Here is a 57671-nt window from a genome sequence, read left to right as displayed (position 1 = left end):
GAATGCGCACCCGTTCGAGATAGTGCATCGCCAGCGCCTGTGCATCGGCCTTCGACATCCGCCGCACATGGGTCGACGCGAGCATGCAGTTTTCGAGCACGGTCAGGTGCGCAAACAGATTGAACGACTGGAACACCATCCCCACCTTGCGGCGAATCGCATGAAGCGTGCGCACGTCGTCCGTCAGTTCGACGTCGTCGACGCGTATTCGTCCCTGCTGATGACGTTCGAGCCGGTTGATACATCGAATCAACGTGGATTTGCCCGATCCAGATGGGCCGAGAATCACCACCCGTTCTCCCGGCGCAACGTTCATGCTGACATCGCGCAGCACATGAATCGCGCCGTACCATTTGTTCACGCGGTTCAATTCCACTGCTGGCACACTCGCTTGCCGCAGCTGTTTTTCAACGCTCAACGTGGCTTCCATTGCGCTTTCCTCGTCAGTGTCAGCGAGCCGTTCATCGCACCGATTTCCTGAACCTGCGCTCGATGCGTGACTGGATCACTTCGAGCACCATCGACAACAGCCAGTAGATCAGCGCCGCCGAGATCAGCATTTCCATGTGCCGGAATTCGCGCTGACCTTCGGTCGTGGCGACATACGTCAACTCCCATACGCCGACCACCGACACCAGCGAGCTGTCTTTCAGCATCGCGATGAACTGGTTGCCCGTCGGCGGAATGATGACCCGCAGCGCCTGCGGCAGAATGACGAGCCGCATCATCATGCTGTGACTGAGGCCCAGTGCGCGCGCCGCGTCCCACTGTCCCTTCGGAATGCTTTGAATACCGGCGCGGAAGATCTCCGTCATGTACGCGCCATAGCAAAGCGACAGCGCCGCCACACCGGCAGGAATCGGGTTCACGATATAACCCAGTTGCGGCAGGCCGAGATACAGAATGAAGATCTGCATCAGCAACGGCAAGCCGCGAAACAGCGACGTATAGAACGTCGCGACGCCAATCGCAATGCCACTCGACGACAACTTCGCCAACGCGCCGATCAATGCGAGCACAAATGCAATGGCGATTGAAATCGCCGAGATATACAGCGTTGTCGTGGCGCCCTGCAGGATCAGATAACCAATTTTCCTTTCGATGAATTCGAACGAAAGATTAAATGTAGAGAAGAACAATACGACCAGCAACGCCAGCTCGCACCACACGACGATTATCTGCAGCCGCAGCGACAGACGCAGCAGCAGATAGCAGTTGGCGACCAGCGCGGCAAGCACCACCGCGCCGCCCAGCAGTTTGGTGAGCAGTGCCGCGTCGATGCCGAGTGCAGGCAAGCCGTGCGTCATGCCGGCAATCCACTCGGGCGCAAGTTGCACCGCGTAATATCCGCCGAGCAGCAACGCGCCGAGCAAAACGAGCACAGGGCCGGGGTTTCGCTTGTCGACGCCGGTAGCCTCTTCTGCAAACATGTGTTCCTCCTGTGAGCCGCGCGCGGTCACGCAGCGCGTTCGCGCATGAAATCCATCAGCTGGTAGTACCAGTAGGTGAGCTGAACGGCGGCGGTGCCGGCAGGGCCGCCGTTCCATTCGAGGCCGAACGGCGCAAACAGACGGTAGCGGTCGGTTTCGCCAGTGATGCCCTGGGCGATCAGACGGCCTCCGATAGCGGTCGTGTTCATGCCGTGACCGCCGAATCCCATGCAGTACCACACGCCTGTTTGCAGACTGCCGATGAGCGGCATCAGATGCCGTGCATACGACATGCGCCCAGACCACGCGAGCTCCACTTTCAGCGGGGCCAGTTGCGGGTAGGTATCGACCATGCGCTGGCGCAGTACTTCGGCAAGGCGGTCCGGCTCGGAGCGGCGCGTCGTGATCATGCCGCCCCAGAGAATGCGCTCGCCGTCGTCGACGAGGCGGTAATAGTCGCTCGCGCGGCGGCTGTCGCCCACCGAGGCTCTCGTGCGAATCGCCGTCGCAATCAGGTCGCGCGCCGGTTCGGTAACGAGCATGTAAGTGGAAATCGGCAGATAGCTGCGCGCGAGCCGTGGCACCACGGTGCCGGTGTAGCCGCCACAGGTGAACACGACGTCGCGAGCGGACACGCTGCCATGAGCGGTTTTGAGACGCTTGACGGCGGATGAGCCATCCATCGACAGCACTTCCGAATCTTCGAATACCCGCCCGCCGAGATGCTCGATTTCCGCGACCAGCGCCCGCGCGTAGTTCAGCGGGTGAAAATGGAAGCCCCGCTCGTTGTAGATAGCGTGTCGATATTTGTCCGACACGAGCAGCTCACGAATTTCTTCGCGCGATTTGAAGCTGACGTCGTATTGAAACTCGCGAGCAAGCCATGCCTGGTACGCCCGCATTTCCGCGGTGTCCTCGTGACGGGACACGCGTAACACGCCGCTAACCGGCTGCGCTTCCTGAATCCCGAGCCGCTGGATATTGTCCGCCACGATGTCGACGCCTTCTATCGACATCCGGTAGATCGACTTCGCGTCGTCGACGCCCACGCGCTGCACGATCCGCCCGAAGCTGGTCGAATAGCCGGGACTGACCACACCGCCGTTGCGTCCCGATGCGCCCCACGACACGCGCTGCGCCTCGAGCAGAATCACCGAACGGCCACGGCGCAGCAATTCCAGCGCCGTGGTGATTCCCGCCATCCCCGCGCCGACGATGCAGACATCGGCCTGCATCGCGCCGCTGAGCACCGCTCTCGGCTCGACCGTTCGTAGTGTCCGGGTGTAATAGGTATCGAGGTAAGAAGCCATCTTCTGATTCGCGCCGGTTGTTGTTCTTGTCGATCAGGCGCTGCGGCGGCGCAAGTCGCCGCAGCGATTACTTCGCATCATTTACTTCGTGTAATCGTTGCCGAACCATTTCATGCTGATTTTCGACAGCGTGCCGTCCTGCTTCATTTGCTGCACGACGTCACCGACTTTCCGGTTCCATTCCCCATCGCCCTTGTCGGCCACGATGGCGAGCGGCTCGCGATAGGCGTAGTCGGCGGGAATGATCTTCACCGGATAGCCGCTCTTGATCGCGGCGAGCGCGGTTTGCTCGGGCGTAACGATGCCGTCCAGACGCTTGCCGTCGCCGATGCGCAGATCGTCATACGGCAGCATGGAGTCCGTATAGGTTTTGATTTCCTTCGGCTTTTGCGACATGTACTTGAATGCCGGCACATCCGGGCCGGCGATGTCGAGGTGATTGCGCACGTAGTCTTCCGACGTGGTGCCTGCTTCGACACCGATCACCTTGCCGTTCAGATCGTTACGCGTCGTGGCCTTCGAGTCCTTGTTCACCACGAACACATAGGGGCTGTAGTAATAGACCGCGGGAAAATCGAGCAATTCGGCGCGCGGTTTGGTCGGCGTCACGGAAAGCACGGACAGGTCCCAGCGACCGTGCCAGTGCCCGCCCGTCATCAGACTGAATTGCGGCGTATCGAACGACACCTTCACACCGAGCCGGCGAGCGATTTCTTTGGCGACGTCAATATCGAAACCGTCGAATTCATGCTTGTCGTTCAGGAACGCTTGGGGAGGCCACTTGCCGCTCGTCGCGACGACCATGTTGCCGTTCTTCATGACGCGGTCGAGCGTGGCGCCTGCGTAAGCGCTGAACGCACTCAGTGCGATGCTTGCGCCGATAGTGAATCCGAGCAGGCGGTTCAGAATGGTCGTAGCCATATTGCGTGTCTCCGGTTGTTTGTTTTGTCGTGCGGACCGTGTCGCGCAACGCGCTTTCGGCCCGTCCACGTTGGCGCGATATTAAGTCACGAGGCCAGGCCGTGCCATTGACAATTCGGCAACAGGTCATTCCGAAAGCGCATCAAGTGAGAAGCGTGTGGACGCTTCAGGGGCACACGATCCGAGAGACCCGTTAGCAACCCCGGCATGTGACGTGCTACCGGATCTGCACGCAAAGCAACCCAGGCAAAAACGATGGCGAACAACGATTCGACAATCCACGGGAGGCAAACGATGAAAGCAAGAACACTGATTTGCACAACGGCTCTCGCCGCAATCTGCGCGTCACAGGGCGCGTTCGCTCAGATCGCCGGCTTGCAGCCGCTCGGCGGCACGGTCGAGCAGACCAACGCGCTGCTCAAGGGCTGGAGCGTGCGCCGCGCGCTCGTCGACGAGCCGGTCTACAACGATCTCAACGACAAGATCGGCAGCATCTACGACGTGATCATTTCGCCGGACCGCAAGGCGACTTTCGCAGTTGTCTCGGTCGGCGGCTTTCTCGGGATGGGCAAGCATTATGTAGCGATCCCGGTCGATCACTTCGAGATTCGCGACGGCAACCTGTTCCTCGCGGGGGCCACGAAGGAAGCGCTGAAGTCGGTGCCCAGCTTCGAGTACAACAAGCTCGAAAAGGCGACCAAACCGCGCAAAATGAAGGCGGAATAGACAAAGGGCCGGCGAGCGCCGGCGCTCAATGACCCGCGGCGGTGACGAGTTGCAATGGCGTTTCAATCAGTCTCGACAGATCTTTCTGCTTCTTGTGTTCGGTCCCCGCCTTTAACGCCACATCGATGCCGAAGATCGCTTGCCGGTCGGCAAACTGATTGATCGTCGCGAGCACGCGGCCGTCGGCGAGGAGCGGCTTGATGGCTTCGACAGCGTTATAGCCGGTGACATACACGCCGCCGCTTCGGCCCGCGTCGCGAATCGCATCGACCGCGCCCATCGCCATGTTGTCGTTGCCGCACAGTAGCGCACGAATCTGCGGATGCTCGTTGAGCATTCTCGTGGCCACGTCGCGGCCCTTGCCGTAGTCCCAATTGCCGGCCTGAATCGCGACGACCTTGATACCGGCGGCGTCCATGGCGTCCTTGCTGCCGGCCGTGCGTTGCTGCGCATTGCGATCCACCGTAATGCCTTCGATGATTCCCACCTGATCGCCCGCCTTGAGCCGGCCGGCCACATAGTGCCCCACCTGCGCCGCGCCTTTGCGATTGTTCGGACCAACGAACGGCACCGAGATGCCGGCGGCCACCTGCGACGCGTCGTCGAGCGGATTGTCGATCGTGATCATGATGATGCCGGCGCGAACGCCACGCGCCACCGCGGCCGTGAGCGCCTTCGAATCAGTGGGCGCAATCACGATCGCGTCCATCTTCGCCTTGATCATCTCCTCGACCATCCGGATCTGCGCGGCCGTGTCGGTCTCCCGCGCGGTGCCCCGCACCGTCAGCTCGAATTGCGCTGCGTAGTGCTGCTGATGATTGCGCGCGGCGTCGGCCATCGCCACCGTGAACGGATCGGCGAGCGACTTCAGCACGAGCGCGATCTTCGCCTGGCCGCCTTGCGCGTCGACACGTGCCGCCCCGCTCAGTCCGGCGGCTGCGAGCGCGCCGGCAAACAGCATGCGGCGGCGCATGGTCTGCTTCATCGGTTCTCTCCTTGCGGGGCCACCTTGCTCATGCCACGCCGCGTTCGAACGGAAGCGGAGCGCGCCGCCGACGACGTGCGGGGCCGTGCAGGCGGTTCATCGATCGCCCTTCAACGCGAGCACACAGGTTGCGATTTCATCGAACAGCGGACGGCTGTCGACCGCGTCGCTCAAGCAAGCGTCCTTCAATGCGGTGAGCTTCGCCGCAACGTCCCGGTGTGCATCCAGAGCGTCACATCGTTCGATCAATTCTTCGAGCAGGCAGCCATACGCCCTGACTTCCACACGCTGCAACGCGGCACCCGTGTCACGATCGTCCGCGGCATAGAACGACGCTGCGCCGAAATCGCCCAACAGCGCGCGCCCGGCGCCGTCATACAAAATATTGTGCGCATACAGATCGCCGTGCATGACGCCTCGCCGATGCAAATGATTTGCCGCCGCCGCAATCCCGTGCGCAATACCCAATGCCGAATCGAGATCGAAACGCGTGCCGGTATCGTAGATGTCGCGCGTGCAGGACGCGAGGCTCGGCGGACCGGCGAGGTTCCCGAATTGCGGATCGATCAGTTCCATCACAAGACCATGGGTATCCGCCGGATGGTCCTGCACTTTTCCCGCCACGGCGATCAGGTTCGCATGGTCGCCGCCTCGAATGCAAGCGGCCATTTCGCAGTCGGGCAAGCCATCGCTGGTTACGGCGCCTTTGAACAGCTTCACGGCGACGGCACGCGACGCGTGCTCGGGATTCGCGAAAAGCTGCGCGCGATAGATGACACCCGAAGCCCCCTCGCCCAATGGCTGTTCGAGTGTGAGCCTGTCCCAGCGAATCCCGGCGATCGGCGTGTCGCGCATCGCCGCCGCTTCCAGCACTTCGCTGAACGGATTGCCCGCATAAGCCAGCCATGCGAGCCGCGGCAGACGCAGCAGCCAGCCCGGCAATCCGTCGAGCCGGTTCGCCGCGAGACGCAGCAATTCGAGCCGCGAGCACGCGGCCAGTTGGTCGGGAAGCGTGCGCAAACGGTTGCCGGCCAGCATCAACTTCTGCAATTGCGAACAGCCGCCTATCTCCGGCGGCAATGCTTCGATCTCGTTGTCCGTCAGGATCAGCCAACGCAATTGCGGTGCGAGCGCGTTACCCGGCACCGTGCGTATGCGGTTCGCCTTGAAGCCAACCATGCTTAGTTGCGCGCACTCGCCCAGCACTTCTGGCATTTCGGTGAACGGGTTGTCGGAGGCGAACAGAATGCGCAGATTGCGCAGTCGCGGCAAATCGTCGGGCAGCGTGGTGAGCGCATTGCCCGAGAGGTCGAGCACTTCAAGCGTGTCGGCGAGATCGAAAATTTCGCGTGGGAATTCGTTCAGGCCGCACGCCAGTTTGAGCTGGCGTGCGCCCGTGAGCTGCCCGGCCCGCAGTTGTTCTAGTGTCGTCGTCACGGTAAGGAGAAAGCGGTGAGCATCGTATGAAGGCATCAATTCTACTGAGTCGCGGGCTGGATGCGCGCCAGGGCCATTCGCCGGAGCGTGTAGATGCGCTGCGGCCCGAGTGTATTCGATCGGCTGGCAAGGCCCGCGGCCTCCTATGAAGGGACGCGCAAGCGCGGTACAGTGACAGCCCTGCGTGCTTTCCCGCCAAGGTGCGGCAACATCGATACCGGGCACGAATCAGATAGCAAGATCTGGAGCGTCTTCAGAAGCAGCGAGGCTCACACTGTCGGATATCGGCGCGCTTTTCAGCGCGGATTCGCCGACCGGCCTCGTTTGCCTCGGCCTCCAACCAGTCAGGAGCAAGCAAAGTGACGTACGCATACAAGTTGATGGATTCGCCTGTCGGTCGGTTGAAGCTCGTCGCCAACGGCGAGCGCCTGGCCGCGATTCTGTGGGAAAACGACAAGCCGAACCGGGTTCGTCTCGGCGAACTCGTCGAAGCGAATGACCGCGCCGTGCTGATCGAAACCGAGCGGCAGTTGCAGGAGTATTTCGCCGGCACGCGGCACGCGTTCGACCTCGCGCTCGATTTTCAGGGCACCGACTTCCAGAAGAAAGTCTGGCACGCACTGTTGACGATCCCGTTCGGCCAGACGCGCAGCTACGCGGAAATCGCGCAGCAGATCGGCAACGTCAATGCGGTGCGGGCAGTCGGCGCGGCAAACGGCAGGAACCCGATCTCGATCGTCGCGCCGTGTCATCGCGTGATCGGCGCGTCCGGCGAGCTGACAGGGTTTGCAGGCGGGCTGGCCAACAAGATGCTGCTGCTGTCGCTCGAAGCCGGGCAGACTTCGCTGGAAGCGGCGGGCGATACGCAAGCACAGTCGCAAGCGCACGCGCCGGCAATCGGCGGCGTCGAGCGCAAGGCTCCGGCGAAGCCCGCACGCCATGCGCCGAGCCATGGCATGCAGGCATCGCTGTTCGGCAACTGAGCGCAAGTGCGGCGTTGTAGCGGCGCATAAAGCACCTATCGCGTCCGCTGTTCCCGCAAGATAGCGGCCGCCGCCGTGGCCGCGACCTGGCAACCCAGAACGATGTGCTCCTCGGCCGTATCCTCGATGAAGTCGTGGCTCACGCCGCCGATGCTCGGCACGAACATCATGCAGGCCGGCATGCAGCGCGCGATCACCTGCGCGTCGTGCGCTGCCCCGCTCGGCATGCGAATCCATTGCCGCGGCGCGATCGCGTCGGCGGCTTGGGCGAGATGCTCCGCGAGCGCCGGCGACATGCTGACCGGCTCCATCGGCACGTCGATGGTCGTCAATTCCACATGCACGCCGTTTCGCGCATCGAAGTCCCGCACCAGCTCGGCCAGTCTGTTTTCCATCGCCTGCAAACGCGCGGCATTGGCATCGCGGAATTGCAGATACATGTCGGCCGCGCCCGGCACGATGCTCAGCGAACCCGGGTCGAGATCGATGCGGCCCACGGTCCAGACGGTGTCGGCATCCGCGAGTGGTGCGAACGCGTCGTTCATCATGGCGATAAACGCGACCAGCGCCGCGCCGGCATCGCGCCGGATCGCCATCGGCGTGGTGCCGGCATGGTTGCGCTGGCCCGTGAAGCGCAGGCGCAACTCACGCAGACCGACGATCGTCGTGACAATGCCGATCGATTTCCCCGCCGCTTCCAACCGGCCGCCCTGCTCGATATGCGGCTCCAGATAGGCGACCTGACGGCCGGGCTCGAAGCGCGCACGCGGCCGTCCCGCCAGACCCGCAGCTTGGAGGACGTCTTCGAGGCGCTCGCCTTGCCGGTTCGTCGCACCGCGGATTGCCTCGTCGACGGCATCGCCCACGAAGCTTCTGCTGCCGAGCAAGCCGGAAAACGTGCCCTCTTCGTCGATCCACGAAGCCACGTCCACGGCGAGATGCTTCGTGCCGTCGTGTTCCGCCAGCGCGCGCGCAATCTCCAGACCGTAGATCACGCCCATCGCGCCGTCGAGCCAGCCACCGGTCGGTTGCGTGTCGGTATGCGAGCCGATCACGAGCGCGGGACCGCTGTTGCGCGATCGGCCGAACACCGTACCCACTCCGTCGATGCGCGCGTCGAGCCCCGCTTCGGTCATGCGTGCCGCGAGCCACTCGCGCGACGCCAGATCCACCCGCGAGAGCGCAAGCCGGACTACGCCCGGTCCGGTCGCCCCAAAACTGCGCAACCGTTTCAGGTCGGCCAGCAACCGGTCCGGATCGATCTTCACCACGTTTTCCTCTCCTTTGATTGATTGCCCACCTGCGTGGGTTCGGTCGCGACGCATGTTTAATCCATGCGACGGCTAAGCATGCCATAAGCTTGGGCCGCTAATATCGGTCGGCGCAAGTCAAATGAAACGCACGGCTCGGAAAAGCTCACGGCATGAATACACTCGAAGCGTTCAATCGGACGCTCTTTCTAACGATCAACGCCACGCCGTCGACACCGGCGTCGCTGATCCACGTCGCGCGTTTCATGGCCGATTACCTGATCTACCTGGTGCCGCTGACGTTGACCGCGATGTGGTTATCCGGCGACGCGCATCGCCGCGAAATTGCGATGCATGCGTGCTGCGCGGCGTTGCTCGCGCTCGGCATCAATCAAATGATTGGCTTGCTCTGGCCGCATCCGCGACCGTTCGTGATGGGCATCGGCCACACCTTTCTCGATCATGCGCCCGACTCTTCATTCCCCAGCGACCACGGGACGATATTCGCGTGCGTCGCGCTGACGTTGCTGCTGAACGGCATGAGGCGCCTTGGCGTCGCTATCGTGCTGGCAGGTCTTGCGGTGGCGTGGGCGCGCGTCTTTGTCGGCGTCCATTTTCCACTCGACATGGCGGGCGCCGTCGTCGTGGCAAGCGCGGCCATTTTTCTGCTGGCGCCATTCTGGCAGTTGTTTGGCGCAAGCGCGACGCGCGCGTGGGTTGCGGTGTATCGCACGCTGCTGGCGTGGCCGATCGAGCGCGGGTGGTTATCGCTGTAGCGCGGCTTGAGGCGCGCGGTTTGCGCCGACGCGCGGCGCGCCTATCGCATTAGCGAACGGCAATCGCACGGAAATCGCTTGGCGACATGTCATACGCGCGACGAAACGCGCGATTGAAATCCGACGCGCTATTGAAGCCCCAACCATAAGCGACTTCGATAACCGCCTTATGCGGGTAGCGGCGCAGTTCCTCGGCCGCTTCGCGCAAACGGCGGTTGCGGATATAAGCGGCGAGACCACCCTCCGATTCGAACAGCCGGTACAGCGTGGGCCGCGAAAGCTGCGAAACGGCAAGCACGTTCTCGAGCGTGAGATCCAGTTGTCCGAGGTTCGCGTCGATGTAGCGGCGCGCCGTCGCGAACATCGCGGCACGCGCCGCCGCACGCGCACTGCCGCTGAGTCCGGTCTGCTTGCCGAAAGCCGCCGCGATCAGCATCGCGCAGGTGTACATTGCGTCGTAGGCTTCGGGCGCACTCATCGTCGGCAGCCTCGTGCATAGGTGAGCAAGATGCGTCGGAATCATTCGCGCAAGCGGCGAGTGATAGTCGATCACCCGGCCATGAATCGACTCAGCCTCAGGCAGGACGGATTCCACCAGTTCGCGCGGCAGGAAAAACGCGAGTACGCGGCAGGCGCTGCGTGTCATCTGCATCGGCTGATTCATATCGAGCGCGAGGATGCCCGGCTCGGACTGCACTGCGATGCGTTTCGGGTGGAGCCCCGAGCCGGTTTCGATCGTGCCTTCGACGGCCACATGAAACACCAGCTGGCGCACCGAATCCGTGGAAATGCGCGCCACCGATCGCGACTGCGAAAACGGATCGGTCCTGCAGTCCATAAAGGTCAGATTGCCGGTGCGGTAGCTGTCGATACTGCCGCTGAAGCCCTCGGCCAGTTGCCGGCGCGAGATCGGCACATCGAGAAAATGACCTAGCCGGTCTCGCCAGGCGAGTAGTTGCGCGCGTGGTCCTTCGTGATGCGTATCGAAGTGGCTATAGACGCAAGGCATGGCGGCATGCGTCGTTAAGGAGTCGGTCCTCAAGATTTTTTCCGCCGGTCGCAATTTGCGAATCATAGCCGCATACGGCGAAAACTTCACAACCGGGCGAGGCGGCGGCGCAACACTCGTACTCGAAGCGGAAGTGGGCGAAAGGCCCCGTCGCGACGAAGGAGTATCGGCCGACGCGCTGACGTCAACGGCCCCCGGTATAACGTGTCGCCCTGCCGCTTACTTCCACATCGTGCGGCCAAAGAAGGTCAGCGTGCGGTCCCACGCGAGCTGCGACCAGACCGGATCGAACTGCGTCTTCGCGATGCGGCCCGGGCCCACCGCCGTTTCGTTCGCGAACGCGTGATGCGCCAGATAGCGATGGAACTCGAAATCGACGTTGGCGTCGGTCAGCTTCTTCTCCAGCGCGTCGACCGTTTCGGCGGGGAAGAATTCGTCCTGCGATGCCCAGTGGCCGATGACCGGCACCTTGATCTTCGACGCGTCGATGTAGTCGAGCGGCGGGAAGCCGTACCACACTACGCCGGCCGCCACGTCAGGAACATTGCACAGCGAGAGCCACGTGAGCGCACCACCCATGCAATAGCCGGTCACGGCGACCTTCGCCGCGTACTGCTTCAGATACTGGACCGCGCCGCGCACGTCCTGGGTGGCCGCGTCGCCGAAATCGAGTCCGCTCATCAGGTGGTGCGCCTCTTCTTCCTCGACCGTCGTTTTGCCGCGGTAGAGATCGGGCACGAGCGCGAGATAGCCGGCCTGCGCGAGGCGGTCAGCCACGCCGCGAATCTGTTCGTTCACACCCCACCATTCCTGAATCACGACGATGGCGGGTGCGCCTTCGAGCTTCTCCGGTTTAGCCAGATAGCCTTGAAGCTGCTGGCCATCGGGGCGGCTAAAAGTGATCATCGATCCTGTCGGGTTTTTCATCGCTTGCTCCTCGGGTTAGACGAAGCCGCTAGCATAAACCCTGCGCCGCTGGTTCTGTGAAGGCCGACGCCGCTCGCGGACAACACGCACGACGCTAGCCGGCACAGACTCGCGTAGCGCGCGCTGCCTGCTGCACAATCAATACGACTTGTAAGGCAGGAACTTGCCGCTGAGCACCACCTGCACGCGGTCGCCATTCGCGTTCGGCTCGCGCTGGATATCCATCGAGAAATCGATGGCGCTCATGATGCCGTCGCCGAACTCCTCGTGAATCAACTCCTTGATCGTGGTTCCGTACACGTTCACGATTTCGTACCAGCGATAGATCAGCGGGTCGGTCGGCATCGCATCCGGCAGCGAGCCCTTGTACGGGACGATTTGCAGCCATGCGGTTTCTTCGTCGGTCAGATCGAACAGATCGCGGGCGACGCCGGCCTGCGTCGCGTCGAGCGTCATCTGACCGAGCAGCGCCGCGGTCGTCCACTCCTTGCTTTTACCGATCTTTCCGGCAATCTCGGCCCACGTCAGCTTGCGGGCCACCTTGGCGGCGACAATTTTCTTCGTGACTTCATTGCGGTCCATAATCGCGTCCTTTTGAAGAGGCAGGCAACAGACGTTCAGAGGCATGTACCGATAGTATCCGGAATCGGACTCGTCAAAAAAACAGTCTCGCGCGATCTCGCCATGGGTTCGCGACTCAGTCCCGGCATCGCGCGCTTTTAATAGGGATTGCTCAAAGTCAGACCAATAGGATAAATATCTCCGAATTTTCCGATCGTTAACTCAGAGTTGTCTGACTGGAAAAACGCATAGAAACGGTTATGCTTGGATCCATGCTGTTTGGTTTAAAGTGACGGCCACAAGGCCGGCCCGGCAGCGCTGTTGGCCGCTGTTCCCAGTTGTCCGCTGGTAGAAGCCACCCAGCGTGATAACCGCGAATTCCGCTATCAGGCAAGCAGTCCCGCATACTGCAGGCTATTGCACGACTAGCCTGCGCAATGTCTCTCAGGTTCTGGCAAGCGATCCTCGGACGCCAGAATCTTTAGGCCGACACATCGTGTCGGCCTTTTTTATTGCCGACTCCTTACAAAAATAAAACTATGCGGCACGAGTCAACAGTCCCGCATCCAAACCAAAATTAATGTCACCGCTGTGAGGGAGACATCGGCAATCGGCTCGAGCGTCTGCGCCACAGCGTCGGCGCCGCAGGGGTCAAGCGCGGCGCCCCTTCGAACGCCTGTCGGCAACGCATGACCACGCCGTTCAGCACGCTCGAGTTCGCTTTCGTGCTGAACCGCTCGACATAACCCGGAGACGGATTCGCTCTTTGGCTCGACGCGGGTCGCAGAACCACGCCGAGTCCCCAAGCGCTTCTGTTGACGACTTCACTCTCATGGAAAAACGAGCACTCATCATTGGCGCAAACGGCATTGTCGGCAGCAATCTCGCGGACCGGCTGCTCTGGAGCGGCTGGCAGTAGCAGGACTCTCGCGCGGGCGCGCGCCGGTCTCACCGGCGATCGAATCGATCACCGCCGAGCTCGGTTCGGCCGACTCCGTCAGCGGCGCGTTAAGCGGCAAGTCGTTCAGTCACGTCTTCTTCGCCGCGTGGTCGCGCCAGGCCACAGAGAAAGAGAACATTCGCGTGAACGGCGCGATGGTTCGTCACGTGATGGACGCCGCGGGTCCGGCGCGCACGCTCACGCATGCCGCGCTCGTGACCGGCCTGAAGCACTATCTCGGCCCCTTTGAAGCGTATGCGACCGGCGCGGTGCCGATCACGCCGTTTCGCGAAGAGCAAGGCCGCCAGCCCGTCGACAACTTCTACTATGAACAGGAAGACCGTCTGTTCGAAGCGGCGCAGCGCTATGGGTTCGGGTGGAGCGTGCATCGTCCGCACACGATCATCGGCTATGCGCTCGGCAACTGCAGGAAGCGTTCGAACGCGACGCCGCGGTGATCATCCACCCGGCGGGCTTTTCGTTCGCGTCGGTGCCGGTGTTCGACGCGGTCAAGCTGATCGAGCGTCCGTGGATCGAGCTGCACATCACGAACATTCACAAGCGCGATGAAACCTACCGCCATTCCTTGATCTCGCGCGCGGCGAACGGCGTGATCTGCGGACTCGGCGCGAACGGCTATCTGGTTGCATTGCAGGCCATGGCGATGGCGCGCGGCAAGAATCCGCATTTCGGCTGACTTTTGATGTGCCCAACGCGCCCGCAGAGATCGTACGTCTTGCTTCCGCCAACATGCCGTGCCCGCGTGGCTCGGCGTTTTTTGCCCGTCAATCGCGAGAAATAGTTTTGGCTAAGGGAAAACCCGTATAATCCCCACAAGAGGTCAGACAACTAGAGGATGTAGCCGTCAAGACCCTGGCCCGCGCTCGACCGCGCGACGCCCACCCTGAACAGCCCTTTGCCAGCTCCGTGAATCCGACTGCCACTGCACTGCCCTTCCGAAACGCCCTCTTTGCGATGCTCGGCATCGGTCTCGTCAACATGCTGGTCGCACTCGACCAGACGGTCGTCAGCACCGCGCTGCCGTCCATCGTCGCCGAATTGCACGGCTTCGAATATTTCGCGTGGATCGCGAGCGCCTACTTGCTGGCGTCGGTGGTGACGGTGCCGGTGTTCGGCCGGCTCGGCGACTACTTCGGCCGCAAGCGTTTCGTGATCGCCGCGGTGATCACGTTCACGGTGGCGTCGGTGCTGTGCGGCCTCGCCAACGACATGCTGTTTCTCGTCATTGCGCGTGGCCTGCAAGGCGTCGGCGGCGGGATGATGGTCGGCACGGCGTTCGCGTCGATACCGGATCTGTTTCCCGATGCCCGCACCCGCGTGCGCTGGCAAGTGGTGCTGGCCGCCGCGTATGGCATCGGCACGGCAGCGGGCCCGTCGCTCGGCGGCTGGATGAGCGAGCACTGGGGCTGGCGCTCGACCTTCCTCGTCAACCTGCCGGTCGGCGCCGCCGCGCTGTATTTCATCTGGGCGCATCTGCCGAGTTTCCGCCGTCCGCAAGAGGGCGAGGTCAAGATCGACTGGCTCGGCGCGGCGCTGGTCGCGGCGGTACTCGCCGGCTTGCAGACTTTCATTGAAGCGGTGCCGAAAAGCGGGCTGACCACCGGCAACGTCGTATTGGCGGTGTGTGTGATCGCGGGCGCGATTGCGCTGTTCATCTGCGAAAAACGCGCCACGCATCCGATCATTCCGCTCGACCTGTTCAAGGACGCGCAACTCGTGACGCTGTTCACGCTCGGCATGCTCTCCGGCTTCGTGATGTTCTCGCTGATCTTCTTCGCGCCGCTGTTGCTGCAAGGCGGCTTTGGCCTGTCGCCGCAACAGGCCGGCCTGCTCGCGACGCCGATCGCCGCCTGCATCGCGCTCGGCAGTCTGCTGAACACGCGCATCGTGATTCACATGAAGAAGCCCACGCGGATTCTGACGATCGGCTTCGCGCTGCTGATGTTCGCGTCGATCGCACTAGCGTTCGCGAATCCCGACACGCCGCATCTGCGCATCGTCGTGCCGATGGCGGCGGTCGGCATCGGTCTCGGATTCATCCTCAACAATCTGAACGTGTTCGCCCAGGAAATTGCCGGGCGGGAGCGCTTCGGCATCACGACCGCGCTGCTGCAGTCCACTCGGATGGTGGGCGGCATGCTCGGCACGAGCATCGTCGCGACCGTCGTGTCGCATCACTACCGCAACGTCGTCACGCGCACGATCAGCGTACTCGGCGAACCGGCCGCGTCGCAATGGCGGCCTCGCTTCGTCGACCTGCGCATTCTCATCGACGAAGCGTCGAGAACGAAGCTGATCGCGGATATGAAAACCTCAGGGCTCGATACGCTCGCGCTGCTCGATACAGCGCGCGATGCGCTGGTGCAGTCGATTCATATCGGCGTGTGGTTGACGGCGGTGGCGTCGCTGGCGGCAGCATTGCTGGTGCAGCGGATTTCGCACGTGGTGTTTCGGCGCAGTTGATGCGCGAGGGGGCGCCCGCGATCTCATGGTCGGCGGAATGCTACGCGGGCCGCAACGGCATCGTGAAGATCACCGCCTAACCTGCGCAACGGTTGCGTATTGCCGCGTGCATGTCGAAACGAAGCATGCATGTGGCGTCGAACAACGGCAGGCACGGCGCGGTTTCCCGCGCCGCCGCCCGCTTCAGTCAAGCTTTATTCAAGCATCAACGCACGAGGCACGGACGCTTGTTGTCGAACTTCCAGTTCGGGATCAGGTATTGCATTGCCACGCCGTCGTCGCGCGCGCCGAGACCATGCTGCTGATACAGCGCATGCGCCTTCTCGATCTCGTCCATGTCCAGCTCGACACCCAGCCCCGGCGCTTGCGGCACCTTCACCTTGCCGCCGACGATCTGCAACGGATCGCGCGTCAGACGCTGACCGTCCTGCCAGATCCAGTGCGTGTCGATCGCGGTGATCTTGCCCGGCGCCGCGGCGGCCACATGCGTGAACATCGCAAGAGAAATGTCGAAGTGATTGTTCGAATGCGAGCCCCATGTCAGGCCCCAGTCGTTGCACATCTGCGCGACGCGCACCGAGCCCTGCATGGTCCAGAAATGCGGATCGGCGAGCGGAATGTCCACCGATTGCAACTGGATCGCGTGCCCCATCTGGCGCCAGTCGGTGGCGATCATGTTAGTCGCCGTCGGCAGGCCGGTCGCGCGGCGGAATTCGGCCATCACCTCGCGGCCCGAGTAGCCGTTTTCCGCGCCACACGGGTCTTCCGCGTAGGCGAGCACGTCGTGCTGGTCGCGGCACAGACGGATCGCTTCGGCAAGCGACCACGCACCGTTCGGGTCGAGCGTCACGCGTGCATCGGGGAAGCGTTCGGCGAGCGCGGTGACCGCTTCGATTTCGGCGTCGCCCGGCAGCACGCCGCCCTTCAGCTTGAAGTCGTTGAAGCCATAGCGCGCCTGGGCGGCTTCGGCGAGACGCACGACGGCTTCGGGCGTCATCGCTTCTTCGGTGCGCACGCGGTCCCAGTCGTCGCGGCCATCGGCGCCGCTCGCGTATGGCAGATCCGTTTTCTTGCGATCGCCGATGTAGAACAGATAGCCGAGCATCTCCACTTCGTCGCGCTGCTGACCTTCGCCGAGCAGCGCCGCAACCGGCACGTTCAGGTGCTGGCCGAGCAGATCGAGCAATGCCGCTTCGAGCGCGGTGACCGCGTGAATCGTGGTGCGCAGATCGAAAGTCTGCAAGCCGCGGCCACCCGCGTCACGGTCGGCGAACTGCGTGCGCGCCTTGTTCAGAATCGACTGCATATTGCCGATCGACTGGCCGACGACGAACGGACGCGCGTCGTCGATCGTCTTGCGGATGCTCTCGCCGCCCGGCACTTCACCGACACCGGTATGCCCCGCGCTGTCACGCAGAATGACGACGTTGCGCGTGAAGAACGGACCATGTGCGCCGCTCAGATTCATCAACATGCTGTCGCGGCCGGCGACCGGCACGACGCGCAGCTCGGTGACGATCGGCGTGGCGTTCGATTCAGAGAGATTCGTGGACATGTAAATAGGATCTGTTGAGTAATAAAGCCGGCGGGTGGAAATCATCGCGACTCGAGGTCGCGTTCGACACCGATACCGGATGGAAAATAAAAACCGTCTGACAAGCCCGTGAGTCGTCGTTCGTGATGGAAAATAGTGAACGTCAGTGTACTTCGCTGCGCAACGCCTCCGACAGCTCGCGGTGAGCGCCGCGGCGATCGCGCGTGAGGAAGCCGGCCGCCGCCGCGATCAGCGAGGCTACACCCAGCGCATACACGCCGCCCGTGATCGAGCCGGTGTGCTGCTGCAGATAGCCAAATGTGGCCGGCGCGAAGAAGCCGCCGAGGTTGCCCACCGAATTGATCAGCGCGATCACGCCGGCGGCCACGCGGGCGTCCAGATAGCCCTGCGGAATTGGCCAGAACAGTGAAGACGCCGCCTTGAAACCGATCGCCGAAAAACAGATCGCCACGAACGAGAGCACCGGATTGCCCGAGGTCGACGCAAACAGGCCGCACGCCGCGATGACGAGCGCCACCGCGAGCCACGCCTGCTGGAAGCGCCATTTCGCCGACAGCACCGCGAAGCAGTACATCGCGGCCATTGCGATCAGCCACGGAATCGCGTTGAGCATGCCGACCTGGAAATCGGTCAGGCCACCCATCTTGCGGATGATCGTCGGCAGCCAGAACGTGGCCGCGTAAATGGTCAACTGGATCGCGAAGTAGAGGAAGCAGAACAGCAGGATCTGCGGGTCCTTCAACAGCTTTATTGTTGGCAGATGCGCGCCGCCTTGCGCTTCGCGTTCGGCCTGCTCCGCCACGATCGAGCGTTCGAGCACGCTCTGCTCTTCCCGGGTGAGCCACGTCGCGTCGCGGATATGCGACTTCAACAACATCCAGCTGACGCCGCATAGCATGATCGAAAAGCCACCTTCGATAAGGAACATCCACTGCCAGCCTTGCAGCCCGAAGCCGCGAATGGACAGCAGGCTGCCCGTGACCGGACCGGACAACACCGACGCGAGCGCCGAGCCGGACAGGAAAACCGCCACGGCCTTGCCGCGCTCTTTCTGCGGCAGCCATTGCGTGAAGTAATACACCACGCCCGGAAAGAAGCCCGCTTCGGCCACACCGAGCAGGAAGCGCAGCACGTAGAACGAGGTGTCGTTCCACACGAACGCCATGGCCCCCGCGACCAGCCCCCACGTACCCATGATGCGGGTCAGCCACGCGCGCGCGCCGTACTTCTGCATCAGCACGTTGGACGGCACTTCGAACAGCGCATAGCCGATGAAGAACAACCCGCTGCCGAGCCCGTACGCCGCCGCGCCGATGCCCAGGTCCGTCTGCATGTGCGAATTGACGAAGCCGATGTTCACGCGATCGATGTAGTTCGCGATGGACATGATCAGAAAGAGCGGCAGCACGTGTCGCTTGACCTTTGAGACCGCGGAATCCAGTGGGTTGACTGCGGTGGCGAGGGTTGATGACAAGGGTGTCTCCAGGATCGGCCACGCGCAGGCGGCCCGCTCGAACGTAATGCGGTGCACATTCGAGCACAGAAAACCATTTCGTCACGCGTGATGTGTTGTCTGATGACAGTCTACCTTGCCACTTACAGATTCGGATTGAGTGTTTACCCTGTTGTCAATCTAGACAACGGATCAAGACGCTGAAATGGCACCGTACGGCCATCTCAAGGTGATAATTTTAATTGAACTAGGACGTCTGATGACATAACGGCGCGGCCAGCTTAATGGCAATCGACACTTACTGGCCCAACTGATAAAAACATGGGGCAGAAAGTCCATGAAAGCGCGCCGACCCGTGAAGCGCCACTGGCCAATAGCCAACGCCGAGGGCGCCGGGCGGGCGAGAATCGAGTAAAGTCCTGTGCGATACTTTGCACGAAGTCCAGCCACGGCGTCGCCCCGATGCCGGCCGGCTCCATGATGATGGCCGCTCGGTCCGAACCGTCCGACGCCGTCACTCGCTCCCGCGAGCGTCCGCATTCCAGCCGATTAGCCAATAACCCACAAACATGAGCAGCCTGACTGAGAAGGTGGTGGCCACCCTTTCCGATGAAATTCGTCGCGGCACCCTGAGGCCGGGAGACCGCATTCCCACCGAAGTCGCGATGATGAAGCAGCTCTCCGTGAGCCGCTCCGTGGTGCGCGAAGCCATCTCCCGCCTGCAGGCGGCCAAGGTGGTCGAGACGCGTCACGGCATCGGCACATTCGTGCTCGCGCCCGCCGCCGAAAAGCCGGTGCAACTGCCCGCCGCCGATCTGTCGAGCATGCTCGACGTGATGGCGATCATCGAATTCCGCATCGACGTCGAGGCTGCTTCGGCCGCGCTCGCCGCCGCGAGGCGCACTGAGCAGAATCTCAAGCAGATCCGCGCGGCGCTTGAGCGCTTCGAGTCCGAACTCGAAAGAGGCAGCACGGATACGCTGGCGCACGACATCGAGTTCCATCTGCAGATCGCGCGCGCCAGCGGCAATCGCTATTTCTTCGACGTGCTCAGCCAGCTCGGCCGCGCGGTGAGCCCGCGCACGCGGCTCGGTTCCGCCGAAATCGCGGAACTCGACCATATCGAGCATCTGCGCAACGTGCTCGGCGAACACCAATTGATTTATCGCGCGATCGAGCGGCAGGACGCGGACGACGCGCGTGCGGCAATGCGCATGCATTTGAGCAATAGCCGCGAACGGCTGCGGCGTGCGCATGAGTCGAGTAAAGCGGGCGGATGAGGTCCTTTCCCGCTCGAATCGATGGACGAGGTTGAGCGCCGGGCACTGATGAGGCGCGTGTCGCGCGGCGCTCGCTCGACCCTCCATGACGGCCTCAAAAACGGGAAGCTACGCCGCGCACTTCCCGACGACTCGCTAAGACCGGCCGATATCCCGACCCCATGACGCGAAGCTGAACGCATCGCGCTCGTCTTCGTGACTCCATGAACACGATCATGCGCATCGGATTCACGGAAAGCCACGCCTGCGTCAGCGCATGGAACTCGATTGACCCCCAGACGAATTCAGTGATTCAATCACCGGGCACGCACGGACTGCCGCCGCGACATCGACGACGCCGGCTTTGAATCAGCAATGCCCCCGCTTGAAACGAAGGATAAAGGCAAGCAGCATGCCATCTTAGGAGCGACAAGCATGAGCGTATCGACACCCGAGGCTCCGTCCGCACCAGGTTCCGCTCCGGCCAAACGTGGTGTGCCAATCGGTTTGATCGCGAGCGTCGTCGCGATGATCGTCGTTCTGATGTTGCCGTTGCCCGACACGCTGCCGCCGGCCGGGCACCGCATGCTCGCCATTCTCGCGTTCGCCGTGGTCGTCTGGCTGACCGAAGCCGTCTCATACGAAGCGAGCGCGATCATCATCACGTCGCTGATCGCGTTTCTCATCGGCACCGCGCCGACCATCAAAGACCCGAGCGTGACGTACGGCACGTCGGCGGGAATCAGCATGGGACTCGCCGGATTTTCGAATTCGGCGCTCGCGCTCGTGACCGGCGCACTATTCATCTCCGCGGCGATGACCATCACGGGACTCGACAAGCGCATTGCGCTCGTGACGTTGTCGCTGATCGGCACCACCACGCGGCGCATTCTGATGGGCTCGATCGCCGTGACGATCGTTCTTTCGCTGGTGGTGCCGAGCGCCACCGCGCGCAGCGCCTGCGTCGTGCCGATCATGGTCGGCGTGATTTCGGCGTTCGGCGTGGACAAACGCTCCAATATTGCGGCCGGCATCATGATCGTGGTCGCCCAGGCCACCAGCATCTGGAACGTCGGCATCCTGACGGCGGCTGCGCAGAATCTGCTGACGGTCGGCTTCATGGACAAGATGCTCGGCGCACGGGTCACGTGGCTCGAGTGGCTGATCGCCGGCACGCCATGGGCCATCATCATGTCGGCCGCGCTGCTGATCATCGTGCTGAAGATGTTGCCGCCCGAGACCGACAGCATCGCCGGCGGCAAGGAAGCGGTCGCGCGCTCGCTGCGCGAACTCGGTCCGATGACGGGGCCGCAAAAGCGCCTGCTCGGCGTCGCCGTCGGCCTGCTGCTCTTCTGGGCGACCGAAGGCAAGCTGCACCCGTTCGTTACCACCTCCGTCACCTATGTGGGCCTCGTGATCCTGATGCTGCCGCGGGTCGGCGTGATGGACTGGAAGACGGTGCAGAGCCGCATTCCGTGGGGGACGGTGATTGTCTTCGGGGTCGGCATCAGTCTCGGCACGGCCTTGCTGACGACCACTGCAGGCCAGTGGCTCGGCGACCTCGTCGCGCATCACACCGGCCTCGACCAGGCGAGCACGTTCACCGCGTTTGCGATTCTCTCCGCGTTCCTGATCGTCATTCACCTGGGGTTCGCCAGCGCGACCGCGTTGACCTCCGCGATGCTGCCGATACTGATCGCCGTGCTGCAATCGATGCACGGCGACTTCAGCCGGCTCGGCATGACGATGCTGCTCGGCTACGTGGTCAGCTTCGGTTTCGTGCTGCCGATCAACGCACCGCAAAACATGGTGTGCCTCGCCACCGACACGTTCAACGCGCGCCAGTTCGCGCGCGTCGGCATCGTGCTGACGATCTTCGGATATCTGCTGCTTCTGCTGTTCGCCGCGACGTGGTGGAAGTGGCTCGGGTGGTTGTGAGGGGTCTGGCGATGCTTCGTGAGAGCGGAGCCCGCGCGGCGGGTGCAAGGGCGGCGCGCCCCTTCCAGCACGCCCAACCGTTCAGGAAGACGCCAATCTCCGCGAATTTCACGATACGGAACGATGCGTTGCTTCGTAAAAAATCGTGGTGCGTGGCACAAATCGGCCATTTCGCAATGTCGCCCCACGTTGCACATCGCAAAATAAAACGCATAACACCTTATTTTTAAAAGATATTTTTTGATAGATAGAACTGTCGAGCCCCCACTTGCGATGCGGTTCACTGACGTAGACTCTTTTACAAGAGCAGCGGCTTCAGGCAGTCGAGTTTGGATGGGTCAGAAAAGACGCAGTCTACCCAGTAGTCAAATCGACGCATGAAGCCACTCAGGCACCGCGATTTTTTAATTGGCAATTGGGAGACAAAAAATGAAAGGCTTTCGCTTTAGTTCGACCCAAGGAGCGTTCTATATTCTGCCGGGCCATGATGGCTGGGAGGCCACCTACGGCAACGATACGCTCGGTGAATTTTCCACCCCGCAACAGGCTGCCGACGACCTCGCGCGCGGCCTGACCTGCCCGCATCTGTCCGAGAGCGACGACACGTCGACGCTTGAAATTCCAGAGAAACTGGCTGATTGGGAAATCGTTCACGTGTGAGGTGCGCATGACCGCTGGTCACGTGGATGTAGAAACGGCGATGGCGCTCGTGAGCGCCATCGCCGTCTTTACAGCTTACTTCGCTGCTTTCGTGGGTACTTCAGTCGATGCTTCAGGCCAGCGAGTCCACGATCTGGTTCAGCGTCGCGCTCGGGCGCATAGCCTGACTCGTCAGTTCGGCATTCGGACGGTAGTAACCGCCGATGTTCACCGGCTTGCCCTGCGCCGCACCCAGTTCTTCGACGATCTTCGCTTCGTTATCGGCCATCGCCTTCGCGACACCGGCGAACTGCGCCTGCAGCGCCGCGTCTTCGGTTTGCGCGGCCAGTGCTTCGGCCCAGTACATCGCGAGGTAGAAGTGGCTGCCGCGGTTGTCGATACCACCAACCTTGCGCGCCGGCGACTTGTCGTTGTCCAGGAACTTGCCGGTAGCCTGATCCAGCGTCTTGGCCAGAACCTGCGCCTTCGGGTTGTGATACGCATTGCTCAGGTGTTCGAGCGACGCGGCCAACGCCAGGAATTCACCGAGCGAGTCCCAACGCAGGAAGCCTTCTTCGACCAGTTGCTGAACGTGCTTCGGCGCCGAACCGCCCGCGCCGGTTTCGAACAGGCCGCCGCCTTCCATCAGCGGGACGATCGACAGCATCTTCGCGCTGGTGCCCAGTTCCATGATCGGGAACAGGTCGGTCAGGTAGTCGCGCAGCACGTTGCCAGTAACCGAGATCGTGTCCTTGCCCGCGCGGATACGCTCGACCGAGAACTTCGTCGCTTCGACCGGCGTCATCACGCGGATGTCGAGACCGCTGGTGTCGTGGTCCTTCAGGTACTGCTCGACCTTCTTGATGATCTGCGCGTCGTGGGCGCGAGCCGCGTCCAGCCAGAACACGGCCGGCGTGTTGGTCGCGCGGGCGCGGTTGACCGCCAGCTTGACCCAGTCCTGCACCGGCGCGTCCTTCGTCTGGCACATGCGCCAGATGTCACCCGCTTCCACCGGCTGCTCGATCAGCACCGTGCCGGCTGCGTCGGTCACGCGCACCACGCCGTTCGCCGGGATCTGGAACGTCTTGTCGTGTGAGCCGTATTCTTCGGCGGCTTGCGCCATCAGGCCGACGTTGGGCACCGTGCCCATCGTGACCGGATCGAAGGCGCCGTGCTTCTTGCAGTCTTCGATGACCGCCTGATACACGTCCGCGTAGCAGCGGTCCGGAATCACGGCCTTGGCGTCGTGCAGCGCGCCGTCCGCGCCCCACATCTTGCCCGACTCGCGAATCATCGCCGGCATCGATGCGTCGACGATCACGTCGCTCGGCACGTGCAAGCTGGTGATGCCCTTGTCCGAATTGACCATGGCCAGTTGCGGGCGCTGTTCGTATTGGGCCTTGATGTCGGCTTCGATCGCCGCAACCGTTTCAGCCGGCAGGTCCTTCAGGCGCGCGTACAGGTCGCCGATACCGTTATTCGGGTTGAAGCCGACCTTCGCGAGCGCGTCGGCATGCTTGGCCAGCACGTCCTTATAGAACACCGATACCACGTGACCGAAGATGATCGGGTCCGAGACCTTCATCATCGTCGCCTTCAGGTGCACCGAGAACAGCACGCCCTTGGTCTTCGCGTCGGCGATTTCCGCTTCGATGAAGCTGCGCAGCGCGTTCTTGCTCAGTACCGACGCGTCGATGATCTCGCCCGCCTGTACGGCCGTCTTTTCCTTCAGGACCGTCTTCGTGCCGTCGGCGGCCGTCAGTTCGATCTTCACGGCGCCGGCTGCCGCGATCAGCGCCGACTTTTCGCTACCGTAGAAATCGCCGCCGCTCATGTGCGCGACATGCGACTTCGAGTCCGCGCTCCACGCACCCATCTTGTGCGGGTGCTTGCGTGCGTAGTTCTTCACCGATAGCGGCGCGCGACGGTCCGAATTGCCTTCGCGCAGCACCGGGTTGACCGCGCTGCCCTTGATCTTGTCGTAGCGAGCCTTGACGTCTTTTTCTGCGTCGGTCGTGGCGACATCCGGATAGGCCGGCAGCTTGTAGCCCTGATCGCGCAATTCCGTGATCGCGGCCTTCAGTTGCGGCACCGACGCGCTGATGTTCGGCAGCTTGATGATGTTCGCTTCCGGACGCGTGGTGAGTCCACCGAGTTCCGCCAGATCGTCGGAACCCTTCTGTTCCGCGGTCAGGTAATCCGGAAATGCAGCAATGATCCGGCCGGCGAGCGAGATGTCGCGCGTTTCAACGATCACGTCGGACGAGCGCGTGAACGCCTTGACGATCGGCAGCAGCGAGTAAGTCGCCAGAGCAGGCGCTTCGTCGGTCAGGGTATAGATGATCTTCGGCGGTGTGGACATGTTCGATGCTTTGCTAGGTGAAGTGATAGACAGAGCGTTGGGTAGCGCTGAGCCAGCGAGGTTGCGACGAAGCAGCAAAAACGCAGCGCAACCCACGGCACTACTTTTTACGGCCCGACCGTGAGTATATGCGCGTTTTCCTGTATTCGCTGCTAAACAAACAGGTCCGGAAACCACCCTCAACAGGGCCGATCCCCGCCAGATAAGGCTTTGTGATCAATGGGCGCTGTCTTGAGACAGATGTCTTATACATGACTCGACGTCCCACACATTTGTAAATAAGAACTAGATGCATTAACATTCATGCGTTTTGAAGGTTTGGAACATCTGTTTAACAACCACTCGCTCGAACCCGCGCCGCCGCGCCCAACTCTGGTGCGCGGCGGCGTCACCCTGCCTAACTCGAACAAACATGCAGAAATCCTTTATCGCCGGCCGTCCGGCGTTTGCGCGCGCTGCGCGCCGATCCCCTTCGCTGTTGAGCGCGGGGCTTCTGGTCAGTGTGGGCGTGTCGCTTTCCACGCTGCCATCGTCGGGATGGGCGCAGGCCGCGGCTAGCGATGCGGCCGCCACGCTTCCTGCCGTGAGCGTATCGGCAGCGAAAGACACGACCGTGGCGCAGGCTGATACCGTCAGCGCCGGCGCGCTGGGTTCGCGCAAGCAGGTGGATACGCCGTTCTCGACGCGGGTCGTGACGAGCGAGGATGCGCAGGATCTGTTCGCGACGACCGCCAACGACCTGTTCAAGTACGACCCGGCCGTGACCGTCAGCAGTGAAAACTCGGTTAGTGAAAACTCGATGTTCAACGTGCGCGGCATGCCGATCGACACGCTGAACAGCATCAAGGTCGACGGCCAGACCTTCCCGTCGTGGGACACCGACCTGTCGCTCGAACCGTTCGAGCAGGTCGAACTGCTCAAGGGCCTGTCCGGCTTCATGTACGGCTTCGGCTCGCCCGGCGGCATCGTCAACTACGTGCTGAAGCGCCCCACCGACGACCCGTACCGCAGCTTCACGCTCGGCTACAAGTCGTCCAGCGTGTTCACCCAGGCGGTGGACCTGGGCGGACGCTTCGGCAACGACAACCGCTTCGGCTACCGCCTCAACCTCGCCAACGAATACGGCAACACCGCCGAGGAGAACGGGCACGTAAGCCGCCAGGTCGCGTCGCTCGCGTTCGACTTCCGCATTACGCCAGACCTCGTGCTGAGCGCCGACGCGTTCTACCAGAAACGCAAAGCCGAAGGTACGCTCTTCGGCCTGATGTTCGCGGGGGGCATTCCCGACGCGAGCAAAGTCAGCGGCACGCTCACGCAGCCGCAGAATTACTACATGACCGAGATGGCCTCGTTCGGCACGGGCCTCGACTACCGCCTCTCCGACAACTGGCACGCGAGCGTCAAGTACCGCTTCGCCAAGGAGAACCGCACCAACTCGGACAGCTTCCTGTACGTGTCCGACGACGCGGGCAACTACTCCAACACGCTCTATGCGGCGATGACGCGCTACTTCTACCAGAACGTCGACGCGATGGTGCAGGGCACATTCAACACCGGCTTCATCAAGCACGACGTGGTGCTCGGCGCGGGCTACCAGACGCAAACCAGCGAGTACAGCAATAGCGTCGGCTGGAACGAAGGCTACTTCCTCGGCAACGGCAATCTGTACAGCACCACGCTGCTGACCAACGACGAAGTCAGCATCGGCTCGGACCTCTATCGTGAGCAGCGCACCACGCAGGCTGCCGTGTATGCGAGCGACACGCTGCAGTTCACCTCGCGACTGTCCGCGCTGCTCGGTGTGCGTTACACGCAATACCGCCAGAACGTGTACGACCCGAGCGGCGCGGTCACGTCGCAGTACAGCGCGAACCCGGTCACGCCGACTTTCGCGCTGATGTTCAAGACCGATCCGTATTCGACGGTGTACGCGAGCTACGTCGAGTCGCTGGAACAGGGTGGCGCCGCGTCGAACCTCAACGTCAACTATCCGGCAACTTTCGGCCCGCTGCGCAGCAAGCAGTATGAGGTGGGCTTCAAGTCCGACCACAGCAAGTGGGGCGCCAACCTTGCGCTGTTCCGTGTCGATCAGGGCTACAACTACACGAACACCGCAAACATCTTCGTGCAGGACGGCACCAAGCGTTACACCGGCATCGACGCGAGCGGCTGGCTCGCGCTGACCAGCGAATGGCGCGTGATGGGCGGGGTAATGTGGCTCGACACGAAGGCCGTCGACATCGACGATCCGGCCATCGAGGGCAAGCGCATTTATGGCGCGCCGCGCTTTACCGTGACAGGCCGTGTCGAATACAACCCGGCGTATCTGCGTCCGTTGACGCTCGCGTTCGGCGGCAAGTACGTGGGCAACCAGGCGGTCGACGCGGCCAACACGCAGTTCGTGCCGGCCTACACCACGTTCGATCTGAGCGGCAGGTACGAGGCGAAGATTGCCGGCAAGGACGTCACGTTCCGCGCGGGCATCAATAACCTGTTCAATCGCCGCTACTGGACCACCGCCTGGGGCTATTACGTCTCGCCGTCACCGACTCGCACCGCTGTAGCGAGCGCTACTTTGCAATTCTAACTATTGCGCGACCGGGGGCCGGCTCGCCCGGGCGCCCCGATCATCGCGGGTATCTCCGCGACCAGCGCATCGATCGCGCAGCGCGTCTTCAGCGCCAGATAGCGGCTCTTCGGCCACACCGCGTGGATCTCCTGCGAAGGGCGGAAACAGTTCTCCATCACGGTCACGAGCTCGCCGCCTGGCTCGTAGCGCGCCAGCAGCCAACTCGGCAGCCAGGCCAGACCGAATCCGGCGAGTGCGGCATCGAGAATGCCCTGCATGTCGTCGAAACCGAGTTGCGGCTCGACTTGCGCGCGGCGGATCTGCCCGTCGGCGTCGACCACGTCCCAAGGTTGCGCGACACCTGCGCGCAAATACGCGATCGTCGCGTGCCCGCGCAGTTCATCGACGTTGCGCGGCGTACCGGCCCGTGCCAGATACGCAGGCGCCGCGCCGATGCTCGCGTGCTGCATGCCGAGCTTGCGCGCGGCGAGACTCGTACTGTCGGCGAGCGGCCCCACCCGCACCACGAGATCGAAGCCCTCCTCCACCACATCGACGAAGCGGTCGCTGATCGATATGTCGATCTTCAATTGCGGATGCTTGCGCGCGAGTCGAAGCAGCACCGGCGCCACGCAATAGTGGCCGAATGCTTGCGGCACGCTCACGCGCAGCCGCCCTTTCGGCTCCCGCCGCCCGGAATCCAGATCGGCCTCCGCGGCTTCGAGCTCGGCTAGCGCGCGTACGCAGCGGTCGTAATAGGCCTGGCCGTCCTCGGTGAGACGCTGGCTACGCGTCGTGCGATTGATGACACGCACGCCGAGCCGCTTTTCGAGCCGCACGATCACCTTGCCGACCGCCGAGCGCGTGAGGTTCAGGCGCTCGGCCGCCAGCGCAAAGCTACCGGTTTCGACGACACGCACAAACGTTGTCACACCATCAAGGATGTCGCTCATACCTTCACCTGATTGGTTCCACCACGGACACATTTCCGGGATTTTCGTGAGCCGATGGGGACATAGATTCCCTCTATATTACCTATTCCTTGACGGCCGAGCCCATCGCCAAACGAACCCCGGAGAAGATTCATGTCCAGTCATCCGCATGCGCCGCCACGGCGCGACGAACGTGAAAAGCCTGAAGTAACCGTACCTGATTCGCAAAGCGCGCCAACCGGCGCAAGCGAGGCCACCCCCACCCCACCACGCGCGGCACTCTTGCGCAAGAACACGCTGGCGCTCGGCGCCGTCTGCCTCGCGTCGCTGATGTTCGGTCTGGAAATCTCCAGCGTGCCGGTGATCCTGCCCACGCTCGAGCACGTGCTGCACGGCGATTTCAAAGGCATGCAGTGGATCATGAACGCCTACACGCTCGCGGTGACCACCGTGCTGATGGCGACCGGCACCCTCGCGGACCGCTTCGGGCGCCGCAGGATTTTCGTCGCCGGCATTGCGCTATTCGGCATCACGTCGTTGCTTTGCGGCTTCGCGCAGAGCGTGCCGATGCTGATCGCCGCGCGCCTGTTGCAGGGCGCGAGCGGAGGCGCGATGCTGATCTGCCAGGTCGCCGTGCTCTCGCACCAGTTCAGCGACGGCCCCGAGCGCGCCCGCGCATTCAGCGCGTGGGGCATTATCTTCGGCATCGGGCTGGGTTTCGGGCCGATCATCGGCGGGACGATCGTCGCGCTATCGAGCTGGCAGTGGGTCTTCTGGGTGCACGCGCTGCTTGCCGTCGTCACGTTGATGCTGGTTTTCGGCGGCGTACAGGAATCGCGCGATCCGCATGCGCATACGCTCGATGTCGCCGGCACCGTCACCCTTTCGCTGGCGGTTTTCGGCCTCGTGTACTTCATCACCCAAGTCCCGGCGCTGGGTTTCACGAATCCGCGCGCGCTCTTCATCATCACCGCGACCGTGCTCGCCTTCGTGGCCTTTTTCTATGCGGAGAAACTGAGCCCACGGCCGATGTTCGATTTTTCGGTCTTCAGGATTCCGCAGTTTTCGGGCGCGCTGATGGGTTCCGCGGGCATGAACTTCAGCTTCTGGCCGTTCATGATCTACCTGCCGATTTATTTCCAGATCGGCCTCGGCTACGACAGCGTGAGCGCGGGCCTCGCGCTGCTCGCGTACACGTTGCCGACGCTGCTGTTCCCGCCGCTCGGCGAACGGCTCGCGCTGCGCTACGGTTCGGGCATCGCGATACCCGTTGGCCTGTTGACGATCGGCCTCGGCTTCATGCTGATGAGATTCGGCAGCGGCGCCGCGTATCCGGGCGTGTCGAGCATGCTGCCCGGCTGCGTGATTGCAGGCGCGGGCCTCGGCCTCACCAACACGCCCGTCACCAATACGACGACCGCCGCGGTGCCCTCGCAGCGCGCGGGCATGGCATCCGGCATCGACATGAGCGCGCGGATGATCACGCTCGCCATCAATATTGCGTTGATGGGGGCGATCCTGGTCGGCGGGATTTTCTATCATCTGAAGACGAAGCTGCCGGCCACGCTCGACATCGCGGAACTCGGCCGGCTGGCGGAGAAAGTGGCGGCAGGCGATGTCGATGCGATCCGCGCGGGCGTCCCGGCGCTCACGCGCATCGATCCGTCCGGCGGCATCGTGCATGCTGCGCTGATGCGGGGGTTCGGCTGGGTGCTGCTTTACGGCGGAATCGGCGTGTGGGTGCTCGCGGCTCTGAGCTTCGTGATCTCGGGTAGCGCTTCGCGGAGGCTGACTAAAGTGTCCGCCTCCAAACAGACCTCGCCCGCGACACGGCAGAGCGCTCGCTGCGAGTCGTGCTGAACCGCCGATGCCTGGCAGGCCGCGGACGAGACGTGAGCGGCGCTCTTGACAGCCGGCGGAGTGGCGCAGTGGTGAAGCAGTAGTATGCTGGTCACTAGCGGCTCGGCCAACAATCGCACTCGCGCGATGCGAGGGAGATGCTCGCCTGCAGGTCGGGCGACAGCGGGGCATCGCGCACGAGGCAATGCACCTGCGACTGCGAAACGTCGAGCGCGCGCGCCGTGCTTTGCAGCGTTTCCTCACGTATCCGCACCATTTCAAACGCGGCGCGGTTGCGCGGCGGCAATTGTTCAAGCGGGTGATACACGTGACGCAGCGTGTCGCGCACGAGGAGCGCCGCTTCGGGCGAAGGCTCCGGCGACGGCACAAGCAGCGCGTCGTCCGCGTCGTCGTGATAGGTGTCTTCCTGGCTCTGGCGGCGAGTGACGTCGATCGAGCGTGCGGGCAAAGCAGTCTTAATCTGGTACAACTGATGTCGTGTCGATGCTCGCCGCGGTCCGCGCAGACCTTCACCGCGATCGGCACGTCAGGGCTTTCTTCCCAAAAGGCCGGCGTTCGCGAGCGACGACAGCGAATGATGAAATCCCGCTTCCGAACATGGAAACGTTGACATACCCGTCTTGATGGAGTGATCGATGGCCGATGTTTACCTGCAGGTGATCGCGCATTACTTTGCCAAACCCGGCAACGGCGACGCACTGGTGAAGCCCCTCACGGAGCTTGCCGCGGCAACCCGCGCCGAACCTGCCAACCTGTATTACGAATTCTTCCGCTCGCCGCTCGATCCCGATCACTTCGTGATCATGGAGCAGTACAGCCACGCCGATGGCCTCGCCGTGCATCGCGAGACCGAGCACTTTCAGCGCATCGGCGTCGGCATCATCATTCCCATGCTCGAGCGACGCGAAGTGTCGAGCCATCCGGTATCCGGAGACACAGCATGATGAACGCATGCAAATTTCAAACGGTGCCAACGCTGGTCGTGGAGTTCGGCGCCGCGCGTCGCCTCGGCGCGCTGCTGCGTGCGCAATTTCCGGCGCTCACGCGTTTGTGTGTCGTCACCGATGGGTTCCTGCATACGAGCGGCCTCCTGAATCCCGCGCTCGCCGATCTCGCGGCGCACGGCTGGAGCGCCACCGCGATCGACGACGTGATCGCCGATCCGCCGGAACACATCGTGCTCGAAGCAACGGCGCGCGCGCGGCAGGCCGACGCGGAAATCGTGCTGGGGCTCGGCGGCGGATCGTCGATGGACGTTGCCAAGCTGATCGCCGTGCTCGCGCCGCAGCAGGAGCAGGCGCTCGGCGAGATGTATGGCGTGAACAAGGTGAGCGTCGCGCGCTTGCCGCTCGTGCAGATGCCGACCACTGCGGGCACCGGCTCCGAAGTGACGGCCGTGTCGATCGTGACGGTCGGTGAAGCGAAGAAGATGGGCGTGGTCGCGCCGCAACTGATCGCCGATCTCGCGATTCTCGATGCGGAGCTCACGCTCGGCCTGCCGGTGGCCACGACCGCGGCAACCGGCATCGACGCGATGGTTCATGCGATCGAGGCATACACGTCCGCGCATCTGAAGAATCCCGTTTCCGACATGCTCGCGGTGAAGGCGCTCGAGCTGCTGTCGCGCAACCTCTTGCGCGCCTGCGAGAACGGCCAGAACCGCGACGCGCGCGAAGCGATGCTGCTCGGCGCGACCTTCGCGGGGCAGGCGTTCGCCAATGCGCCGGTGGCGGCGGTGCATGCGCTCGCGTATCCGATCGGTGGCATCTATCACGTGCCGCACGGCCTTTCGAACGCGCTCGTGTTGCCGCACGTGTTGCGCTTCAACGCCGAGGCGGCGGCTCATCTGTACGCGGAACTCGCGGACGTGATCGTGCCGCAGGCATCGGGCAGCGACGCGAGCAAGACTCAGGCGCTGATTGAACAGCTCGAACATATGATCGCTGCGACCGCGATTCCGGCGCGACTTCGCGATGTCGGGATTGCACGCGACGGGCTCGAACGGATGGCAAGCGATGCGATGTTGCAGACGCGGTTACTGGTGAACAATCCACGCCCGGTTAGCGAGAGCGATGCCTTGGGGATTTATGTCGCGGCATTTTGAGGGTGGGTTCGGAGGGAGGTGGGGACGGAGACGAATGCGCCTGGCGGCTGTGGGCTAGCGGCGAGTTAGCCGGCGATCCGCGCGCGAGCGCCGGTCTCGCGAGCCGTGCGATGCGGCCGTCGAGCATCGCGCGAGTCGGTTTGCGGCTTGCCGTGGCCGGCTCCGACGCAGTGATCGCGAGATTCACAACATGTCATCTGCGGTACATGACGTGAAGCAAACGGGCGTGCTGGGTCAGGTGAATGAACTCGTTGCCGCCAGTAGCGCCGAGCTGCCGAGCAGTCGATTCAGACCGCCGCTTTGCTTCGGATACCCTATCGATCACGAAGCGCCAGGGCAGCGCGCGGGAACGACACGCTGATGTGCACACCCCTGCCGCCGACACCCGGCTTGAGCGCGATCTCGCCGTGGTGCGTATCGGCAATTTCGCGCACGATAGCGAGACCCAGGCCGGTGCCCTCGGTATCGGCCGACGCCCGGAAGAAAGGTTCGAACACGCGGCCGCGCGACTCGGCCGGAATGCCGGGACCATCGTCGAGCACACTCACGGTGACCGTATCGGCGTTGGCGCTAACGGCAACCGTGACGTGGCCGCCGCTGCCGGTATAGCGAATCGCGTTCTCCGCGAGATTCGCGATCAGCGCCTGCAGCAGACCCCGGTGCCCGCTCACCGGTGCGGCGCCCTTCAGCTCGGCGCCCAGATCGATCTCTCGTGCCTGCGCGAGCAGGGCGAGATCCTCCACGACTTCCATGGCAAGCGGCACCAGGTCCACGGTTTCCGTCGCGAGCTGCGTGTTGTCGGTGGCTTCGGCCTGTGCCAGCAACAACAGCTTGTTGGTTAGCGCCACCATCGAACGATTGCTCCGATGCATCGCGGCGAGCGCTTCGTCGAGCGCGGAATGAATGCCGTCCTGCTGCCGCGCGAACTGCAACTGCGTGCCAAGCAGCGTGAGCGGCGTGCGCAACTGATGCGCGGCGTCGGCGATGAAGCGTCGTTGCGCCGCCACCTGTACACCGAGCCGCGCGATGCATTGATTGATCGCTTCGACGATCGGGCGCAACTCGGTGTGCAGCCGTTCGACGCGAATCGGTTCGAGCTGCATCGGATCGCGGTCGGTGACATCCTCTTTGACTTTCATCAGCGGCCGCAATTCGAACGTCAGCCCGATGCACACCAGCGCCACCGCGAGCGCGATCATCGCGACCTGCCGCACCAGTTGCGGCTGCCACAATTGCTGAGCCATGGCGTCGCGAGAACGCACGGTTTTGCCCACCGTGACCCGCACGCGGCGCGTCGCGCCATTGTCGTACATGTAACGCACGAGCCCGACCGCACGCACCGGCTGGCCTCGCAGCTCGGTGTCGTAATGGTCGGGCGTGTCGGCCGCCTGCAGCGGGCGCGGCGGGAAATCCGGCGTGCCGGCGAGCAGCCGCCCATCGTCGACACGCACGCTGTAGAACACCTGATCGCGATACGGCGACACGAATACTTCAAGCGCGGCGGGCGGAACGTCGACGCGCAGAAAGCCATCTACCCACTCCACTTCACCGGCGATCATGCGCGCCGACGAAATCAGCTGATTGTCCTGCACGAGATCCGCCGTGCGCCGCGCATTATCGTATTCGGCTTTGCCCGTGACGAACACATATAACGCGAGCGGCACCAGCAGCCACCACAACAGGCGCACCCGCAGGCTATTGGTCATCGTCTTTCTTGCGCAGCAGATAGCCGAGCCCGCGCAGCGTGACGATCGCCGCCGAGCTGCCGTCGAGTTTCTTGCGCAAACGTGAGATGTAGATTTCGACCGCGTCCTCGCTCGGTTCGTCGGCGAGCGTGAAGATCGCGTCGACCAGGGCGGGCTTCGTCACAGTTTTTCCGAGGCGCAGGATCAACGCTTCGAGTACCGAGCGCTCGCGCGGCGTGACGTTCAGCGGTGCGCCCTTCAGCATGAACTGGCGCGTGTCGATGTCGAAGGCCAGATCGCCGCACACCACCTCGCTCGCCTTCGACGGCGACTGACGGCGGATCGCCACCTTGATGCGTGCAATCAGCTCGCGTACTTCAAATGGTTTGACGAGATAATCGTCCGCGCCAGCGCCAAGCAGTTCCACTTTTTCGTCGATCGAACCGCTCGCGGTCAGGATCAGCACCGGCGTCGCGTCGCCGCGCTGGCGCAAGCGGCGCAGCACGTTCTTGCCCGAGAGCTTCGGCAGATTCAGGTCGAGCAGGATCACGTCGTAATGATTGGTGCGCAGTAGCTGGTCGGCCGCGTCGCCGTCCTGCACGGCGTCGAGCGCGAACGCCTCCTGCTCCAGCATTTTCGCGAGCCAGTGCGCGAGCGTCGGATTGTCTTCGATGAGCAGCAGCTTCATGGCAGGGACGGCAAAAGTCAGGCCGTCGATTGTGCCGTAAAACAAAGGCTTTGCGCGTGCCCCGTTTGATCCGCCGCACACGGAACGTGCGCTCGCGGCCGGAGCGCAGCGGGGTTTACACGCAGTACGGGGTTAACACTCATGCTTTGTCGAAACCTCAGAAAGCTAGCAGAAGGTTTCAGATTTCTATAATCGCCGTCATTCATCCAGAAAGCGCCGCCTGCCCTACCCGCGGCGACCAAACCTAAGGAGACTGCTTCATGCGTACCTTGCGCCAGATTGCCGCTGTGTCAGGTGTTGCGTTCACCCTCGCCGCCGCTTCGGCTGCCGCACACGCCGAAAAACTCACGATCATGGTCGGTGGCGCCACCAAGATCATCTATCTGCCGGCCAGGCTCACCGAACAGCTCGGCTATTTCAAGGACGAGGGTCTCGACGTCGAGATCCTCTCGCAACCGGCGGGCGTCGACGCGGAAAACGAACTGCTGGCGGGCGCGGTGCAAGGCGTGGTCGGCTTTTACGATCACACGATCGATCTGCAAAGCAAGGGCAAGGAAGTTCAGGCGCTGGTGATCTTTGGCCAGGTGCCGGGCGAAGTGGAAATGGTGTCGACCAAGGCGGCCGGCACATTCAAAAGCATGGCCGACGCGAAGGGCAAGACCCTCGGCGTGACCGGCCTGGGCTCGTCGACGAGTTTCCTCACGCAATACCTCGCGCAACGCGCGGGTGTGCCGTCCACGCAATACACGCTGCTGCCGGTCGGCGCGGACAACAGCTTCATCGCGGCCATCAAGCAAAGCCGTATCGACGCCGGCATGACGACCGAGCCGACCGTTTCGCAACTTCTGAAGACCGGCGACGCCAAGGTGCTGGTCGATATGCGCACGCTGGAAGGCACGCGCGCCGCGCTCGGCGGCACGTATCCGGCTTCGAGCTTCTACGTGCAACGCGCCTGGGCCGAGTCGCACAAGGACGAGGCGGCGAAACTCTCGCACGCTTTCGCCAGAACATTGAACTTCATTTCGACGCACAGCGCCGAGGAGATCGCCGCGAAGATGCCGAAGGACTACTACGGCAACAACAAGGACCTGTACGTCGGCGCGCTGAAAGCATCGCTGCCGATGTTTACGAAGGACGGCAAGATGCCCGCCGACGGCCCGGATACCGTGCTGAAGGTGCTGTCCGCGTTCAATCCTTCCGTGAAGGGTAAGCACATCGATCTCGCCAGGACCTACAGCAACGACTACCTGTCGGCGCCGGTCAAGACCGCGACGAAGTAAGGCTTTTTTCAACATCACGAGCACTGCGAGGCACCAGCCGATGAATCAACCTATGTCACGCGATACGCCAGCGATCGAGATGCGCAACGTGTCGTGCCGTTTCATTTCGCCGGATGGCAAGGCGACGGTCGCGCTGCGCGACTTCAGCATGTCGGTGGCGCGCGGCGAATTCGTCGCGGTGGTCGGCCCGACGGGTTGCGGCAAGTCCACCACGCTCAGCATGATTACCGGCTTGCTGAAGCCTACCACCGGCGAAGTGCGCGTGATGGGCGCGCCCGTGGACGGCATCGATCCGCGCATCGGCTTCGTGTTCCAGGCCGACGCCGTATTCCCGTGGCGCACGGTGCTCGACAACGTGGCCGCCGGTCCGCTGTATCGCGGCCGCTCGAAGTCCGCCGCGTACGAGGAAGCCAACGAATGGTTGCGCCGCGTCGGCCTCGACAAGTTCGGCAAGCACTATCCGCATCAACTGTCGGGCGGCATGCGCAAGCGCGTCGCGCTCGCGCAGACCTTCATCAACAAGCCTGAAATCCTGTTGATGGACGAGCCCTTCTCGGCGCTCGACATGCAAACGCGCACCTTGATGCAGGACGAACTGCTGCAATTGTGGGGCGGTGCCGGATCGGTGGTGTTCGTCACGCACGATCTGGAAGAAGCGATTGCGCTCGCCGACCGCGTGTTCGTGCTGACCGCGCGCCCCGCGACGCTGAAGAAGGTGTACGAAATCGATTTGCCGCGTCCGCGCGTCACCTCGGAGGTTCGCTACGACCCGCGTTTCATCGAAATCTCGCGCGACATCTGGCACGACCTGCGCGAAGAAGTGCAGATCGGATAATCAAGGAACGGCAAACATGTCTACTACCCCTCAACAGATGATGCCCTCGGGCATCGACGCCGCGTCGCTCGCGCATGTCGAACGCGTCGCGCAAAAACGCATCCGGCAACGTCATGCGCTCGTGATCACGCTGCGCGTGCTCGTGCTGGTGGTCGTGCTCGGCGGGTGGGAACTGTCCGCGCGCCTGAAGTGGATCGACCCGTTCTTCTTCTCGATGCCGACCGCCATTTTCGATCAGATCGTCGACTGGTTCGTGAACGGCACGTCGCAAGGCCCGTTGCTCACCCAGGTGTGGGTCACGCTCGAAGAAACCGGGCTTGGGTTCATCATCGGCTCGGTGGCGGGCATCTTCTGCGGCATCGTGCTCGGCCGCAACAAGCTGCTCTCCGATGTGTTCAGCCTCTACATCAAGATTGCGAACTCGATTCCGCGGGTGGTGCTCGGCTCGGTGTTCGTGATCGCGTTGGGCCTCGGGATGGCGTCGAAGGTGGCGCTCGCGGTGGTGATGGTGTTCTTCGTCGTGTTCGCCAATGCGTTCCAGGGCGTGCGTGAAGCCGACCGTTACATGATCGCGAATGCGCAGATTCTCGGCGCGTCGCGCCGCCAGGTGACGACGTCGGTGGTGATTCCGTCGGCGCTGAGCTGGATTCTCGCCAGCTTGCACGTGAGCTTCGGCTTTGCGCTGGTCGGCGCGGTGGTCGGAGAGTTTCTCGGGTCGAAGCAGGGGATTGGCCTGTTGATCTCCACGGCGCAAGGTGCATTCAATGCGAGCGGCGTGTTCGCGGCAATGATCGTGCTGGCGGTGGTCGCGCTGGCGGCTGACTATCTGTTGACCGCAATCGAGCAGCGTCTGCTGAAATGGCGTCCCGCTGCGGTTTGAGCAAAACGTATGCGGCCGTGTAGTACGTGGCCGCATAGTATCTTGCCGTTCAGTCCGGGGCTGAACGGCATTTTTTTTGTGTCGCGAGAAAGCGGGCAATGAAGCGGCGACGTACTGCGTCGCTTGAATAACGCCGCACCTGCTTCGTTCTCAGAGCAGGACGCGACAAGCAGGTTGTCTCGCAGCCGTTCCTTCCTGTCTTCCGTGGGCTTGTCCCACGCGATGTCATCCGCCGGCCAACTTCCCTCCCGAATGCGTTGGCTTGCGCACAACACTTTTCACGTGCGCGACCTCTGCGTTACCCACACGCCGCTTGCACAGGGGCCGGCGTCCTCATGGCACGTTCAATGCGTTATTGCGCCCAGTCAAGTCGCGCAGTGCCCAACAACGCTTTGAAACGAGGTGCGTCATGTCGAGTATGCAAAGTCCACGTCGGCCAATGAATTGGCGCGGCCGGCCATTCCGTCCAGGCTGCGCCGCACCAAGGCGCCATGGTCGCCAAACCCGCCGTTTCGCCGGATTCCTGCCGCTCGGATGGCGTGCCGTCGGCTTTATCGGCACGGGTCCGAAGCAGGTGTGGCCATACATTCTGCCGTGGTTCTTCCTTCTGCTTGCGATCGGCTTTTCCTGCCTCGTCGTGCGCGGCGTGCTCAACCGGCAATTGCTGGTGCCGCCCGTCGAAACACCGCAATCACTTTCACAGCGCGGCTACACGTCGAGCTTTCTCGCAGAGCGAATCATGTCTTCCATGCGGGATATCGCCGAGGATGCCGATTCGATTCCTCACGACACGATGACCGACACCGACTCCCAACCCGACATCCAGCTTCCTGGTCAGGATATGTCGTACGCGTCGACGGTCCGCTTCATCAAGGGGATCATCAAGCGCACGGACGTCGTCGTTCATGTCGGCATCACGAAAATCAACGAGAGCGCCGACTCGTACATTGCCCATGTGCAAATAGAAGGCGGCCCGTTCAATTCCCGCGAAAGCACCGTGCCGTTCGAAGGACGTGACCTGGAAGATTTCGTGCACGGGATCGCTGTCGAAGCGATGCGCCTCGCCGAACCGAATATTCTCGCCAGCCATCTCTATTCACAGGTCCGGAAAACCAGATGCCATCCGCAAGAGTGCCGCTACAACGAGATCATCGCGATCTACGACAAGGTTCTTACCCTGCCCTCGCCCGAGCAAAGGGAATGGGCGCTCGCGGGCAAAGCGTGGCTGCTGACCGATCAAGGGGAGTCGAAAGCGGAAGAGGCAGAACGGCAAACCCGCGAGGCGCTGACCGTCTACAAGCATTCGGCGATTCTGCACGCGAGTCTCGGCCGCGCCCTCGCACAGCAGGAACGCCTCGACGACGCACTCGAAGCATTGCGTGCCGGCGCGAGGGAGAAATCGAAGACAGCCGAAAACCTGCGCCTTCTCGGTGACGTCCTGTTGCGCGCGCATCGTAACGAAGAAGCACTCGACGCGTTCAGACAGGCCGACGAAATGAATCCGGGCTCCGTCGACAATCTGCACGACTGGGGCGAAGCGCTCGACAGGGTCGGCCGATACGACGAAGCGATCGACAAGCTCTCGCGCGCCATCTCGCTGCGGCCCGATCTTGCGCCGTCCTACGCGGAAATGGGCCGGGCACTCGATCACAAGGGTGATCTGCGTGGCGCCTCGCGCAAGTATGCGCAAGCGCTGGAACGCGATGCGGGCACGTTGACCGCTCACGAGACTCAACTCGCGCGCCTCGCCAACGCAGTGGAGGGCGGCGGCGCACCGGACGCACCGAGACCCGATGCGCGCACTCGACCCGTTTCGAATCCACGCCCAGCACTTCCGTTTCAAGCATCACTTGACGTATCACCCGACGCCGAAGCGTAACCGCAGAAGCACCCACGTTCCTGTCGTACATACAGCTGGAGAGGAGAAGTCGAATGGACAACTTTGAAGACGCATTCAGGGCTCTGATCGGAAACGAAGGCGGTTACTGCTTCAATCCGGCCGATCCCGGCGGCGAAACGATGTGGGGCGTGACTGCTCGCGTCGCGCGCAGCGAGGGCTACAACGGCGCGATGAAAGATCTGCCGCTGGAAACCGCGAAGGAAATTGCCAAGCAGAAGTACTGGGATCCGCTGCATCTCGACGAAATCGATCCACGCGTGGCTTTCCAGATCTTCGACGCGAATTACAACGGCGGCCTCGTCGTGTTGTGGATGCAAAAAGCGTCCGGCGCGAAGGAAGACGGTAAGTTCGGCCCAGACACCCTGAATGCGGTCAAAAGCACTGACGCGATGAAGTTCGTCATGCGCTTCGCCGCCTATCGCCTGCGATACCTGCGCAACCTTCACACATGGCCTCATTTCAGCCGTGGCTGGACCGAACGGATGGCCGCCAATCTTCTTCTGGGAGCAGCATGATGGACTGGTCAAAAGTAGCGTCGAACATTGGCAGCACGGCCCCGCTTCTCGCCGGGCTGGTAGGCGGTCCCGTCGGACTGGGCGTGACGGCTGCGGCGGCGATCATTTCGCATGCGCTCGGCACGCCGAGCGATCCGGCCTTCGTGGAACCGGCGTTGAACGATCCCAGCGCGCTCGAAAAAATCAGGCAGGCCGAGAGTGCGAACTCTCTGCAATTGCAGCAACTGGTCGTGACCGCGGCCCAGGCGAGACTTGCGCACGAAACCGATATGGCGCGTATCGAAGCCGACGATCGGGCCAATGCGCGCGCGATGGCGACCACCAATCGCGACTGGGTACCCAAGGTACTCGCGATGGCGGTCACCACGGGCTTCTTCGGCATTCTGATGTTGATGGCGTTCCAGCCGTTACCGGGGACCAACAAGGACCTCGTCAACGTGATCGTCGGCGCGCTGGGCACCGCGTGGATCAGCATCATCGGCTACTACTTCGGCACCTCGGTTGGGTCGATGCGGAAAACCGAACTGCTCGCCAAGCCTAGCGTGCCCATCACGCCGGATAGCGCACTCACGCTGCGCGAACCGGCATCGGCACCGGCCGCGCGTGCACAAGCCGCGCCGGCCCCGGTGCCGCACGAAGTGCTCCAGCCGTTCACGCCGGGCGGACAGGGCCCGATTTTCTCGGGCAGTTGAGCAGCCGCTCGTCACTGATGCAAGGCACGCGGGGAGAATGCAGCGCTGCGTGCCTTGCGGGATCGACGGGCTGCGTGAGTTCCGGTGGGATGTCGTGGCATGACAGTGACGGCGTCTACTGCGCCCGCGCGTCGCCCCGAAGTTCCCCTGATTTGTCTCAAAATCCGCAACAAACAATACCTGAAGCGGTGATTACTCTGCGCACATCGCAAAACTACAATGTAATCACTGACTACGAACAAGAACGTTCGCAGCAAGACAAAATCCGAACTGGAGGTAGTTCATCATGAAATCGCTCATTCAAGCTGTTGTCATCGCCACTGTGCTGGCCGCTCCTGTTGCTTCGTTTGCGCAGTCCAACCAGCCTGTGACCCGCGCCCAGGTGCGTGCGGAACTGGTCCAACTCGAAAAGGCCGGCTATCAACCGGGTCACGCCGACCCGCACTACCCGGCTGACATTCAAGCCGCGCAAGCTCGTGTCGATGCGCAAAACGGCACTGCTCAAGCAGCGGCAAGTGGCTTCGGTGGAGTGTCGAGCGGCTCGTCGCAGTCGGGCCACGCTGTCACGGCAAACGGTCAGAAGTCGATCTACTTCGGCCAGTAAGCCGCCATCAAGCGGACAGTAAGCAGCCGATAGACGGCTGTTAGCCGATCGGCTGCATGACTCATCGTTGTGTTATGCCGTCGCGCGCCGGTTTGCCGCTCCGCGCGTTGATGCAACGCGCTCGCTGATTCAAATGAACTGGCCCGCGGCCGGGTATCCCCGAGCGCGGGCCAGTTCCGTATTCATTACCTCCGTCATCGGGGCTCCCGATGACTTCGCCCGGACCTTCACGGTCTGGGCGCTTTTTCGGCGCTTTCGGCACGCCGTTTTTATTCGCTGCTCTGACGGTCCGCTCCGGTCAATATGGCAACGCCGGCGACCACGTCAGTCGCGCGCGATGAGATCGCCCACCTGGCCACGGCCAGTGACCAGACAGCTCGACAGAAAGTTTTCTCCCTGACTGCTGGCTGCAACGTCTCCAAACCCTTTCTTCAACGCGTTCGATTTGATCAGTTGCGCGCCCTGATGGCACGTGATGGTCCCGACCTCTCCGGCTTGCGCGCGCATCAACGCTCTATCCGCCATCAGATATCCAAGCAACAGCACCACGGCAATATTGAACGCTTGTCTCATGGGTCGCCTCCTCTTTAGAAGAGACTAACGCGAACCGGAGACGCACGGTCCTAGGGGTTTCCCGATTGATCGCCATTCAATGATGCAGATTAAATCGGGTAAGTACTGCCGGCGTTACTAGCATGTGGGATACGGCATGCCGCTCTTGCGCAGTCAAGTTGGCCTGGCACGGTACGCTTGCAGCCCGCCTCGCGCCCTGCCCGAACAGTGGCCATGCCGCGGAAGGCCGCTCATGCAGCGACATCTTCTGCAGCTTTTTACAGCCGCGCTTCGATCAGCCCGATGCGTTTTTCGATCGCGTTGCGCACCAGTCCATTCGACGACACCAGCAGCAGCGACGACGCGATGATCCGATACACCGTATTGCGCCGCACCTTGGAAACCTTCTGCGGATCGAGCCACGCGTCGTTATCGACCAGCAGCAACAGTGTCTCGAGGCCGATCAGAATCGGCCACAAACACGCGAGACGCAAACGCACGGAAAACGCCGGAATCGCCAGCGTGTAGTCCAGAGCCTCGCGGAAATGATCGAGCGTCTTGCGCAGAAGCTCGACCAGCAGCGGTCGCGCACGCAGCGAGTTGGCCGGCACAAGCAGATCTCGCGCAGCGAGCCCGTACGGGTCCAACATGCTCTGCGGCAGATAGCAGCGGCCGATGCGCAAGTCCTTGCCGCAATCGCGCAGCACGTTGGTCATTTGCAGCGCCTTGCCGAAACTCACACCGCGGCGCGCCATCGTGCCGGGTTGCTCCTTCAGCGTGCCCGGCATGTGCGCATAGGTCATCGTGGTCCAGAACTCGCCGACACACCCCGCCACCAGATACGTATAACGGTCGAGATCATCGTATCCGGAAAGCGCCGCGATGTGCCCGGATCGTTCGTCGGGAAAGGTGCGCAGATCGAATTCCATGCCCTCGGTCAGCGTCGTGACGATCTCGCGCACGGCCTTGCGGTCCGCTTCGCTCAATTGCGACAGCACGTCGAGCGCGGGGCCGAGCGATTCGAGCAACACCTTTTCGTCGGACTGGATCTGCTGACTCGCCACTTCGTCAGCCATGCGTCGCAGCGCTGCGTCGTCCGTGGCGCCGTTCACCTGTTCGCGCAGCGACAGCAGCAGCGCGAGACGTTGTTCGGGCGAGATCAGCGAGGTGTCGGCGATCGTATCGGCCGCGCGCGCCAGCAGGTAGGCGAGACCGATCGGATCGCGCATGCCGGCGGGCAGCACGCGCAGCGTGAGATAGAAGGAGCGTGAAACGCCTTTCAGGAGCGGGCCGAGAAGGAAGGCCCGGGTCGGATTCGGCATGGATCGGATAGAGTCGGTATGGGGCAGGAAGCGGGCACGAAGCGGGCACGAAGCGGGCAAAAAAACGGGCGAACATCAGGCGCTGCCGAATTGTATACGGCGCGCGCCTTTGCCATGCGCAAGTGTTTCCACGCTTGCCTCACATCGACCGTCGATCGGCCCCGCTTGCCCTCAGGCCTGATCGCCCAGCCCCAGCAACCCGATCGCGTTCCGCTTGAGAATCAGCGGCTGCACCTCCTCCCTGAAGCCGACCTGCCTGAAATCCTCCAGCCAGCGGTCGGGCTGAATCAGCGGGAAGTCGGAGCCGAACAGCATTTTGCGCTTCAGCACCGTGTTGGCGTGACGGATCAATTCTGGCGAAAAGTACTTCGGCGACCAGCCGGACAGATCGATATACACATTGGGCTTATGCAATGCGATCGACAACGCCTGCTCCTGCCACGGCCACGACGGATGCGCGATCACGATGTTCATATCGGGGAAATCCGCGGCGACATCGTCGAGATGAATCGGCTCCGAGTACTTCAACCGTAACCCGCCGCCGCCCCGCATGCCGGAGCCCATGCCGGAATGACCGCTGTGGAACACGGCCGTGAGCTTGTACCCGGCGATCAGTTCGTAAAGCGGATAAGCCAGGCGGTCATTGGCAAAAAACGCCTGCATGGTCGGATGGAACTTGAAGCCGCGCACGCCATATTCTTCGATCAGCCTGCGCGCCTCCCGCACACCCATCTTGCCCTTGTGCGGATCGATGCTCGCGAACGCGATCATGATGTCGCTGTTCTTCCGCGCGAATTCGGCGATCTCCTCGTTCGGAATGCGCCGCCGGCCGAGATTCGCTTCGCAGTCGACGGTGAACATGACGAAGCCGATCTTGCGCTCGCGATAATGTTCGATGGTCTCGGGAATCGTCGGCCGCCTGCCGAGCTTCAGCACGGTGCCGAAGTACTTGTCAGCGGCATCGTCGACCTCCTTACCGAACAGATCGGGCGGCTGGCAGCACGAGACTTCCGCGTGCACGTGCGTGTCGATTGCAACGAGTTGGTCGAGGTTCATCTACAGATTTCCTGTCGGTGCCCGGGTTCGAGCGTCACGCATTACAGCGCGCCGCACGCGCTCGCGACGATCACAGCGGGATCGCGCTGCGCCGCGTCGTACATCGTCTCGACGAGCGCAGCCCGATGGGTCAGCACCGCGCGTTGATTGATCGAGCCTTTGTCGGTGATCTCGCCGAGGTCGAGCGAAGGCGCGACGTCCATCAGCCGCAAGCGCGCGATGGTGGTGGCGCTGCCGGTCGCGCCGCGGTTGAGGGTGTCGAGCAGCGCCGCGAAGTGTGCCCGCACGGCGGGCGCATCGACCACCTCGCGCGCACTCGCCGAGGCCGGCACACCCGCGAGGCGCCTGCAATCGTCGAGTCGCGGAAACACCAGCAGACCGACGTCGTCGCGGTTCATGCCGGTCACCACCACGTCCTGCACATACGGCGCCCCTTCGGAAATGACCCGCGTGCGCATCGGCCCGACGCTGACGAAAGTGCCCGAACTCAGCTTGAAATCCTCGGCGACCCGCCCGTCGAACAGCAGCCCCAACTCGGGCCGCTCCACGTCGACGAAGCGCACCGCGTCACCGCTGCAAAAATAGCCTTCTTCGTCGAACGTATCGGCTTGCTCCGCCGCGTTCGCGCGCCAGTAACCGGGCATCACATGAGGGCCCCGATAGCGCGCTTCGAGCTTGTCGCCGACCCGCGCGAGCTTGACCTCGCAGCCGTGCGCGGGCAGGCCCACGTAACCCGCGCTCATGATGGGCCCGGTGGTGAACAGGCACGATGGGGACGTCTCGGTCATCCCGAGTCCGGCCATGATGCGAATGCGCTCGCCGCAGTACTTTTCCGTGACGCGTTCGAGCCGGTCCCACGCCGCTTGCGACAACCCCGCGCCCGAGAAGAAATACACCTTCACTCGTGAAAAGAACGTCTCGCGCAACTGCGCGTCCTGCTCCAGCGCGGTCGTCAGTTCTTCCCAGCCCTTTGGCACATTGAAGTAGATAGTCGGGGCGATGTCGCGCAAATTGCGCAGCGTGTCGCCGAACTTGCCGTTGACCGGCTTGCCGTCGTCGATATAAAGCGTGCCGCCGTTGTAGAGCGCGATGCCCACGTTGTGACTGCCGCCGAACGTATGGTTCCAGGGCAGCCAGTCGACCAGCACCGGCGGCTCCTTGGCGAACTCGGGAAACGTTTCGAGCAGCATCTGCTGGTTGCTGCACAGCATGCGGTGCGTGGTCGGCACCGCCTTCGGCAGTTTGGTCGAACCCGAGGTGAACAGAAACTTGGCGATCGCGTCCGGGCTCACCGCCGCGTGAGCGGCATCGACCGTGGTGGGCGTGGTGCGCAGCAGCTCACTGAACGCCGTCACCTGGCGCCCGCTTTGCGGTTCGCGCGGCAACGTCGCGGCGGCGACTTCGACACCGGCCGGCACGACCGCGTCGATCGCCTTGGCGAACGCGTCGTAGCCGCTCACGAAAACAAGGCCGGGCGTCAACAGGTCGATCGTATGGCGCAGCTTGCCGTAGTCACCGGATGCCAACGCATAGGCCGGAGAAATCGCCGCATACGGAATGCCGGCCCACATCGCGCCGAGCGCGAGTTGCAAATGATCGAGATCATTGCCCGACAGAATCGCGACGGGCCGCTCGGCGGACAGATTGCGCGCCAGCAAAGCCTGGCCGATGGCGCGTGCGCTTTGCAGCGCGTGCGCGTAGCTCAGGCCGATCCATTGACCGTCGCTGCCGCGGCGCGCCGCCAGCCAGCGCTCGGGATGCGCCTGCGCGCCGCTCGCGAGCCGCTGCGTCAAACGCTGCGGATGCTCGCCGAGCGCTTCGGCCGCTTGCAGATACCAAGCGTCCCCCTGCCGCCGCATACGCAACGACGAAGCGCCGATCGTCGTCGCCCGGTATCGCGTCGGCGCGCCGGAGGTGTTCGTTTGTGTCGGCTCGGAATGCAAAGCCTGTCTCCCTGGAAAGGTGCCTGCGCGCCGTCTCGCGACGGCATCGGGCGCTCCGCTCGATGCGGCGGAACAACCTTCTCTATGTACTGTTTCGATCAACCTTCGAAGCTCGGACGATCAGACCGGATAGTGGCGCGGCCCGGTCTGAATCGTGATCCAGCGCAGATCGGTGAATTCGGCAATCGACGCCTTGCTGCCAAAGCGCCCGTAGCCGCTCTTCTTTACGCCGCCGAACGGCATCTGCGCTTCGTCGTGCACGGTCGGGCCGTTGATGTGGCAAATGCCCGATTCGATCCGCCTGGCCACGTTCAATGCACGCGACACGTCGCGGCTGAATACCGCGGCGGAAAGACCATACTCGCTATCGTTAGCAACCCGAACCGCTTCTTCGTCGCCGTCCACGCGCTGCACCGTGACCACCGGGCCGAAGGACTCATCCGCATACAGCTTCATGGCGGGCGTGATGCCGTCGACGATCACCGGTTGCATCACCGCACCCTCGACCGTGCAGCCGACCGGCAGTTGCGCGCCCTTGTCGCGCGCGTCGTCGATCAACGCCTTGATGCGCCGCGCCGACGCCGCGCTTTCGAGCACACCGAGCACCGAGTCTGCGGCGGCCGGGTCGCCAGCCTTCAAGGTACGCGCCTTGGCTGCCAGCTTCTCTACTAGCGCATCGGCAATCTTGCGATCGACGATCACCCGCTCCGTCGACATGCAGATTTGGCCCTGGTTGAAGAATGCACCGAACGCGATGCCGGCCACGGCCGCGTCGAGATCGGCGTCGTCGAGCACGACCACGGGTGCCTTACCGCCCAGTTCAAGCAAAGCCGGCTTCAGATGCTGCGCTGCATGTTGCGCGACGATGCGCCCAACGCGCGTCGAGCCGGTGAAGTTGACGCGCCGCACCGCAGGATGCGCGATGAGACGTTCCACGATAGCCGGCGCGTCTTCGGCGGCATGCGTGACGACGTTCACGACGCCATCGCCAAGCCCCGCCTCGTGCAACACGCTGCCGATCAGCCGATGCACGCCCGGACAGCCCTCCGACGCCTTGAACACGACCGTGTTGCCGCAAGCGAGCGGCATCGCGAGCGCCCGCGTGCCGAGGATCACCGGCGCGTTCCACGGCGCCATGCCGAGCACCACGCCGCACGGCTGACGCACGGCCATCGCGAGACTGCCGGGCACGTCGGACGGAATCACGTCGCCGTCGATCTGCGTGGTCATCGCGGCGGCTTCGCGCAGCATGTTGGCCGCGAGCATCACGTTGAAGCCGTACCAGTTCGGCATTGCGCCGGTTTCGGCCACGCCGGTTTCGATGAACTGCGCGGTACGCGCGTCCATCAGGTCGGCTGCGGCGAGCAGCCGTTTGCGGCGTTCGGTGGGTGCCAGCGCCGACCATGCCGGAAAAGCACGCGCCGCGGCGTCGACCGCCGCGTCCGCGTCGGCCAGCGTCGCGGCAGGCGCGCGTGAAGCGGCCTGACCGCTCGCGGGATTGATCCGCTCGAACGTCTTGCCGTCCGATGCGCCGCGGCTCTCGCCGTCGATCAACAAAGTCACTTCATGCATAGGTGTCTCCTCGCGTGTCTGTTTCGCTCGAACCTGAGGTGCTGCGCAAAACGCTCAGCGTTTATAGGCTTGCAGGCCCGGCTTGATCGCCTTGTCGTCGAGGAACTGCTTCAGGCCCTGCTCGCGGCCATGCTCGGGGTCGCGCAGTTGCGCCTGGTCCAGCTTGGCGTACAGGTAGTCTTCGTTCTGCTCCCACGTCAATTCACGGCTGCGCTTGAAGCCGTGCTTGGCCGCACGCAACACCACCGGGTTCTTCTCCAGCAGTTTGCCAGCAAGCGCACGCGTCGCCTCACGCAATCCGGCGCGTGGCACGCTGCTGTTGACGAGGCCCATTTGCGCCGCCTGTTGGCCCGTGAAAGTCTCGCCCGTCATGATGTAGTACAGCGCCTGACGATGCCCGACGGTGTCGGCCATCGCCTTGCTCACCAGATTGCCCGGTGGAATGCCCCAGTTGATTTCGGAGAGGCCGAACACCGCTTCGTCCGCGGCGATGGCGAGATCGCACGCCACCAGCGGCGAGAAACCGCCGCCGAAACACCAGCCGTTGACCATCGCGATGGTCGGCTTCGAATACATGCGCAGCAGTTGCCATTGCCAACGCGACGCGTCGCGGCGAATCTTTTCCTGCAGGATTTCCGGGCCCGCATCGACCTCGCGGAAATATTCCTTCAGGTCCATGCCGGCGGTCCACGCATCGCCCTCGCCAGTCAGCACGAGAACCTGCGCTTCGGCGTCGAGCTCGACCGCTTCCAGCACCTCGATCATTTCCTTGTTCAGCGTCGGGCTCATCGCGTTGCGCTTCTCGGGACGGTTCAACGTCACCCATGCGATACCCTCGACGACATCGACCTTGACGGTTTTCCAACGGCCTTCGTAGTTCATCTGTTTTCTCCGTGAATGTCGACCGCGCAGCGGCCTGATGGACACATTTAATATCAGGTTGCCTGATATGTAAAGCGGAAATTCGCCGGCTCGGTGCAAACCCCTAGCGACGGTTTCGGGGGGCCGGCGCGCTAAGATGCGGGATAGACCGAACCTCCTGTCCATCATGAGCAAAAATCAAAAGCCAGCCGCCGAGCCCACCGCCGCACGCCCCCGCAGATCCAGCCTGCGCCTGACCTATGTGATCGGCAGCCTCGATCGCATCCTGCGGCGCCGCATGACTGAAGCGCTCGCGCCGCTCGGTCTCACGCTCGCGCAATTCACGGCGCTTTCCGTGCTTGAGGCGAAGGGGCAGGCGTCCAATGCACAAGTCGCCGAGCGCTCGTTCATCACGCCGCAATCGGCCAACGAAGTGATGAACGCGATGGCGAGCCGCAATTGGGTCAGCCGCGAACCCGACCCGACGCACGGCCGCATCGTGCTGCTGCAATTGACGGACGAAGGGCGCGCCGTGCTGCGCGAATGCGAACTGGCCGTCAAGTCCATCGAGAAACAGATGATGGAAGGCATCGAACTCGACGTGGCCGGCGCGCTTCAGACTCACCTCGAAACTTTCGTTCGGAATCTGCGCGGCTAGATTCTCCGCGCCGCCAGAGTGCTAGGTGTTTTCACCGAAGAATTTGCACTTGTTTTATCAGCCTACCTGATATTAAATCCACATCACGATGCGGCGTATGGAGAGACGCCGCTGGCCTCGTAGCACACACGCCGTCACGTGGACATCGACACGATGCGCCGCGCGCTGCGGTGTGGCGAGGCGTCCCATCACGCGCTTGATGCCGATCTGACCACCGTTTTGCCCATGCCGTCCGTCGACCGGACGGCTCGGGCCCGCACGCGCGTGGGCGCCTGGCCGGCATCTGCCGTACTTCATCAAAACCGGAAACCACGCATTTTAATAAGGATCACTAACGTGAAAAGAACCGGAACATTGACTCCGACGCAAGGCGTTTCCGCCCCGGCGGCATCCGGCCGATCGGGCGCCGCGATCACGCTTGGATTGTGTTTTGCGATTGCGCTGCTCGAAGGGCTCGACCTGCAGTCGGTCGGCGTGGCCGCACCACGCATGGCGCGCGAGTTCGGCCTGTCGGTCGGACAGATGGGTCTCGCGTTCAGCGCCGGTACTTTCGGCTTGCTGCCGGGCGCCATGTTCGGCGGACGACTCGCCGACCGCATCGGCCGCAAGCGCGTGCTGGTGATTTCCGCGTGCCTGTTCGGCCTGCTCTCGATCATGACCGCGCTGGTCAGCGACTTTCACACACTGGTGATCGTGCGCGTGCTGACGGGCATCGGGCTCGGCGGCGCGTTGCCGAACCTGATTGCGTTGTCGTCGGAAGCGGTCGAGCCGCGTGCGCGCAGCACCGCCGTCAGCGTGATGTATTGCGGCATTCCGTTCGGCGGCGTGATCGCGTCGGTGATCGGCGTGATGAGCGCGGGCGACGCCGAGTGGCGCCACATCTTCTATGTGGGCGGTGCGGGGCCTTTGCTGCTGGTGCCGCTGCTGCTCCTGTTTCTCGCGGATTCGAAGGCATTCACCGAGGCCTCGCACGACGGACGCATCAAGCCCGCGCCAGTCGGCGAAATCCTGTTCGGCGGCACGCGTGGACTCTCCACCGTGCAGATCTGGGTCAGCTACTTCTGCACGCTGATCGTCCTCTACTTCTTGCTCAACTGGCTGCCTTCGCTGATGGCCGCAAGCGGTCTGGCGCGCGCGCAGGTCGGTTACGTGCAGATCTTCTTCAACGTGGGCGGCGGGATCGGCGCGCTGTGCATCGGCATGTTGATGGATCGGATGCGCTCCCGTGTCGTGGTGGCGGGCATGTACGTCGGCATCATCGCGTCGCTCGCGGCGCTCTCGATGGCGCCCGGCTTCGGTGCGCTCGCCGCCGCCGCATTCTTCGCGGGGATGTTCGTGATCGGCGGGCAATCGGTGTTGCACGCGCTGTCCGCCGCGTTCTATCCAACCGCGATGCGCGGCACCGGCGTCGGCGCGGCGGTGGCCGTGGGGCGCGTCGGCTCGGTGGTCGGGCCGCTGGCCGCCGGTCAATTGCTGGCGATGGGGCGCAGTTCGTCGACGGTGATCGGCGCAAGCATTCCGGTGACAGTGATCGCCGCCGCGGCCGCATTGCTGTTACTGCGCCGCCCGCGCGCCGACGAATGAGCGCGCAGCCCCGCAAGAAGACCTGACAACAACAACACAGACGTTCAATCAAACGGTTTGGAGACATCTTTCATGCAAGCATCCGCACGCCTTCTACTCTGCGGCGCACTGTGCGCGGTCAGCGGGGCCGCAGCAGCGCAATCGAGTGTGACACTCTACGGCATCGTCGACACCGGCATCGAATACGTTTCCCACGCGAACGCAGCGGGCAAGAGCATATTCCGCATGCCCGCCGTCACCGGCGAGTTTCCGTCACGCTGGGGACTGCGCGGCAACGAAGACCTCGGCGGCGGCTATAGCGCGGTCTTCACACTGGAAAGCGGCTTCAATGTGCGCGCCGGCGATCTCGGCCAGGGCGGCCGGCTGTTCGGCCGTCAGGCGTTCATGGGCATCAAGAGCCCGTACGGCACGCTCACGTTCGGGCGCCAGTACACGATGACCTACCTTGCGCTGATGGGCGCGGACCTGATCGGACCGGACATCTACGGGCTGGGCTCGCTCGACGCGTATGTGCCGAACGCGCGCGCCGACAACTCCATGACCTACCTCGGCAGCTATGCGGGGGTGACGCTCGGCGCGAATTATTCGTTCGGCCGCGACGCCGCTGGCACCGGCAACTCGCCGGGCCAGGGCACCTGCACCGGTTCGGTTCCCGGTCATGCCACGGAATGTCGCGAATGGTCAGTGATGCTGAAGTACGACACGCCGTTGTTCGGCGTGGCAGCTTCATACGAAGAACAGCGCGGCGGCAGCACCGCAGCGGCAAACTTTTTCGACGGCGTAGCGCCGACTCCGCTCATCAATGCCGCCGACAAGGACATCCGCACGCATGTGAGCGCCTACGCAAACCTCGGCAGCCAGGCCAAGCTCGGCCTGGGCTGGCTGAATCGCCGCGTCGATACGTCGTCCGCCGCGCTCGCCGATGTGCGCTCGAATCTGTTTTTCGTCGCCGCATCGTATTTCGTGACGCCCGCTTTCATCGTCGACGGCGAGGTCTATCACATCACCAATAGCGACCACGACACGCGCGCCACGATGGGCACCCTGCGCACCACCTATCTGCTGTCGAAGCGCACCGCCGTCTACGCGCAAGGCTCGTATCTCGCCAACAGCGCGAAGGCTCGCTACTCGGTCAGCGGCGGGGGCGGCGGCACAACGCCTTCTGCAGGCACCGGCCAGACCGGCGTGATGCTCGGCATTCGTCATTCGTTCTAGGAGATCTCGCATGAACATGAAGCGCACTTCTATCGCGCTCGCAGCGGCTGCCGCGCTCGGCCTCGCCGCATGCGGCGGCAATGACACCGACAGTGGCAACAGCAGTGTCCACAGCAGCGCCAATGCGTTACCGCATCTGAGCGCGGCCACGCCCGGCACGCTCACGGGCAATTGCGCGGCGCTGGCCGCGAAACTCACGTTCGCCAACACGGTTTTCACCACGGTGACAGACGTGGCGGCCGGCACGCTGAAAGTGGCCGACAAACCGGTCGCCGAACACTGCCTCATCCAGGGCAACATGAACCAGCGCGTGAGCAGCGTCGACGGCAAGACGTATGCGATCGGCTTCGAGATGCGCTTGCCGCTGGCATGGAACGGCCGCTTCTTCTACCAGGCCAATGGTGGTCTGGACGGCAACGTCCTGACCGCCACCGGCGAGATCGGCGGCGGCGGTCCGACCAACGACGCGCTCAACATGGGCTTCGCGGTCATCAGCTCGGATGCGGGGCATAGCGCTTCGCAGAATCCGCTGTTCGGGCTCGACCCGCAGGCGCGCATCGACTACGGCTATCACGCGGTCGCCACGCTCACGCCGATGGCCAAACAGGTGATCAAGCTCGCCTACGGCAAGGCGCCGGACCGCAGCTATTTCGACGGCTGCTCCAACGGCGGCCGCCACGCGCTGGTCGCGGCAGCGCGCTCATCGGCCGAATACGACGGCATCATTGCGGGCGACCCCGGCTTCCATCTGCCGAAGGCCGCGATCGGCGAGATGTGGAGCGCGCAACAACTGGCGAAGGTCGCGACCGCGACCACGGCCAATGGTTTGCCCGACATCACGACCGGCTTTACCGCCGCCGAACGTCAGATGGTCGCCTCGAAGATACTGGCCAAGTGCGACGCGCTCGACGGCGCGAGTGACGGCCTCATTCAGGATATCAAGGCATGCCAGGCAAATTTCAGCCTGGCCAACGACGTTCCCACCTGCGCGAACAACGCGCGCGACGGAAGCTGTCTGACGAGCGCGCAGAAGGACGCGATCGGCAACGTGTTCTCGGGCGCGCGCAACAGTGCGGGTACGGCGCTGTACTCAAGTTTTCCGTACGACGCGGGTCTTGGCCCGGGCTGGTCGGCATGGAAGCAGGCTAATTCGATCACGCTCGATCCGGCCGCGGCGGCCTTCACATTCACGACCCCGCCGCAAAGCGCCGCCGTGTTGAGCCAGTTGTCCGCCTACGCGCTGAACTTCAGCATGGACACCGACGCACCGAAAATCTTCGCCACCGGCGGTGCATACAGCGAGTCGGCCTGGTCGTTCATGACGCCGCCCGATGAAACCAGCCTGGGTGCATTGAAGCAACGCGGCGCGAAGCTAATGGTTTATCACGGCACGAGCGACCCGGTGTTTTCATCGAACGACACGACCGACTGGTATCAGCGCCTGAGTGCGGCCAACGGCGGCGACGCCTCGAACTTCGCGCGGCTCTACACGATCGCCGGCATGAACCATTGCAGCGGCGGCCCGAGCACCGACCAGTTCGACCTGCTCACGCCGATGATCGCGTGGGTCGAACAAGGCAAGGCGCCGGACGGCGTGCTCGCGAGCGCGCGCGATGCGAGCAGCGTCACGCCCAACGCCGACGTTCCGGCTGGCTGGGGCACGGGACGCACGCGGCCACTCTGCGCGTATCCGAAAGTGGCCCGTTACCAGGGCGGCGACGTCAACGCGGCGAGCAGCTTCATGTGTAGCTAAGCCGCCGGTAAGCGCGGGCCAGGGCCCGGACCGCCCGCGCTCTGCATCGCTGCCGTCCGGCGCGTGAGCAACGCCTGCGGCTCGCGCATGCGCGTCGTTTTTGCATGCGCGAAGCGACATCGTTACATCGGACCGAAAACAAGACTCGCCACCGCACGTCGATAACCATCGACCATCGCGTCTCCTCCCCCTTCCGCTACACTCATCCACAGCCCGTACGCGCCGCCGTTTCATTCCCGGAGCGCGCCGTGGCCGGATAGAATCACGGGCATTCAATTCCCAGGCGCGTCAAGGCACCCGTGGGAATACGAATTGCTGGCAATGTTCAGTTCGAGCACAAGACGGTTTCGGTACGCACCGTCGCTTTTCCGCACTCTGGATGACAGATCGACAATGACTATCCCCGAATCTCAACCGTTCTCCCGGCCTGGCGCGACCCCTTCGAGCGCGATCTCTTCTCCTGGCGTCCGGGCCAACGTGGAAACGGGTGTGCCCGGCTTCGACGATATCCTCGGTGGAGGTCTGGTCCGCGGCGGCGTCTATCTGCTGGAAGGGATGGCGGGGGCCGGCAAGACAATTTTGTCGAGCCAGATCGGCTTTCATCGTGTACGCCAGGGCGAGAAGGTGCTGTACATGACGCTGATCGCCGAGTCGCACGATAAGCTGCTGGGACACCTCAAAGGCCTGAGCTTCTTCGACGAGACCGCCGTCGCACAGCAAATGCTGTTCGTCTCCGGCTATCACGAGCTGATGCAGGACGGTCTCGACGGCTTCCTCAAGCTGATTGCATCGAGCATCTACGACTACCGGCCGAGTCTGATGATCATCGACGGCTTCCGCAGCGCGCGCGAGTTCAGCGAAACCGAGCTGTCCTTGTCGAAGTTCATTCACGAGCTCAATGCGCTGGTCGCAGCCATGGATTGCACCACGTTGCTGCTCGCGCCGCTCTCCGGCAACGAACCGCATCCCGAGCACACGCTGGTCGACGGTCTGATCGAACTGAACCGCTACAGCGACGGCATGCGCCGCGCCCGTGAAATCGAAGTGCACAAGATGCGCGCGCGCAACCATCTGATGGGCAAGCACTTCTTCCGCATCGCCGAAAGCGGGCTGCTGATGTACCCGCGCCTCGAAGCGCAATGCGCGATGAAGCCGGGCCCGGTCGATCTCACCACGCGCCTCGGCTTCGGCTTGCCGCATCTGGACGGCCTGCTCGGCGGCGGCTTTGCGCAAGGCTCGACGACTACGCTGATCGGACCGTCGGGCGTCGGCAAGACCATGCTTTGTTTGCAGTTCCTCGCGGCCGGCGTGGCGCGCGGCGAACGCTGTGTGTATCTCGGCTTTTACGAAGGACCGCAACGGCTGATCGGCAAAGCCGAGGCGGTCTCGATCGCGCTGACCGAAGGATACGAAGACGGCCGCCTCGTCGTGCAATGGCAACCGGCCATCGAACTCGCCGTCGACGAACTCGCGGCCAACGCGCTTGCCACCGTCAAGAGAATCGGCGCGTCGCGCATCGTGATCGACGGTGTGGAGGGCTTCCGCGATTCGGCGTTGCGCACCGAGCGCTTCGGCCTGTTCCTCAATGCGCTGCTGCATCAGCTTCGCGAAATCGGTGTCACCACGCTGCTGACCGAAGAACTGCCGCTTTACGCCGACCCCGGTTACGCGAAGAGCGTGCGGGTCTCGGCATTGACCGAGAACCTCGTGCTGCTGCGTTACGCGGAGTCCGAGACGGGTCTGCGGCGCATGATTTCCATCGTCAAGCAGCGTGAAAGCGCGCATGACACTTCGCTGCGCGAACTCGTGATTTCGTCGCAAGGCCTCGACGTGATCGACAGTGGCGTGTCGGCCAACGCGTCCACAGCGCAGGGCTTGTCGGCCACGCTGCAGCCACGGCGCACGACGTAGCCGCTCATGAAAACCATTCTGGTCGTGGACGACGAGTTCGACATCCTCACGGTCTGGCGGCTGTTGCTGGAGAGGCACGGCTATACCGTGATGACGGCGTCGAACGGGGCCGCCGCGCTCGAACAGATACGCAGGACACGGCCCGACATCATCGTGTCGGACTGCATGATGCCAGTCATGTCGGGACTGCAGCTATGTGCGGCGCTGTATGCCGACCCCGCTCTGCGCGAAATTCCTATCATCCTGTGCAGCGCGGCGTCGGACATTCCGGTGCAGCCAAATCCCACCATCGCCTACGCGCGCAAGCCGCTTTCTTTCGACGCGCTGCTCGCGATGCTCGAACGCATGTCGGCCTGACGGCCGTCGTCGCGACCCGGCGGCGGCCGAATGCCGCGCCGCGTGCGTCTAACCCTCCCTTCTTCGAGGCACCCCTCGCCAACCGCGACGAAACGGCAAACCCCGCAGATTGAGACGATCGCGCCATTTGTCGAGCGTTTGTCGCGTTCACCGATCGGCCGCCGCCTTTTACAGTGAGCCATCGATCGCGCAATCCCGGAACATCGGGGCGCGTCGCAACTTTCGGAGGCTCGGTGATGAACGGCAATCGTGGTGCGGTTCCAGTTGCTTTCTTCGGGATCGCGGTGGGCGCGCTGGCGTTCGCCAATTTGTGGCGTGTGGCGCTCAGGGTATGGCATCTGCCCGCCGTAGCGGGCACCCTGCTGACGGTCGCGGCGCTCGCCGTGTGGCTCGTCGTGATGGCCGCGTACGGGCACAAGTGGCTGACGCAGGCCGCCGACGCCCGCGCGGAAATGCAGCATCCGGTGCAATCGTCGTTTGCGGCGCTCGGGCCGGTGTCGAGCCTGCTCGCCGCGCAACAGCTGGAGCCGTATGCGCATACTCCGGCGCTCGGCCTGTTCGGCGTCGCCGCGCTCGCGCAACTGGCGCTCGGCGTGTATCTCCATGGACGGCTCTGGCAAGGCGGACGCAAGCCTGAACTGATCACGCCGGCCATTTATCTGCCGACCGTCGCGCCGAGTTTCGTCGCCGGGACGGCTGCCGCCGCCTTCGGTTTTCATCAGCTGGGCGAGCTGCTTTTCGGCGCCGGCGTGCTGTCATGGCTCGCACTCGAATCGCTGATTCTGCACCGCGCCGCCGTCCATGAGCCACTGCCCGAAGCATTGCGCCCGATCCTCGGCGTGCAACTCGCGCCGCCGGTCGTCGGCGGCCTGACTTACCTGAGCCTGAGCAGCGGCACGCCTGATCTGTTCGCGCTGGCCCTGCTCGGTGGCGGGCTGTATCAGGCGTTATTGCTGGTGCGGCTGCTGCCGTGGATCCGCCAGCAAGCGTTCGTGCCTGGGTATTGGGCCTTCAGCTTCGGCGTGGCCGCGCTGCCGACGATGGTTCTGCGGATGCTCGAACGCGGCGCCGCCGGTCCGCTCGAATGGGCCGCACCGGTTCTGTTCGTGGCGGCGAATGTGATCATCGGCATGCTGGCGGTGAAGACGCTGGGCTTGCTGGTGCAAGGCAAGCTGCTGCCGCCTGCCACCACCACCCCGGCGGCGCCGGTGAGGCAAGGGCCCGCCGATTCGCAGGTCGCGCAGGCGAGCTGATTGGTGAAAGCGGGGAGAGGCGTCTCCCCGCTTTCGTCTCACGGCCCAAGCATCGACGCGTCACGGCATCGATACGCCACCATCAAAACCCGTGCAACGACACCACGATCAACGCGGCCCCGACCACCGCCACGACATCCTCGAT

Annotated in this window: 47 protein-coding genes and 3 pseudogenes (1 of these 50 running past the window's edge); 27 read left to right on the top strand and 23 right to left on the bottom strand. The window is 63.1% G+C overall.

Features of this window, described 5'->3' with window-relative positions; all coding sequences use genetic code 11:
- The 4 genes from CIC12_RS23320 to CIC12_RS23305 all read right to left on the bottom strand — a co-directional run.
- Positions 1–430, bottom strand: partial view of an amino acid ABC transporter ATP-binding protein gene (locus tag CIC12_RS23320; protein ID WP_168667387.1) — the 5' portion only. The gene continues 353 nt to the left of window position 1, outside the view; the window shows 430 of its 783 coding nt (coding positions 1–430); it begins with the start codon at positions 428–430; its stop codon lies beyond the left edge, outside the window.
- Positions 431–461: 31 nt separating this feature from the next.
- Positions 462–1430 (bottom strand): amino acid ABC transporter permease, encoded by a 969-nt coding sequence (locus CIC12_RS23315; protein ID WP_168667385.1) that lies wholly within the window; start codon positions 1428–1430, stop codon positions 462–464.
- 26 nt (positions 1431–1456) lie between these two features.
- The gene (locus tag CIC12_RS23310; protein WP_168667383.1) at positions 1457–2740 is read right to left on the bottom strand and encodes an NAD(P)/FAD-dependent oxidoreductase; all 1284 of its coding nucleotides are present in this window, start codon (positions 2738–2740) and stop codon (positions 1457–1459) included.
- An 81-nt stretch (positions 2741–2821) separates the two neighbouring features.
- The gene (locus CIC12_RS23305; RefSeq protein WP_168667381.1) at positions 2822–3661 is read right to left on the bottom strand and encodes a transporter substrate-binding domain-containing protein; all 840 of its coding nucleotides are present in this window, start codon (positions 3659–3661) and stop codon (positions 2822–2824) included.
- 294 nt (positions 3662–3955) lie between these two features.
- On the opposite strand from CIC12_RS23305, the gene CIC12_RS23300 reads away from it, so the two are divergent.
- Positions 3956–4387 carry a PRC-barrel domain-containing protein gene (locus CIC12_RS23300; RefSeq protein ID WP_168667379.1) on the top strand — a complete coding sequence of 144 codons (432 nt, stop codon included), beginning with the start codon at positions 3956–3958 and terminating at the stop codon, positions 4385–4387.
- A 25-nt stretch (positions 4388–4412) separates the two neighbouring features.
- Here the strand turns inward: CIC12_RS23300 and CIC12_RS23295 are convergent, their stop codons facing one another.
- Positions 4413–5372: a substrate-binding domain-containing protein gene (locus CIC12_RS23295; protein WP_168667377.1), complete on the bottom strand. Its 960-nt coding sequence runs from the start codon at positions 5370–5372 to the stop codon at positions 4413–4415.
- 96 nt (positions 5373–5468) lie between these two features.
- Positions 5469–6809: a protein kinase gene (locus tag CIC12_RS23290; protein WP_168667438.1), complete on the bottom strand. Its 1341-nt coding sequence runs from the start codon at positions 6807–6809 to the stop codon at positions 5469–5471.
- A gap of 359 nt (positions 6810–7168) precedes the next feature.
- Between CIC12_RS23290 and CIC12_RS23285 the strand changes: the two genes are divergently transcribed.
- Positions 7169–7792, top strand: coding sequence for a methylated-DNA--[protein]-cysteine S-methyltransferase (locus tag CIC12_RS23285; protein WP_168667375.1), 624 nt, complete (start codon positions 7169–7171; stop codon positions 7790–7792).
- Positions 7793–7827: 35 nt separating this feature from the next.
- On the opposite strand, the gene CIC12_RS23280 is transcribed toward CIC12_RS23285, so the two are convergent.
- Positions 7828–9063 carry a Zn-dependent hydrolase gene (locus CIC12_RS23280; protein WP_168667373.1) on the bottom strand — a complete coding sequence of 412 codons (1236 nt, stop codon included), beginning with the start codon at positions 9061–9063 and terminating at the stop codon, positions 7828–7830.
- 152 nt (positions 9064–9215) lie between these two features.
- On the opposite strand from CIC12_RS23280, the gene CIC12_RS23275 reads away from it, so the two are divergent.
- On the top strand, positions 9216–9818 hold the full coding sequence (locus CIC12_RS23275) for a phosphatase PAP2 family protein (RefSeq protein WP_168667371.1): 603 nt from the start codon (positions 9216–9218) through the stop codon (positions 9816–9818).
- Between the two features lie 49 nt (positions 9819–9867).
- Here CIC12_RS23275 and CIC12_RS23270 read toward each other — a convergent pair whose 3' ends face one another.
- The 3 genes from CIC12_RS23270 to cynS form a co-directional block, all read right to left on the bottom strand.
- Positions 9868–10827: a helix-turn-helix domain-containing protein gene (locus tag CIC12_RS23270; protein ID WP_238812833.1), complete on the bottom strand. Its 960-nt coding sequence runs from the start codon at positions 10825–10827 to the stop codon at positions 9868–9870.
- A 219-nt stretch (positions 10828–11046) separates the two neighbouring features.
- On the bottom strand, positions 11047–11754 hold the full coding sequence (locus tag CIC12_RS23265) for a dienelactone hydrolase family protein (protein WP_168667367.1): 708 nt from the start codon (positions 11752–11754) through the stop codon (positions 11047–11049).
- A 138-nt stretch (positions 11755–11892) separates the two neighbouring features.
- Positions 11893–12336 (bottom strand): cyanase, encoded by a 444-nt coding sequence (gene cynS / locus CIC12_RS23260; RefSeq protein WP_168667365.1) that lies wholly within the window; start codon positions 12334–12336, stop codon positions 11893–11895.
- 811 nt (positions 12337–13147) lie between these two features.
- Between cynS and CIC12_RS23255 the strand changes: the two are divergent.
- The 3 genes and pseudogenes from CIC12_RS23255 to CIC12_RS23245 all read left to right on the top strand — a co-directional run.
- Positions 13148–13680, top strand: a pseudogene (locus tag CIC12_RS23255) (NAD-dependent epimerase/dehydratase family protein); the annotation flags it as partial.
- Positions 13680–13952 (top strand): annotated as a pseudogene (locus CIC12_RS23250) (type II 3-dehydroquinate dehydratase); the annotation flags it as partial. The pseudogenes CIC12_RS23255 and CIC12_RS23250, both read left to right, overlap by 1 nt.
- A gap of 278 nt (positions 13953–14230) precedes the next feature.
- Positions 14231–15739: an MFS transporter gene (locus CIC12_RS23245; protein ID WP_168667363.1), complete on the top strand. Its 1509-nt coding sequence runs from the start codon at positions 14231–14233 to the stop codon at positions 15737–15739.
- A gap of 205 nt (positions 15740–15944) precedes the next feature.
- Here CIC12_RS23245 and gudD read toward each other — a convergent pair whose 3' ends face one another.
- On the bottom strand, positions 15945–17294 hold the full coding sequence (gene gudD, locus CIC12_RS23240; RefSeq protein ID WP_168667361.1) for a glucarate dehydratase: 1350 nt from the start codon (positions 17292–17294) through the stop codon (positions 15945–15947).
- A 142-nt stretch (positions 17295–17436) separates the two neighbouring features.
- The gene (locus tag CIC12_RS23235) at positions 17437–18768 is read right to left on the bottom strand and encodes an MFS transporter (RefSeq protein WP_168667359.1); all 1332 of its coding nucleotides are present in this window, start codon (positions 18766–18768) and stop codon (positions 17437–17439) included.
- Between the two features lie 548 nt (positions 18769–19316).
- Here CIC12_RS23235 and CIC12_RS23230 point away from each other — a divergent pair.
- The 3 genes from CIC12_RS23230 to CIC12_RS23220 all read left to right on the top strand — a co-directional run bounded on the left by CIC12_RS23230 (position 19317) and on the right by CIC12_RS23220 (position 22604).
- Positions 19317–20027: a FadR/GntR family transcriptional regulator gene (locus CIC12_RS23230; RefSeq protein WP_168667357.1), complete on the top strand. Its 711-nt coding sequence runs from the start codon at positions 19317–19319 to the stop codon at positions 20025–20027.
- Between the two features lie 414 nt (positions 20028–20441).
- A complete protein-coding gene (locus CIC12_RS23225; protein WP_168667355.1) occupies positions 20442–21944 on the top strand; it encodes a DASS family sodium-coupled anion symporter in 1503 nt (500 codons plus the stop codon).
- A 429-nt stretch (positions 21945–22373) separates the two neighbouring features.
- Positions 22374–22604 carry a hypothetical protein gene (locus tag CIC12_RS23220; RefSeq protein WP_168667352.1) on the top strand — a complete coding sequence of 77 codons (231 nt, stop codon included), beginning with the start codon at positions 22374–22376 and terminating at the stop codon, positions 22602–22604.
- 112 nt (positions 22605–22716) lie between these two features.
- Here CIC12_RS23220 and CIC12_RS23215 read toward each other — a convergent pair whose 3' ends face one another.
- Positions 22717–24945 (bottom strand): NADP-dependent isocitrate dehydrogenase, encoded by a 2229-nt coding sequence (locus tag CIC12_RS23215; protein WP_168667350.1) that lies wholly within the window; start codon positions 24943–24945, stop codon positions 22717–22719.
- Positions 24946–25357: 412 nt separating this feature from the next.
- Between CIC12_RS23215 and CIC12_RS23210 the strand changes: the two genes are divergently transcribed.
- Positions 25358–27532 (top strand): TonB-dependent siderophore receptor, encoded by a 2175-nt coding sequence (locus CIC12_RS23210; RefSeq protein WP_168667348.1) that lies wholly within the window; start codon positions 25358–25360, stop codon positions 27530–27532.
- On the opposite strand, the gene CIC12_RS23205 is transcribed toward CIC12_RS23210, so the two are convergent.
- Positions 27529–28467, bottom strand: coding sequence for a LysR substrate-binding domain-containing protein (locus CIC12_RS23205; protein WP_168667346.1), 939 nt, complete (start codon positions 28465–28467; stop codon positions 27529–27531). The two genes, CIC12_RS23210 and CIC12_RS23205, sit on opposite strands and share 4 nt — an antisense overlap.
- 132 nt (positions 28468–28599) lie before the next feature.
- Here CIC12_RS23205 and CIC12_RS23200 point away from each other — a divergent pair, with 132 nt between their 5' ends.
- Positions 28600–30306, top strand: a complete 1707-nt coding sequence (locus CIC12_RS23200; RefSeq protein WP_168667344.1) for an MFS transporter — start codon at positions 28600–28602, stop codon at positions 30304–30306.
- A 166-nt stretch (positions 30307–30472) separates the two neighbouring features.
- Here CIC12_RS23200 and CIC12_RS23195 read toward each other — a convergent pair.
- A pseudogene (locus CIC12_RS23195) lies at positions 30473–30745 on the bottom strand (sigma factor-like helix-turn-helix DNA-binding protein); the annotation flags it as partial.
- A gap of 196 nt (positions 30746–30941) precedes the next feature.
- Between CIC12_RS23195 and CIC12_RS23190 the strand changes: the two are divergent.
- Entirely contained in the window at positions 30942–31250 is a 309-nt protein-coding gene (locus CIC12_RS23190) for a putative quinol monooxygenase (RefSeq protein ID WP_168667342.1), read from the top strand.
- Positions 31250–32410, top strand: a complete 1161-nt coding sequence (locus CIC12_RS23185; RefSeq protein ID WP_168667436.1) for an iron-containing alcohol dehydrogenase — start codon at positions 31250–31252, stop codon at positions 32408–32410. The genes CIC12_RS23190 and CIC12_RS23185 overlap by 1 nt, the downstream gene beginning before the upstream one ends.
- Before the next feature lie 314 nt (positions 32411–32724).
- Here the strand turns inward: CIC12_RS23185 and CIC12_RS23180 are convergent, their stop codons facing one another.
- Positions 32725–34116, bottom strand: a complete 1392-nt coding sequence (locus CIC12_RS23180; RefSeq protein WP_168667340.1) for a sensor histidine kinase — start codon at positions 34114–34116, stop codon at positions 32725–32727.
- Positions 34106–34783: a response regulator gene (locus CIC12_RS23175; protein ID WP_168667338.1), complete on the bottom strand. Its 678-nt coding sequence runs from the start codon at positions 34781–34783 to the stop codon at positions 34106–34108. The genes CIC12_RS23180 and CIC12_RS23175 overlap by 11 nt, the downstream gene beginning before the upstream one ends.
- Positions 34784–35043: 260 nt before the next feature.
- On the opposite strand from CIC12_RS23175, the gene CIC12_RS23170 reads away from it, so the two are divergent.
- The 7 genes from CIC12_RS23170 (at position 35044) to CIC12_RS23140 (ending at position 41489) form a co-directional block, all read left to right on the top strand.
- A complete protein-coding gene (locus CIC12_RS23170) occupies positions 35044–36063 on the top strand; it encodes an ABC transporter substrate-binding protein (RefSeq protein ID WP_168667336.1) in 1020 nt (339 codons plus the stop codon).
- Between the two features lie 40 nt (positions 36064–36103).
- Entirely contained in the window at positions 36104–36898 is a 795-nt protein-coding gene (locus tag CIC12_RS23165; protein WP_168667334.1) for an ABC transporter ATP-binding protein, read from the top strand.
- A 16-nt stretch (positions 36899–36914) separates the two neighbouring features.
- Positions 36915–37778, top strand: coding sequence for an ABC transporter permease (locus CIC12_RS23160; protein WP_121323625.1), 864 nt, complete (start codon positions 36915–36917; stop codon positions 37776–37778).
- A 409-nt stretch (positions 37779–38187) separates the two neighbouring features.
- Positions 38188–39657 (top strand): tetratricopeptide repeat protein, encoded by a 1470-nt coding sequence (locus CIC12_RS23155; protein ID WP_168667332.1) that lies wholly within the window; start codon positions 38188–38190, stop codon positions 39655–39657.
- 53 nt (positions 39658–39710) lie between these two features.
- The gene (locus tag CIC12_RS23150) at positions 39711–40193 is read left to right on the top strand and encodes a glycoside hydrolase family 108 protein (RefSeq protein WP_168667330.1); all 483 of its coding nucleotides are present in this window, start codon (positions 39711–39713) and stop codon (positions 40191–40193) included.
- Positions 40193–40885: a hypothetical protein gene (locus CIC12_RS23145; RefSeq protein WP_168667434.1), complete on the top strand. Its 693-nt coding sequence runs from the start codon at positions 40193–40195 to the stop codon at positions 40883–40885. Before CIC12_RS23150 ends, CIC12_RS23145 begins: the two co-directional genes overlap by 1 nt.
- A 286-nt stretch (positions 40886–41171) precedes the next feature.
- Positions 41172–41489, top strand: a complete 318-nt coding sequence (locus CIC12_RS23140; protein WP_168667328.1) for a DUF4148 domain-containing protein — start codon at positions 41172–41174, stop codon at positions 41487–41489.
- 324 nt (positions 41490–41813) lie between these two features.
- Here CIC12_RS23140 and CIC12_RS23135 read toward each other — a convergent pair whose 3' ends face one another.
- The 6 genes from CIC12_RS23135 to CIC12_RS23110 all read right to left on the bottom strand — a co-directional run bounded on the left by CIC12_RS23135 (position 41814) and on the right by CIC12_RS23110 (position 48816).
- The gene (locus CIC12_RS23135; protein ID WP_168667326.1) at positions 41814–42062 is read right to left on the bottom strand and encodes a hypothetical protein; all 249 of its coding nucleotides are present in this window, start codon (positions 42060–42062) and stop codon (positions 41814–41816) included.
- A gap of 257 nt (positions 42063–42319) precedes the next feature.
- On the bottom strand, positions 42320–43363 hold the full coding sequence (locus CIC12_RS23130) for a phytoene/squalene synthase family protein (protein WP_168667324.1): 1044 nt from the start codon (positions 43361–43363) through the stop codon (positions 42320–42322).
- A 171-nt stretch (positions 43364–43534) separates the two neighbouring features.
- Positions 43535–44419, bottom strand: a complete 885-nt coding sequence (locus CIC12_RS23125; protein ID WP_168667322.1) for an amidohydrolase family protein — start codon at positions 44417–44419, stop codon at positions 43535–43537.
- Positions 44420–44460: 41 nt separating this feature from the next.
- Positions 44461–46362 carry a feruloyl-CoA synthase gene (locus CIC12_RS23120; protein WP_174772161.1) on the bottom strand — a complete coding sequence of 634 codons (1902 nt, stop codon included), beginning with the start codon at positions 46360–46362 and terminating at the stop codon, positions 44461–44463.
- A gap of 120 nt (positions 46363–46482) precedes the next feature.
- Complete coding sequence (locus CIC12_RS23115) at positions 46483–47934, bottom strand: aldehyde dehydrogenase (RefSeq protein ID WP_168667320.1); 1452 nt, start codon at positions 47932–47934, stop codon at positions 46483–46485.
- 54 nt (positions 47935–47988) lie between these two features.
- Complete coding sequence (locus tag CIC12_RS23110; protein ID WP_168667318.1) at positions 47989–48816, bottom strand: p-hydroxycinnamoyl CoA hydratase/lyase; 828 nt, start codon at positions 48814–48816, stop codon at positions 47989–47991.
- A 166-nt stretch (positions 48817–48982) separates the two neighbouring features.
- Here CIC12_RS23110 and CIC12_RS23105 point away from each other — a divergent pair, with 166 nt between their 5' ends.
- The 7 genes from CIC12_RS23105 to tehA all read left to right on the top strand — a co-directional run bounded on the left by CIC12_RS23105 (position 48983) and on the right by tehA (position 57526).
- Positions 48983–49453, top strand: a complete 471-nt coding sequence (locus tag CIC12_RS23105; protein ID WP_238812831.1) for a MarR family winged helix-turn-helix transcriptional regulator — start codon at positions 48983–48985, stop codon at positions 49451–49453.
- A 336-nt stretch (positions 49454–49789) separates the two neighbouring features.
- Positions 49790–51037: a 3-(3-hydroxy-phenyl)propionate transporter MhpT gene (gene mhpT, locus CIC12_RS23100; RefSeq protein ID WP_446728033.1), complete on the top strand. Its 1248-nt coding sequence runs from the start codon at positions 49790–49792 to the stop codon at positions 51035–51037.
- 72 nt (positions 51038–51109) lie between these two features.
- Positions 51110–52252 carry a porin gene (locus CIC12_RS23095; RefSeq protein WP_168667314.1) on the top strand — a complete coding sequence of 381 codons (1143 nt, stop codon included), beginning with the start codon at positions 51110–51112 and terminating at the stop codon, positions 52250–52252.
- Between the two features lie 16 nt (positions 52253–52268).
- Positions 52269–54005 carry a tannase/feruloyl esterase family alpha/beta hydrolase gene (locus CIC12_RS23090; protein WP_168667429.1) on the top strand — a complete coding sequence of 579 codons (1737 nt, stop codon included), beginning with the start codon at positions 52269–52271 and terminating at the stop codon, positions 54003–54005.
- 393 nt (positions 54006–54398) lie between these two features.
- Complete coding sequence (locus CIC12_RS23085; RefSeq protein WP_238812830.1) at positions 54399–55916, top strand: ATPase domain-containing protein; 1518 nt, start codon at positions 54399–54401, stop codon at positions 55914–55916.
- Between the two features lie 6 nt (positions 55917–55922).
- Positions 55923–56273: a response regulator gene (locus tag CIC12_RS23080; RefSeq protein ID WP_168667312.1), complete on the top strand. Its 351-nt coding sequence runs from the start codon at positions 55923–55925 to the stop codon at positions 56271–56273.
- A gap of 236 nt (positions 56274–56509) precedes the next feature.
- Positions 56510–57526, top strand: a complete 1017-nt coding sequence (gene tehA, locus CIC12_RS23075) for a dicarboxylate transporter/tellurite-resistance protein TehA (RefSeq protein WP_168667310.1) — start codon at positions 56510–56512, stop codon at positions 57524–57526.
- The last annotated feature ends 145 nt before the right edge of the window (positions 57527–57671 follow it).

It is taken from the genome of Paraburkholderia sp. SG-MS1, assembly GCF_012275575.1.
In the GTDB taxonomy this organism is placed as follows: domain Bacteria; phylum Pseudomonadota; class Gammaproteobacteria; order Burkholderiales; family Burkholderiaceae; genus Paraburkholderia.
Note: the sequence above shows the minus strand (reverse complement) of the source record. Positions and strands in the feature narration are given on the sequence as shown.

Bases quoted from the DNA above. Each gene is read 5' to 3' on its own strand.
- CIC12_RS23315 (WP_168667385.1), bottom strand. From the start codon at position 1,430: ATGTTTGCAGAAGAGGCTACCGGCGTCGACAAGCGAAACCCCGGCCCT.
- CIC12_RS23310 (WP_168667383.1), bottom strand. From the start codon at position 2,740: ATGGCTTCTTACCTCGATACCTATTACACCCGGACACTACGAACGGTC.
- CIC12_RS23305 (WP_168667381.1), bottom strand. From the start codon at position 3,661: ATGGCTACGACCATTCTGAACCGCCTGCTCGGATTCACTATCGGCGCA.
- CIC12_RS23300 (WP_168667379.1), top strand. From the start codon at position 3,956: ATGAAAGCAAGAACACTGATTTGCACAACGGCTCTCGCCGCAATCTGC.
- CIC12_RS23295 (WP_168667377.1), bottom strand. From the start codon at position 5,372: ATGAAGCAGACCATGCGCCGCCGCATGCTGTTTGCCGGCGCGCTCGCA.
- CIC12_RS23275 (WP_168667371.1), top strand. From the start codon at position 9,216: ATGAATACACTCGAAGCGTTCAATCGGACGCTCTTTCTAACGATCAAC.
- CIC12_RS23270 (WP_238812833.1), bottom strand. From the start codon at position 10,827: ATGCCTTGCGTCTATAGCCACTTCGATACGCATCACGAAGGACCACGC.
- CIC12_RS23265 (WP_168667367.1), bottom strand. From the start codon at position 11,754: ATGAAAAACCCGACAGGATCGATGATCACTTTTAGCCGCCCCGATGGC.
- cynS (WP_168667365.1), bottom strand. From the start codon at position 12,336: ATGGACCGCAATGAAGTCACGAAGAAAATTGTCGCCGCCAAGGTGGCC.
- CIC12_RS23245 (WP_168667363.1), top strand. From the start codon at position 14,231: ATGCTCGGCATCGGTCTCGTCAACATGCTGGTCGCACTCGACCAGACG.
- gudD (WP_168667361.1), bottom strand. From the start codon at position 17,294: ATGTCCACGAATCTCTCTGAATCGAACGCCACGCCGATCGTCACCGAG.
- CIC12_RS23230 (WP_168667357.1), top strand. From the start codon at position 19,317: ATGAGCAGCCTGACTGAGAAGGTGGTGGCCACCCTTTCCGATGAAATT.
- CIC12_RS23225 (WP_168667355.1), top strand. From the start codon at position 20,442: ATGAGCGTATCGACACCCGAGGCTCCGTCCGCACCAGGTTCCGCTCCG.
- CIC12_RS23220 (WP_168667352.1), top strand. From the start codon at position 22,374: ATGAAAGGCTTTCGCTTTAGTTCGACCCAAGGAGCGTTCTATATTCTG.
- CIC12_RS23215 (WP_168667350.1), bottom strand. From the start codon at position 24,945: ATGTCCACACCGCCGAAGATCATCTATACCCTGACCGACGAAGCGCCT.
- CIC12_RS23210 (WP_168667348.1), top strand. From the start codon at position 25,358: ATGCAGAAATCCTTTATCGCCGGCCGTCCGGCGTTTGCGCGCGCTGCG.
- CIC12_RS23205 (WP_168667346.1), bottom strand. From the start codon at position 28,467: ATGAGCGACATCCTTGATGGTGTGACAACGTTTGTGCGTGTCGTCGAA.
- CIC12_RS23200 (WP_168667344.1), top strand. From the start codon at position 28,600: ATGTCCAGTCATCCGCATGCGCCGCCACGGCGCGACGAACGTGAAAAG.
- CIC12_RS23190 (WP_168667342.1), top strand. From the start codon at position 30,942: ATGGCCGATGTTTACCTGCAGGTGATCGCGCATTACTTTGCCAAACCC.
- CIC12_RS23185 (WP_168667436.1), top strand. From the start codon at position 31,250: ATGAACGCATGCAAATTTCAAACGGTGCCAACGCTGGTCGTGGAGTTC.
- CIC12_RS23180 (WP_168667340.1), bottom strand. From the start codon at position 34,116: ATGACCAATAGCCTGCGGGTGCGCCTGTTGTGGTGGCTGCTGGTGCCG.
- CIC12_RS23175 (WP_168667338.1), bottom strand. From the start codon at position 34,783: ATGAAGCTGCTGCTCATCGAAGACAATCCGACGCTCGCGCACTGGCTC.
- CIC12_RS23170 (WP_168667336.1), top strand. From the start codon at position 35,044: ATGCGTACCTTGCGCCAGATTGCCGCTGTGTCAGGTGTTGCGTTCACC.
- CIC12_RS23165 (WP_168667334.1), top strand. From the start codon at position 36,104: ATGAATCAACCTATGTCACGCGATACGCCAGCGATCGAGATGCGCAAC.
- CIC12_RS23160 (WP_121323625.1), top strand. From the start codon at position 36,915: ATGTCTACTACCCCTCAACAGATGATGCCCTCGGGCATCGACGCCGCG.
- CIC12_RS23155 (WP_168667332.1), top strand. From the start codon at position 38,188: ATGTCGAGTATGCAAAGTCCACGTCGGCCAATGAATTGGCGCGGCCGG.
- CIC12_RS23150 (WP_168667330.1), top strand. From the start codon at position 39,711: ATGGACAACTTTGAAGACGCATTCAGGGCTCTGATCGGAAACGAAGGC.
- CIC12_RS23145 (WP_168667434.1), top strand. From the start codon at position 40,193: ATGGACTGGTCAAAAGTAGCGTCGAACATTGGCAGCACGGCCCCGCTT.
- CIC12_RS23140 (WP_168667328.1), top strand. From the start codon at position 41,172: ATGAAATCGCTCATTCAAGCTGTTGTCATCGCCACTGTGCTGGCCGCT.
- CIC12_RS23135 (WP_168667326.1), bottom strand. From the start codon at position 42,062: ATGAGACAAGCGTTCAATATTGCCGTGGTGCTGTTGCTTGGATATCTG.
- CIC12_RS23130 (WP_168667324.1), bottom strand. From the start codon at position 43,363: ATGCCGAATCCGACCCGGGCCTTCCTTCTCGGCCCGCTCCTGAAAGGC.
- CIC12_RS23125 (WP_168667322.1), bottom strand. From the start codon at position 44,419: ATGAACCTCGACCAACTCGTTGCAATCGACACGCACGTGCACGCGGAA.
- CIC12_RS23115 (WP_168667320.1), bottom strand. From the start codon at position 47,934: ATGCATGAAGTGACTTTGTTGATCGACGGCGAGAGCCGCGGCGCATCG.
- CIC12_RS23110 (WP_168667318.1), bottom strand. From the start codon at position 48,816: ATGAACTACGAAGGCCGTTGGAAAACCGTCAAGGTCGATGTCGTCGAG.
- CIC12_RS23105 (WP_238812831.1), top strand. From the start codon at position 48,983: ATGAGCAAAAATCAAAAGCCAGCCGCCGAGCCCACCGCCGCACGCCCC.
- CIC12_RS23095 (WP_168667314.1), top strand. From the start codon at position 51,110: ATGCAAGCATCCGCACGCCTTCTACTCTGCGGCGCACTGTGCGCGGTC.
- CIC12_RS23090 (WP_168667429.1), top strand. From the start codon at position 52,269: ATGAAGCGCACTTCTATCGCGCTCGCAGCGGCTGCCGCGCTCGGCCTC.
- CIC12_RS23085 (WP_238812830.1), top strand. From the start codon at position 54,399: ATGACTATCCCCGAATCTCAACCGTTCTCCCGGCCTGGCGCGACCCCT.
- CIC12_RS23080 (WP_168667312.1), top strand. From the start codon at position 55,923: ATGAAAACCATTCTGGTCGTGGACGACGAGTTCGACATCCTCACGGTC.
- tehA (WP_168667310.1), top strand. From the start codon at position 56,510: ATGAACGGCAATCGTGGTGCGGTTCCAGTTGCTTTCTTCGGGATCGCG.